The organism is Bartonella vinsonii subsp. berkhoffii ATCC 51672 (assembly GCF_902825225.1).
Classification (GTDB): domain Bacteria; phylum Pseudomonadota; class Alphaproteobacteria; order Rhizobiales; family Rhizobiaceae; genus Bartonella; species Bartonella berkhoffii.
Map to the genome: position 1 here is coordinate 1 of NZ_CADEAK010000009.1, position 56,967 is coordinate 56,967.

The 56,967-nt window shown below is 39.5% G+C and carries 42 protein-coding genes and 5 pseudogenes; 13 read left to right on the forward strand and 34 right to left on the reverse strand.

Features of this window, described 5'->3' with window-relative positions; translation table 11 throughout:
• Positions 1–356 precede the first annotated feature (356 nt).
• Both pyrF and hisS read left to right on the forward strand, forming a co-directional pair.
• Entirely contained in the window at positions 357–1,202 is an 846-nt protein-coding gene (gene pyrF, locus J7R10_RS05600; RefSeq protein WP_010705622.1) for an orotidine-5'-phosphate decarboxylase, read from the forward strand.
• A 539-nt stretch (positions 1,203–1,741) separates the two neighbouring features.
• A complete protein-coding gene (gene hisS / locus J7R10_RS05605; RefSeq protein WP_010705621.1) occupies positions 1,742–3,244 on the forward strand; it encodes a histidine--tRNA ligase in 1,503 nt (500 codons plus the stop codon).
• A 362-nt stretch (positions 3,245–3,606) separates the two neighbouring features.
• Here hisS and J7R10_RS05610 read toward each other — a convergent pair whose 3' ends face one another.
• Positions 3,607–4,131, reverse strand: coding sequence for a peroxiredoxin (locus J7R10_RS05610; RefSeq protein WP_010705620.1), 525 nt, complete (start codon positions 4,129–4,131; stop codon positions 3,607–3,609).
• 210 nt (positions 4,132–4,341) lie between these two features.
• On the opposite strand from J7R10_RS05610, the pseudogene J7R10_RS05615 reads away from it, so the two are divergent.
• Positions 4,342–5,964: pseudogene (locus J7R10_RS05615) on the forward strand (alpha-D-glucose phosphate-specific phosphoglucomutase).
• 394 nt (positions 5,965–6,358) lie between these two features.
• Here J7R10_RS05615 and fumC read toward each other — a convergent pair.
• Complete coding sequence (gene fumC / locus J7R10_RS05620; protein WP_010705618.1) at positions 6,359–7,747, reverse strand: class II fumarate hydratase; 1,389 nt, start codon at positions 7,745–7,747, stop codon at positions 6,359–6,361.
• A 235-nt stretch (positions 7,748–7,982) separates the two neighbouring features.
• Here fumC and groES point away from each other — a divergent pair, with 235 nt between their 5' ends.
• The 3 genes and pseudogenes from groES to J7R10_RS05635 all read left to right on the forward strand — a co-directional run bounded on the left by groES (position 7,983) and on the right by J7R10_RS05635 (position 10,925).
• The gene (groES, locus tag J7R10_RS05625) at positions 7,983–8,279 is read left to right on the forward strand and encodes a co-chaperone GroES (RefSeq protein WP_004865053.1); all 297 of its coding nucleotides are present in this window, start codon (positions 7,983–7,985) and stop codon (positions 8,277–8,279) included.
• A gap of 58 nt (positions 8,280–8,337) precedes the next feature.
• Entirely contained in the window at positions 8,338–9,981 is a 1,644-nt protein-coding gene (gene groL, locus J7R10_RS05630) for a chaperonin GroEL (protein WP_010705617.1), read from the forward strand.
• A 611-nt stretch (positions 9,982–10,592) separates the two neighbouring features.
• Positions 10,593–10,925 (forward strand): annotated as a pseudogene (locus tag J7R10_RS05635) (zinc ribbon domain-containing protein YjdM).
• A 420-nt stretch (positions 10,926–11,345) separates the two neighbouring features.
• Here the strand turns inward: J7R10_RS05635 and J7R10_RS05640 are convergent.
• From J7R10_RS05640 to J7R10_RS05760, 25 genes and pseudogenes are all read right to left on the reverse strand, one after another.
• A pseudogene (locus J7R10_RS05640) lies at positions 11,346–12,583 on the reverse strand (MFS transporter).
• An 863-nt stretch (positions 12,584–13,446) separates the two neighbouring features.
• A complete protein-coding gene (locus J7R10_RS05645; RefSeq protein ID WP_010705615.1) occupies positions 13,447–14,025 on the reverse strand; it encodes a NifU family protein in 579 nt (192 codons plus the stop codon).
• Positions 14,026–14,078: 53 nt separating this feature from the next.
• On the reverse strand, positions 14,079–14,570 hold the full coding sequence (locus J7R10_RS05650) for a universal stress protein (RefSeq protein WP_010705614.1): 492 nt from the start codon (positions 14,568–14,570) through the stop codon (positions 14,079–14,081).
• A gap of 45 nt (positions 14,571–14,615) precedes the next feature.
• On the reverse strand, positions 14,616–15,686 hold the full coding sequence (trpS, locus tag J7R10_RS05655; RefSeq protein ID WP_010705613.1) for a tryptophan--tRNA ligase: 1,071 nt from the start codon (positions 15,684–15,686) through the stop codon (positions 14,616–14,618).
• Between the two features lie 78 nt (positions 15,687–15,764).
• Complete coding sequence (gene murJ, locus J7R10_RS05660) at positions 15,765–17,336, reverse strand: murein biosynthesis integral membrane protein MurJ (protein WP_010705612.1); 1,572 nt, start codon at positions 17,334–17,336, stop codon at positions 15,765–15,767.
• A gap of 506 nt (positions 17,337–17,842) precedes the next feature.
• Positions 17,843–19,860, reverse strand: a pseudogene (locus J7R10_RS10335) (BID domain-containing T4SS effector).
• Positions 19,861–20,362: 502 nt separating this feature from the next.
• Positions 20,363–22,036: a BID domain-containing T4SS effector gene (locus tag J7R10_RS05670; protein ID WP_010705609.1), complete on the reverse strand. Its 1,674-nt coding sequence runs from the start codon at positions 22,034–22,036 to the stop codon at positions 20,363–20,365.
• A 281-nt stretch (positions 22,037–22,317) separates the two neighbouring features.
• A complete protein-coding gene (locus J7R10_RS05675) occupies positions 22,318–23,535 on the reverse strand; it encodes a BID domain-containing T4SS effector (RefSeq protein ID WP_010705608.1) in 1,218 nt (405 codons plus the stop codon).
• 321 nt (positions 23,536–23,856) lie between these two features.
• A complete protein-coding gene (locus J7R10_RS05680) occupies positions 23,857–25,341 on the reverse strand; it encodes a BID domain-containing T4SS effector (protein WP_010705607.1) in 1,485 nt (494 codons plus the stop codon).
• A gap of 315 nt (positions 25,342–25,656) precedes the next feature.
• Positions 25,657–27,255, reverse strand: a complete 1,599-nt coding sequence (locus J7R10_RS05685) for a BID domain-containing T4SS effector (protein WP_010705606.1) — start codon at positions 27,253–27,255, stop codon at positions 25,657–25,659.
• On the reverse strand, positions 27,230–27,769 hold the full coding sequence (locus J7R10_RS05690) for a hypothetical protein (RefSeq protein ID WP_010705605.1): 540 nt from the start codon (positions 27,767–27,769) through the stop codon (positions 27,230–27,232). Before J7R10_RS05690 ends, J7R10_RS05685 begins: the two co-directional genes overlap by 26 nt.
• Before the next feature lie 95 nt (positions 27,770–27,864).
• Entirely contained in the window at positions 27,865–29,784 is a 1,920-nt protein-coding gene (gene traG, locus J7R10_RS05695; protein WP_010705604.1) for a Ti-type conjugative transfer system protein TraG, read from the reverse strand.
• Positions 29,785–29,959: 175 nt separating this feature from the next.
• A complete protein-coding gene (locus tag J7R10_RS05700; RefSeq protein ID WP_010705603.1) occupies positions 29,960–31,588 on the reverse strand; it encodes a BID domain-containing T4SS effector in 1,629 nt (542 codons plus the stop codon).
• 374 nt (positions 31,589–31,962) lie between these two features.
• Positions 31,963–33,591, reverse strand: a complete 1,629-nt coding sequence (locus J7R10_RS05705; RefSeq protein WP_010705602.1) for a BID domain-containing T4SS effector — start codon at positions 33,589–33,591, stop codon at positions 31,963–31,965.
• Between the two features lie 12 nt (positions 33,592–33,603).
• Complete coding sequence (locus tag J7R10_RS05710; RefSeq protein ID WP_010705601.1) at positions 33,604–33,810, reverse strand: antitoxin VbhA family protein; 207 nt, start codon at positions 33,808–33,810, stop codon at positions 33,604–33,606.
• A 73-nt stretch (positions 33,811–33,883) separates the two neighbouring features.
• Positions 33,884–34,951 carry a P-type DNA transfer ATPase VirB11 gene (virB11, locus tag J7R10_RS05715; protein ID WP_010705600.1) on the reverse strand — a complete coding sequence of 356 codons (1,068 nt, stop codon included), beginning with the start codon at positions 34,949–34,951 and terminating at the stop codon, positions 33,884–33,886.
• Entirely contained in the window at positions 34,948–36,102 is a 1,155-nt protein-coding gene (gene virB10, locus J7R10_RS05720) for a type IV secretion system protein VirB10 (RefSeq protein WP_010705599.1), read from the reverse strand. The genes virB11 and virB10 overlap by 4 nt, the downstream gene beginning before the upstream one ends.
• Complete coding sequence (virB9, locus tag J7R10_RS05725; RefSeq protein WP_010705598.1) at positions 36,095–36,961, reverse strand: P-type conjugative transfer protein VirB9; 867 nt, start codon at positions 36,959–36,961, stop codon at positions 36,095–36,097. Before virB9 ends, virB10 begins: the two co-directional genes overlap by 8 nt.
• On the reverse strand, positions 36,958–37,662 hold the full coding sequence (locus J7R10_RS05730) for a VirB8 family type IV secretion system protein (protein WP_208436386.1): 705 nt from the start codon (positions 37,660–37,662) through the stop codon (positions 36,958–36,960). The genes virB9 and J7R10_RS05730 overlap by 4 nt, the downstream gene beginning before the upstream one ends.
• Complete coding sequence (locus tag J7R10_RS05735; RefSeq protein ID WP_010705596.1) at positions 37,616–37,927, reverse strand: hypothetical protein; 312 nt, start codon at positions 37,925–37,927, stop codon at positions 37,616–37,618. Before J7R10_RS05735 ends, J7R10_RS05730 begins: the two co-directional genes overlap by 47 nt.
• 193 nt (positions 37,928–38,120) lie before the next feature.
• Complete coding sequence (locus J7R10_RS05740) at positions 38,121–39,119, reverse strand: TrbL/VirB6 family protein (RefSeq protein WP_010705595.1); 999 nt, start codon at positions 39,117–39,119, stop codon at positions 38,121–38,123.
• Positions 39,112–39,579 carry a TrbJ/VirB5 family protein gene (locus J7R10_RS05745; RefSeq protein WP_010705594.1) on the reverse strand — a complete coding sequence of 156 codons (468 nt, stop codon included), beginning with the start codon at positions 39,577–39,579 and terminating at the stop codon, positions 39,112–39,114. The genes J7R10_RS05740 and J7R10_RS05745 overlap by 8 nt, the downstream gene beginning before the upstream one ends.
• Positions 39,576–41,921 carry a VirB4 family type IV secretion/conjugal transfer ATPase gene (locus J7R10_RS05750; RefSeq protein WP_192813168.1) on the reverse strand — a complete coding sequence of 782 codons (2,346 nt, stop codon included), beginning with the start codon at positions 41,919–41,921 and terminating at the stop codon, positions 39,576–39,578. The genes J7R10_RS05745 and J7R10_RS05750 overlap by 4 nt, the downstream gene beginning before the upstream one ends.
• Positions 41,922–41,935: 14 nt before the next feature.
• Positions 41,936–42,247 carry a VirB3 family type IV secretion system protein gene (locus J7R10_RS05755; protein ID WP_010705592.1) on the reverse strand — a complete coding sequence of 104 codons (312 nt, stop codon included), beginning with the start codon at positions 42,245–42,247 and terminating at the stop codon, positions 41,936–41,938.
• Between the two features lie 13 nt (positions 42,248–42,260).
• Positions 42,261–42,584: a TrbC/VirB2 family protein gene (locus tag J7R10_RS05760; protein ID WP_010705591.1), complete on the reverse strand. Its 324-nt coding sequence runs from the start codon at positions 42,582–42,584 to the stop codon at positions 42,261–42,263.
• 321 nt (positions 42,585–42,905) lie between these two features.
• On the opposite strand from J7R10_RS05760, the gene J7R10_RS05765 reads away from it, so the two are divergent.
• The 3 genes from J7R10_RS05765 to J7R10_RS05775 all read left to right on the forward strand — a co-directional run bounded on the left by J7R10_RS05765 (position 42,906) and on the right by J7R10_RS05775 (position 46,524).
• Positions 42,906–43,664, forward strand: a complete 759-nt coding sequence (locus tag J7R10_RS05765; RefSeq protein WP_010705590.1) for a hypothetical protein — start codon at positions 42,906–42,908, stop codon at positions 43,662–43,664.
• Between the two features lie 1,013 nt (positions 43,665–44,677).
• Entirely contained in the window at positions 44,678–45,523 is an 846-nt protein-coding gene (locus J7R10_RS05770; protein WP_010705589.1) for a TIGR01459 family HAD-type hydrolase, read from the forward strand.
• Positions 45,523–46,524, forward strand: a complete 1,002-nt coding sequence (locus tag J7R10_RS05775) for a bifunctional riboflavin kinase/FAD synthetase (protein ID WP_010705588.1) — start codon at positions 45,523–45,525, stop codon at positions 46,522–46,524. The genes J7R10_RS05770 and J7R10_RS05775 overlap by 1 nt, the downstream gene beginning before the upstream one ends.
• A 225-nt stretch (positions 46,525–46,749) precedes the next feature.
• Here J7R10_RS05775 and J7R10_RS05780 read toward each other — a convergent pair whose 3' ends face one another.
• A complete protein-coding gene (locus J7R10_RS05780) occupies positions 46,750–47,085 on the reverse strand; it encodes a protein tyrosine phosphatase family protein (RefSeq protein ID WP_010705587.1) in 336 nt (111 codons plus the stop codon).
• Positions 47,086–47,650: 565 nt separating this feature from the next.
• Between J7R10_RS05780 and parA the strand changes: the two genes are divergently transcribed.
• From parA to J7R10_RS05800, 4 genes are all read left to right on the forward strand, one after another.
• Positions 47,651–48,298 carry a ParA family partition ATPase gene (gene parA / locus J7R10_RS05785; protein ID WP_010705586.1) on the forward strand — a complete coding sequence of 216 codons (648 nt, stop codon included), beginning with the start codon at positions 47,651–47,653 and terminating at the stop codon, positions 48,296–48,298.
• Positions 48,299–48,308: 10 nt separating this feature from the next.
• Complete coding sequence (locus J7R10_RS05790) at positions 48,309–48,548, forward strand: hypothetical protein (protein ID WP_010705585.1); 240 nt, start codon at positions 48,309–48,311, stop codon at positions 48,546–48,548.
• A gap of 694 nt (positions 48,549–49,242) precedes the next feature.
• Positions 49,243–49,482: an EexN family lipoprotein gene (locus J7R10_RS05795; RefSeq protein ID WP_010705584.1), complete on the forward strand. Its 240-nt coding sequence runs from the start codon at positions 49,243–49,245 to the stop codon at positions 49,480–49,482.
• Between the two features lie 1,448 nt (positions 49,483–50,930).
• Positions 50,931–51,335, forward strand: a complete 405-nt coding sequence (locus J7R10_RS05800; protein ID WP_010705583.1) for a hypothetical protein — start codon at positions 50,931–50,933, stop codon at positions 51,333–51,335.
• Positions 51,336–51,907: 572 nt separating this feature from the next.
• Here J7R10_RS05800 and J7R10_RS05805 read toward each other — a convergent pair.
• From J7R10_RS05805 to J7R10_RS05825, 6 genes and pseudogenes are all read right to left on the reverse strand, one after another.
• On the reverse strand, positions 51,908–54,718 hold the full coding sequence (locus J7R10_RS05805; protein WP_010705582.1) for an autotransporter family protein: 2,811 nt from the start codon (positions 54,716–54,718) through the stop codon (positions 51,908–51,910).
• A gap of 165 nt (positions 54,719–54,883) precedes the next feature.
• Entirely contained in the window at positions 54,884–55,027 is a 144-nt protein-coding gene (locus J7R10_RS09935) for a hypothetical protein (protein WP_244428940.1), read from the reverse strand.
• A gap of 13 nt (positions 55,028–55,040) precedes the next feature.
• A pseudogene (locus tag J7R10_RS09940) lies at positions 55,041–55,409 on the reverse strand (autotransporter outer membrane beta-barrel domain-containing protein); the annotation flags it as partial.
• A gap of 12 nt (positions 55,410–55,421) precedes the next feature.
• Complete coding sequence (locus tag J7R10_RS05815) at positions 55,422–55,637, reverse strand: hypothetical protein (protein WP_026501341.1); 216 nt, start codon at positions 55,635–55,637, stop codon at positions 55,422–55,424.
• A gap of 121 nt (positions 55,638–55,758) precedes the next feature.
• On the reverse strand, positions 55,759–56,184 hold the full coding sequence (locus J7R10_RS05820) for a hypothetical protein (RefSeq protein ID WP_152023570.1): 426 nt from the start codon (positions 56,182–56,184) through the stop codon (positions 55,759–55,761).
• Positions 56,185–56,455: 271 nt separating this feature from the next.
• Positions 56,456–56,674 carry a hypothetical protein gene (locus tag J7R10_RS05825; RefSeq protein ID WP_026501342.1) on the reverse strand — a complete coding sequence of 73 codons (219 nt, stop codon included), beginning with the start codon at positions 56,672–56,674 and terminating at the stop codon, positions 56,456–56,458.
• Positions 56,675–56,967: the final 293 nt, after the last annotated feature.

Below are 56,967 nucleotides of genomic sequence, written 5' to 3' on the forward strand. Positions count from 1 at the left end.
TCGTAAACAGACAGGAATGATCAGGTTTTTATAATGGGAGGTATCAGGTTATGATGGGACACACGGATTTTGATGATGAGACCGTTAGGGTGATACCCCTTTCTTGCGAAATTCTGATCTAGAGAGCCATGTATGGAGTATTGGCTTTCCTGGACGAATGTGTTGCAGGAAAGGCTAGAGAATGTGCTAGAGAAAAGAGAAGAGGCACAACGGGAGGAGGGGAAATGATGGCTCGTTCTGTTTATCCCATGTGAAAATATTTTCTTTTTTATGAAAACATGATACCGGTCATTTTGATCAATGAAACTCTTTATCATTGTATTAGAAATTTTAAAAATATGCCGCCTGAGGATAAAATGTTTCCTGAAAATTTTTTAAAAAAACGTGAGATCTATGGACCGCTTTGTGTTGGTTTTGACCCTAGTCATAAAGTTTTGCAATCATGGAACTTAAGCTGTGATTATAAAGGCTTAAAAGAGTTTTGTAATATCCTCTTAACAGCGGTTGTGGGGCATGTGGGGGTTATAAAGCCGCAAGTCGCGTTTTTTGAGTTGTATGGTGTGGAAGGACTTCACGTTCTCAAAGAATTGATTGAAAATGCACGAGATCAAGGTTTGTTGGTTATTGCTGATGCAAAAAGGGGGGATATTGGCTCTACTGTTGAAGCTTATGGGAGGGCTTGGCTCGGTTCGTGCAGTCCATTTAAAGCGGATGCATTGACAGTCAATCCTTTTCTTGGTTTTGATGCTCTCATTCCTTTGTTTAAGATTGCAGAGGAAACAGAAACCGCGGTTTTTGTGGTTGTTCAGTCCTCTAATCCAGAGGGGAAGTGTATTCATAATGCGCGCATTGGGGATCAGACAGTTTCTGTTCATTTGGCACAGCGTATTGATGATTATAATAACCAGTCTTTTGCTCAACATCATTCTGTTGGTCCCATTGGGGCGGTTGTTGGCGCAACATTGGGCAGTGAAGCAAAAGAGACAATCGAACAGTTAAAAAACAGCCTATTTCTCGTTCCAGGTATTGGAGCACAAGGGGGAACGATTACACAACTGACAAACCAGTTTCCTCAGCATTTGTGGCAGAATATTATTCCTTCCATTTCAAGATCCATTACAGATGCGGGGCGCAATAGTGCTGATTTGAAAACGCTTGTCAGTAACTTTGCGGAGAAAGGGAAAAGTACCCTTCTGTCTTGAAGTTTTTTGCATATGCACTTACTCTGTGAAGTTCTTTCCTTTAAAAAGAGCGCTTTTTTCAGGGGATTATTGTCCTGCTTATTTAAAATCACCCGTTGCTTTTCCTGCTTTTCAAAAAGCATGGTTTTCATTTGAGAGTGGGAGAACGTAAAGCTGTTTGAAGATGAGGGAGATAATGGAGGGGAAAGAGCGTGGGAAATGTGCTGAGGATTATTTAAAGCAGATGTGTTCAGTGGAGAAGGTTGTATGAGGGGGGATGGGAATTGTTTTGGAGGGAGTGTTAAGGTTGTGGAGGCATTATTTTACATCAACAATTGAAAAAATATGAAGAGAGAGTTTGCAATGAGATTGAAGGGGTAAGCGTTTTTATCCTCTAAAGATGAGAGGTATGCTCTTTAGTAAAGTAAAGATTGGTGTATTGTACAGCAAAGCTTGGTGTATATTGTAGAGGATTCAGATTGACAAAGTCATTGCAGCCTTTGTTTCTATAAGATAAGACACAAGTTATCCGTTAACATAAAATGTTGTTAGAGAAAAGCATGTCATCAAAACAAGAAAAAACCAAAGCCTGTTTGCCTCGTGGTTTTGTTGATCGCACAAGTGCACAATTATATGCAACTGAGACTATGATTGCGCAGATTCGTGAAGTTTATGAACTTTACGGTTTTGAAGCGCTTGAAACACCGATTTTTGAATATACGGATGTGTTGGGTAAGTTTTTACCTGATGAAGATCGCCCAAATGCAGGGGTATTTTCGCTCCAAGATGATGATGAGCAGTGGATGTCTTTGCGCTATGATCTCACTGCTCCTCTTGCACGTTATTTTGCAGAGAATTTTGAGACTTTGCCCAAGCCTTATCGTAGTTATCGTCTTGGCTTTGTTTTCCGTAATGAAAAACCCGGACCAGGGCGGTTTCGGCAATTTATGCAATTTGATGCTGATATTGTTGGAACACCAACAGTGGCTGCGGATGCCGAAATTTGTATGATGGCAGCGGAGAGTTTGGAAAAATTAGGGTTTCAGTATCAGGATTATATCATTCGTCTTAATAACCGAAAAATTCTGGAGAGTGTGTTAGAGTTGATTGGTTTGGGGGGAAATGAAAAGGCTGTTAAGCGTTTAACGGTTTTGAGAGCCATTGATAAACTTGATAAATTTGGTCCTGAAGGTGTGCGGTTGCTGTTGGGTAAGGGGCGTTTGGATGAAAGTGGTGATTTTACAAAAGGGGCAGAACTCAAGGACAAAGACATTGATTGTATCCTTGCTTTACTCTCAGTAGAAACGGGAACAGCAGAACAAACACTTGATGCTTTGAGAAAAGTTGTTGGTCAGAGTGTTCAAGGACTTGAAGGTCTTCGTGAGCTTGAGGAAATGCAGACAATCTTTGCCGAAAATGGCATGCAAAACCGCATTAAAATTGATCCCTCAGTGGTGCGAGGTTTGGAATATTATACCGGACCTGTTTTTGAGGCTGCTTTGCTTTTTGATGTTCTCAATGATGATGGACGAAAGGTTGTTTTTGGCTCTGTTGGTGGAGGTGGGCGCTATGATGGGTTGCTTGCTCGATTTCGTGGGGAGAATATTCCGGCAACGGGTTTTTCCATAGGGGTTTCACGCTTGATCGCTGCTTTGCAAAATCTTGGAAAATTGCCCGTGAAAGAAAAGACTGGACCTGTTGTGGTTTTGATGATGGATAAAGAACCAGAGGCGATTGCCCGCTCTCAAAAAATGGTCATGCAATTGCGTCATGCGGGAATTCGTGCTGAACTCTATTTAGGAGCGGCGGGGATGAAAGCGCAGATGAAATATGCAGATCGGCGTCAAGCGCCTTGTGTGGTCATCCAAGGGTCACAAGAGCGTGAGAGCGGAAAAATACAGATCAAAGATTTGATTGAAGGGGCGCGCTTGTCTCATGAAATTAAGGATAACCAAACGTGGCGTGAAAGTCGACCAGCGCAAGTGACGGTTGATGAAGAAGAACTCGTCAAAACGGTGCAAGATATTTTGGCAATGCAAGATGCACAAAAGTCTTCAGGCTGAAAAGTACAACCTTATCTTCTTAAGGAAAATATTATTGAGAAATAAGTTTAAGGGGTTAGCATAATTGCTTTCGATTCGTTGATGATGGGGAAAATGTGATAGGGGAGCTGTTTTAAAGACGGTATGGTGCTTTGAGATTTTCCATGAGGGATGAGGTGTCTTTGGCTTGTCGGTTAAGCGGGTGCTGTGATGGGTTGCTTGCAGGCTTTCGTGGTAAAGACATGCTGGCAATGGGGATTTTTAATGAAAATTGATAAAAGAGAAACGGCATAAATTTTCTTTTGTGAGAGAATTTATGCCGTGAAGTTTGTGCTCTTTCAATTTAAAGAGGCGATTCTTAAATCGCAATTAGCAAATCGCAATTAGCCTTGCAGTGCTTTCAAAACATTTTGTGGTGAAGAGACTTCATAAGGATCTGTGGTGCAATTGTCTGAAAGACCTTTTTCTTCAAACCATTGTTCAATGACACCATCGTTAATAACAGCAGCATAGCGCCATGAACGCATGCCAAAACCGATATTGTCTTTAGCAACGAGCATACCCATTTTGCGGGTGAATTCGCCAGAGCCATCAGGAATTAATTTCACATTTTTGATTTCTTGTGCTTTTCCCCAAGCATTCATGACAAAGGCATCATTGACAGAAAGACAGTAAATTTCATCAATGTCTAGTTTTTTAAATTCATCATAGAGTTTTTCAAAATCGGGCAACTGAAAGCTTGAGCAGGTAGGGGTAAAGGCGCCTGGAAGAGAAAAGAGAACAACACGTTTTCCTTTAAAGTACGCATCACTGTTAATCTCTTGCCACCGATAAGGATTATTTCCGCCAACGGATTCATCGCGGACACGTGTATGGAAGGTGACGTTGGGAACGGTTTTTCTCATCATGGATTATGCTCCTGTTTTTTATTGAAAATTATGTTTTAAAACAGCTTTCATCTTTAAAAGCGTGTTTAAGAAGATGTAAAAAACTTCTATATTTAATAACTGTGCAAGTATTTCTTCGTTCCGTCAAGTGGAATTAAGGGGAATTCGTGGTCGACTTTTAGCGATATTCACTTTAAAAATGGAAGCGAAGAGTATAAGGGCATTTTTACGATGATAACGACAGTTTTAACAACGGCTTTTGATGATCAAAAACCGGGAACATCTGGTTTGCGTAAAAAGGTATCGGTTTTTCAACAGTCCCATTATGTTGAAAATTTTATACAGTCTGTTTTTAACAGCATTGGGGATATTGAGGGAAAATGCCTTATTCTTGGGGGGATGGACGCTATTTTAATTACACCCTCCTGCAAACTGTGTTGAAAATGGCAGCGGCCAATGGGGTTGCTTGTGTAAAAGTGGGAAGAGGAGGGCTTCTTTCCACACCAGCTGTCTCGCATCTTATTCGCAAAATGCGTGCCTATGGGGGTTATTCTCTCCGCAAGCCATAATCTTGGTGGTTTAGAGGGGGATTGTGGCATTAAATACAATATTTCCAATGGTGGGCCTGCTCCTGATTCTTTGTGTGAAGCCATTTTTACTGCATCGAGGCGTCTTTCTTTTTATAAAACTTTTGAAGCACCAGATGTTGATTTAGAAAAGGAAGGAACAACTTTTCTAGGAGCTATGCGGGTTGATATCCTTGATTCTGTGGCAAATTATATTGCTTTGATGCAGGAGATTTTTGATTTTGATTGCATTGCTAAAGCCGTTGCAGAAGGGCTTACTTTGCGCTTTGATGCCATGCATGCGGTAACGGGGCCTTATGCACATGAAATTTTTGAAAAATGCTTAGGTTTTCCAGAAGGAACTGTGGTTCATGGTGTTCCCTTACCAGATTTTGGGGGAGGGCATCCAGATCCCAATTTGGTTTATGCCAAGGGGCTTTATGATTTTTTGATGTCGGATTGCGCACCTGATCTTGGTGCGGCATCTGATGGTGATGGAGATCGTAATATTATTATTGGTCGTAAGCAATTTGTCACGCCTTCTGATTCCTTGGCTATTATGGTTGATCATGCCCATCTCATTAAAGGATATCGTCAAGGGATTGTCGGGGTAGCGCGCTCCATGCCAGCAACGCGTGCTGTTGATTTGGTTGCTGAAAAAAAACAATTAAATTGTTTTGAAACACCAACCGGCTGGAAGTTTTTTGGTGCGCTTTTGGATGCGGGAAAGGTGACCTTTTGTGGTGAAGAAAGCTTTGGAACGGGCTCTCATCATATCCGCGAAAAAGATGGTTTATGGGCGATGTTATTTTGGTTAAATCTGCTCGCTGTGACAGGGAAAACTGTCGCACAAATTGTTCAACACCATTGGCGCACTTATGGGCGCTTTTATTCTTTACGTCATGATTATAAAGAAGTGGAAGCAGAAAAAGCATATGCACTCATAGAGCAATTGCGCACCCATTTACCACGAGCCGGAACAGAAATTGCTGGGCTTTTGGTCGAAAAAGCAGATGATTTTACCTATCATGATCCCGTTGATCAGAGTGTGAGCAGCAAGCAAGGTACCCGTATTTTTTTCAAGAATGGAGCACGGTTGGTGGTACGTTTATCGGGAACGGGAACAGTGGGTGCAACTTTGCGGCTTTATTTTGAGCAGTATGAAGGTGATCCACGCAAACATTTTCAAGAGCCGCAAAAAGTGCTTCAGCCTTTGCAGAAAGCAGCGCTTCAATTGTTGAATATACAACAAAAATTGGGGTGCGAACATCCCGATATTGTCACATGAGAGCACTGTTCCATATGGCTTTTGGGATGGACTTGTTCTCACTTTCAAAACTGCTCACTTTTATGATTTTCGTTTGTAAAGTCGTGTTTTTTTACGCACAAACGCGCTTTTGTCATAAGGCTAAAGCATCTCTCTCAAGAATGTTGGTGCGTAGTGGACGGGCAATAGAAAAGCATTTGGGGAAGACCTTTTGTCGTTGACGGGAGCAAGGAATATTCTTTGCACAAATATATCTTAAGAGCTAGAGATTTCGAGTCTTTGCCAAAGGTGATATTTGTAAGAGGGGATATAAGGTTTTTGCAACAGGTGGTGTGAAGATGATGAAATCTGCAAGAACATCAGAGTGCGAACGGTCTGATGTTCTCACAAGAGTATGAGAGGATTTCTCTCGTTTTTATTGGGGATGTATCATCTTCTTTGGATCAACCAGCCGGTCATAATCTTCTCCTGAAACCCCTGCTTTTAAGGCTTCCGCGCGCAAAGTTGTATCATTTTTATGTGCTGCTTTGGCAATTTCAGCAGCTTTTTCATAGCCAATTTCTGGGGCAAGCGCTGTCACGAGCATCAAAGAGCGTTCCATGAGAGAGTGAATATGGACTCGATTGGCACGTAATCCTTGTATGCAGTGCAGATCAAAGGAGCGCATGCAATCACCAAGAAGCGTAATCGACTGTAAAACATTATAGCCAATAACAGGCTTATAAACGTTGAGTTCAAAATGTCCCTGACTGGCGGCAAATGTCACGCTGGTATGATTGCCAAAGACTTGGCAAGCAACCATCGTCATTGCTTCACACTGGGTGGGATTGACTTTGCCTGGCATGATAGAAGAACCTGGTTCATTTTCGGGCAAGTTGAGTTCTCCCAATCCTGAGCGCGGACCAGAGCCTAAAAATCGGATGTCATTAGCAATTTTGAATAAATCGGCTGCTAAGGCATTCAGACTGCCATGGAAATGTGCAAGGGCTCCATGATGGGCGAGAGCCTCAAATTTATTGTCGGCGGTCTTGAAAGGGATCCCTGTAAGGCTACTGATTGTTTCAGCAAAGGCAACATCAAAACCTTGCGGTGCATTGAGCCCTGTTCCAACTGCTGTTCCCCCTTGGGCAAGCATTTGCACATCGCTAAGAGCTGTTTCAATGCGTTGGCGGTTGGCTTCTAGCGCGGCACGATAGCCTGAAAATTCTTGCGCTAGAGTTAAGGGCGTTGCATCTTGCGTATGAGTCCGTCCGATTTTGATGATATCAGCAAATTCTTCCTCCTTTTTCTTTAAAGTGGTAATCAGAGCTTCAAGAATGGGGAATAAATGCTGGCGTGTTTGCAGTGTGGTGGCAATGTGAAGCGCTGTAGGAAAGGAATCGTTTGAGGATTGACTCATATTGACGTGGTCATTGGGGTGAACGGGCGTTTTGCTTCCTAATTTTCCTCCCAAAAGCATGTTGGCATGGTTGGCAATCACTTCATTAACGTTCATATTGCTTTGTGTACCAGAACCCGTTTGCCAAACCGAAAGAGGAAAGTGTGTGTCGAACGAACCCGCAAGCACTTCGTCAGTCGCTGTAATGATCGCTTTGCCAATCTTTTGCGAAAGCTTTCCTTTTTCTATATTCACAATGGCTGCTGCTTTTTTGATAAGACTTAAAGCATAAATAACGGTGAGGGGTTGTTTTTCACTGCCAATATTAAAATTATGCAGAGAACGTTCAGTTTGTGCACCCCAATAACGATCTTGCCGTACCGCAATCGTTCCAAAGCTATCCGTTTCCTGACGTGTTTCAACCATGATAAGATCCTTTTTGTTCGCAAGGTGTAATAAAAAGCTAGATAACGCGAAATAGAAAAAAGAGGCAAGACTTTGAAGGCATTTTAAGGGAAATTATTTTATGCTGAATCCTTGACATTGAGAAGAAGCAATTTTATATCTTAACCAATGTTAGCACTCAGAGTTTGAGAGTGCTAGCAAGAACTTAAGTTAATTCAATGATATCAATTATATTAAGTTTTCAAGGATTTTAAAAATGGCTAATATACAATTCCGCCCACTTCACGATCGTGTCGTTGTTCGTCGGGTTGAATCTGAAAATAAAACCGCTGGTGGGATTATCATCCCTGATACAGCAAAAGAAAAACCTCAAGAAGGTGAAATTATTGCTGTTGGCAATGGCGCTCTCGATGATAACGGAAAGCGTGTGCCACTCGAAGTGAAAGCAGGAGACCGTATCCTCTTTGGAAAGTGGTCTGGAACTGAAGTGAAGATTAACGGGGAAGACCTCCTCATTATGAAAGAATCTGACATTATGGGAATTCTGGGCTAATCCAGACTCTCAATTTTTTCGTTTTTTACTATTTGAGATAACTCCAAGGAGAAATTAAATGGCTGCTAAAGAAGTCAAATTTGGCCGTGAAGCGCGTGAGCGTTTGTTGCGCGGTGTTGATATCCTTGCTAACGCGGTTAAGGTAACGCTGGGTCCTAAAGGGCGCAATGTGGTGATCGATAAATCATTTGGTGCGCCTCGCATCACAAAAGATGGTGTATCCGTTGCAAAGGAAATCGAACTCGAAGATAAGTTCGAAAATATGGGTGCGCAAATGTTGCGCGAAGTGGCTTCCAAAACCAATGATATTGCTGGTGATGGAACAACAACCGCAACCGTTTTGGGACAAGCTATTGTACAAGAAGGCGTAAAAGCCGTTGCTGCTGGCATGAACCCAATGGATCTTAAGCGTGGGATTGATGCTGCTGTTGATGAAGTGGTGGCAAACCTCTTCAAAAAAGCTAAGAAAATCCAAACCTCAGCAGAAATTGCACAAGTGGGAACAATTTCCGCCAATGGTGCTGCAGAAATTGGTAAAATGATTGCTGATGCTATGGAAAAAGTCGGCAATGAAGGCGTCATCACGGTAGAAGAAGCCAAAACGGCTGAAACAGAATTGGAAGTCGTTGAAGGTATGCAGTTTGATCGTGGATATCTTTCTCCCTATTTTGTCACAAATGCTGAGAAAATGGTGGCTGATCTTGATGATCCTTACATTCTTATTCATGAAAAGAAATTGTCTAATCTGCAATCTCTGCTTCCTGTGCTTGAAGCTGTTGTTCAGTCTGGCAAACCACTTCTTATTATCGCTGAAGATGTCGAAGGTGAGGCATTGGCAACGCTCGTTGTTAACAAATTGCGCGGTGGTTTGAAAATTGCTGCTGTGAAAGCACCAGGATTTGGTGATCGCCGTAAAGCAATGCTCGAGGATATTGCCATCCTAACATCGGGTCAGGTTATTTCTGAAGATGTCGGCATTAAACTTGAAAATGTCACTTTGGATATGCTTGGTCGTGCAAAGAAGGTCAATATTTCTAAAGAAAATACCACGATTATTGATGGTGCTGGACAAAAAGCTGAAATTAATGCACGCGTTAATCAAATCAAAGCTCAGATTGAAGAAACAACTTCTGACTATGATCGTGAAAAATTGCAAGAAAGACTTGCTAAACTTGCTGGTGGTGTTGCCGTTATCCGTGTTGGTGGTGCTACAGAAGTTGAAGTGAAAGAGAAAAAAGATCGCGTTGATGATGCCTTGAATGCAACACGTGCTGCTGTGGAAGAAGGCATTGTTGCTGGTGGTGGAACCGCTTTGTTGCGTGCAGCAAATGCGCTCACCGTTAAAGGAAAAAATCCTGATCAAGAAGCTGGTATTAATATCGTTCGTCGTGCACTCCAAGCACCAGCACGTCAAATTGCTACCAATGCCGGTGAAGAAGCAGCGATTATTGTCGGCAAGGTGTTGGAAAACAATGCAGACACCTATGGTTACAACACTGCAACCGGTGAATTTGGTGATTTGATTGCTTTGGGAATTGTTGACCCTGTGAAGGTTGTGCGTTCTGCTCTCCAGAATGCTGCTTCAATTGCTAGTCTTCTTATCACGACAGAAGCTATGGTTGCTGAAATGCCAAAGAAAGACACTCCGATGCCTCCAATGCCTGGTGGTGGAATGGGTGGAATGGGCGGAATGGATTTCTAAGCCCTTTCATCAAAGAGAAAAAGGACGGGTCCATTGGGCCCGTTTTTTTAAACCATTTTTTTTCATTTCAGAGGAGTTTATTGTGGAAGTGTCTATCTCGTGAATTTGGTGCTTTGAGTTCTTTGGGAGTTGTTGATTCTGTAAAGGTTTTGTGTTCTGTTCTCTAGACATGCTTCTTCAATTGTCCGCTTGTCTTATGACTAAAGCAATGCTTGCTTAATGCCGAAGAGAGATATTTTATGGCGCCTCGTGGAGAAATGGAGAAAATGGATTTTTAAGCCTTTTCATAAGAACAAAAATAGGCAAAGTGAGTCTGCTTTTATGGGGTTCCTCTTTTATAAGATTGCAATGTTTTCTTCTTGTACCAACAGCGTTTACGCTTCATTGATGCATTGTTTTCTTAAGAAGTGTTTTGAGGGGTGATGATTTGAATGTTTTCTATCGGTATTTTATAAAATTTTATCCTTATTTCTTTTGAGGTGAATTAAACCTTTAAGAATTCTGAAGAGAAAATGCTATGTTCGTGTTTTGCTTTAGCAATGGACAATGAGGATCGATTTCTTTATGACCGTTTACAGAGATGATGTTTCTTGAATCAAAGAGGGAATCTGATGAGCCAATACCCTAAATGTCCTCACTGTGGTGGTCTTTATACTTATGAAGAGGGTGAAAGTTTTGTGTGTCCTGAATGTGCACATGAATGACCCCAAAAGAGTGAAGAGCCTACTCCTGATATCGTTTATGATGCCAATGGTCAGGTTTTGACAAATGGGGATAGCGTTATGGTGATGAAAGATCTTAAAGTAAAAGGCACCGCATCAGTTCTTAAAAGTGGAACGAAAGTGAAGAATATTCGCCTCGTGGATGGGGACCATAATATTGATTGTAAGATTCCGGGCATTGGTCAGATTGGTTTGAAGTCGGAATTCGTAAAAAAGATTTAGTGAGGACTATAGTTTAAGCACTTTTCGTTTGTACCAATATATTGATTTATAATGATAATTTATTATTTTACATAGTCAATGAGACTCTTGAATATTGTAAAATTGTCTTATATTCAATCCATTAAAATCACGTGCGCACATGTCATAAGCGATATTGGCGTGTGGGTAAAAGCTGTACAAGAAAGGAAAAAATGCTTCTCATGAATCATCTTTATGCAAGAATTCTTGCAAAAAGGCTTCGTAACATTTCAGTGTTAGCAAATAGAATGATGATGCCGGCTTGTTAAAGCGCATTTGCTTGGGCGAAGATATAGGGGGGTGAGATGAAGATATAGGAGGGTGGAATTCTTTCTATTCTTTTAAAGTTTTCAAATATCATAACCATCAGACAAAAGAAATGGCGTGTAGATCTCAAATAGATCAGTGATCGTCATCACCTGTAGTGTTAAGGGGTGTTCTCTCTTTCTTTTTCTTCATCTTTATAACGCCAATCATTCCAGTGTAAATAATGAGTGCAGACATAGCTAAAAAAGAGCTCACTAATCCCACGAGTGCAAAAAGTCCAGCAATAAAGCCAGACACTGCTTCAGTAGAGTTCGCTAAAGTTGAAAAGGTTCCAAAACTCTTCTCAAAATCTTCACAACGAGAGTATAATTGAAGAGATGAGACTAAACTAATATCGACAAATGCACCAATAAATCCTAAAACAAATGCTAACACGAGAAGGAGTTTTAAAGAAAGTGTTGCAGCTAAAGGCATAACAAACATAATAATTCCATAGAGAAGCCAAAATACCATGAGCTTCAATGATGTAATATTGAATATAATTTTACTATATAAAACATCACCTACAAGAGTTCCTACAGCAATGAGAGAAAATATAGAACTGACAAAGCTTTCCTCTCCACCCTGAGAAAGAACAAAAGCTGGAATTAAAAATCTTAAAATTGCACCCGTAAAGAGAATAACAAAAGACGAGCCAACCAGCGTAATAAATAAATTATTATTTTCTGTAGAAATATCTTTAAGATAGGAAACTGTTTCTCGATAAATTTTTATAAAATGGAATGGTTTCTTCTCATTTGAATTTAAGTTCGTGAGATTCAATAACAAGATAATAGATAGAAAATAGGTAAAAAGATCAAAAATGAGAACTGTCGATTTATTGGCGAAAAAAAGCAGTACCGAACCGAACAAACTAAAGAACCAATGGGGGATGCAGTTTCCTCTATAATTTGTGAAATGCTATTTGCCTTTGTTAGATCATTTGTTGAAAATATTCTCGGAAGAGCAGCTTGAAAACTTGGTTGAAAAAAGCTTCTTCCTATCGTTGTACATATTGCTGCAAAGATAAGAACAATAATATGTGCATTCCCTGTTATATAGCTTATAAAAACGAAGAATGAGGCTAATAATCTTACAAATTCACTGAAGATCATATTTTTTTCAAGGAAAAATTATCCGCTAACCAACCTCCGATATAACCAAAAAAGAGAAAAGGGATAAAGCGAAAAAAATACACAAGACCTGTAAAAAGGGAGTTATCTGTTAATTCTAAGACAAGTAAAATAAATATAACTTCATAAGCAGTATCACCAATTTTAGAAATAAAGAGAGAAAAAAAGAGATAAGAGACTCTTTTTTAAAAATAAATTCATATCAACCATCCGATATTAAACTTTTTTATAATTAAAGTTACACGACTTTTAATAAAATTGGTGATATGAACTTCAAAGAAATGGTATATTCTCATAAATCACTTCATGCGTTAAGTGAAAACGTTTAAAGAAATACGCATTATGATATAAAAATTTGGATGAATACTAGAAATATCATCATTTTTCTTTCTTCATTGCTTTTTAAAAAGACAAGAATGTAAAAACTTATTAGATCAAAATCTGCCATATGTGTACAATAAAGAGCCCATTTTTTTTACATGCGTGCGATAGTTCCTAACAGCTATACAATATGAGAGTTGTTCTTTTATGACTCTTTTTTGATGAAGAATGGATAAGGTCCACACCAGTAAATAGGAAACTGTACCACTTTTTGTTAAGCCGTCACTGTCATTCTCTTTGCTAGCCCTCTGCAATAGCTCTTGTATGAAGACGGTCCATGAAAAGGCATTTTTACGCTGTTCTCAAACGGTTTTTATCCACACGCTATCCTGCTGGTGCAAGGGAATGGTTTTGTTTGATTTAATATAAAGGGAAGGGACATGAGAAAATCTTAACAGTATTTGGACTCTTATTGGACATGAATAATGATTTATTATCAATCAATTCATTATCACAATGGTATGTATTGCAATTTCATCTGTATGATGCTGTTGTAGAGCATAAATTATACTGCTTTTTTCTTTGATCTTATAAAAGAATAGGAAATGATAAAGAACTTAAAGTCTTTCTTTTTTTACGGTTTGTGGGAATAGCGTGATGTGGTTGGGAGATTTGGTTTTATGACAGTGTAGGAGTATTCTTCTCACGCTTGCGTTTGCTTATCGCTGTTTTGATCTGGTTTTTTATTGCGGCATTGCTTCCACACCTAAAACTTCTGGAATAAAATGCCGTAAAAGATTTTCAATGCCGTGTTTGAGTGTTGCGGTTGAAGAGGGGCATCCGGCGCAGGCCCCGCGCATATTGAGATAAACAATACCATTTTCAAATCCGCGAAAAGTAATATCTCCTCCATCATTGGCAACGGCTGGGCGAACACGTGTTTCAAGGAGCTCTTTAATTGTTAAGACAATATCAGCATCTTTTTCATCATAAAATTCTTCGTTAAGGGCGTGGGTTTGTGCTTGTGTAGAGGTATTGGTGGTGATGACTGGATCACCAGAGAGAAAATGCTCCATAATTGTGCCTAAAATGACCGGTTTTAGATGTTGCCATTCACCCTCTTTTTTGCTTACGGTGATGAAGTCATAGCCTAAAAAAACACCATTGACATTGGGAATATTGAACAGTTTCGCAGCTAAAGGTGAATTTTGAGCAGCTTCTTCGCGATCACGAAATTCTAATACCCCCTCGGAAAGAACCACACGACCTGGTAGAAATTTAAGTGTTGCAGGGTTTGGCGTGGTTTCAGTTTGAATAAACATGGACTCTCCTTCTATAATGAGGAATGAAGAAGGCAATGATGCCCCCTGTTGTTTTAGGCAATGGATTCCATATCTTCATCCGCAAGATTGCTTGGAATAACGGTGACAGGAATTGAAAAAGCTGCTCCACGATTACCAATCAGTTGGATAAGCGGTCCTGGTCCTTCCGCGTGTTCACTGGCGGCTAAAACAATCAGTGCAATCTCTTTATCTTCATCAATCAATTTGGAAATTTCATCAATCTTTTTACCTTCACGCATCGTGATTTCCGTTTCAAGAGCATGGGTGGTGCGTATATCATGGGCAATTTCTCCCAACACTTTATGGGCATTTTGTGTTGATTCTGTTCGCATAACACTGTTGACACCCAGAAAATGTTGAAATTCTACACTGTCAACAACACAAAGCAAAACCAATTTTCTGTTGGTCTTTTGCGCATGTTTTGCAGCAAAAGCAACAGCACGCCGGCATTCTGGCGTTTCATCAATAATGACCAAAATTTTTTTCTTATGCTTGTTTTTCAGAGTTTTTTGCTTGGAAGCCATGCATTTTCTTTCTCTTTTACTTTTGACGATCGAAATCTTATTGTTTCATGTATCGTGCAAAAAACCAACAATTTCACGGATTTTTTTCATATTTTTTTCTGCTAATGTACCAGCGCGTTGCGCGCCATCGTGCAAAACAGAGTTAATATAAGCGCTTTCTTTATGCAATCGACGCAATTCCTCTGTTATGGGGGCAAGCTTATGGACGACAAGGTCGGCTAGGGCTGTTTTGAAAAGCGAAAATTGTTTTCCTGAAAACTCTAAAAGCGCTTTTTCTTTGCTTACTTGTGCAAAAGCCGCATAAATACCAAGCAGGTTGTCGATTTCTGGTCGCCCTTCTAGCGCTGTGAGTGTATCGGGAAGAGGGGCGGAGTCCGTTTTTGCTTTGCGTATTTTTTTGGCAATAAGATCAGCATTATCGGTGAGATTAATGCGCGAAAAATCTGAAGGATCTGATTTAGACATTTTTTTTGTACCATCACGCAACGACATAATACGCATGGCTGTTTTGCCTATCAGTGCTTCTGGCATGGGGAAAAAGCCTTGTTTCTTTTTTTCACCTATTTGTATCGAAACAGCGAAATTTAAATCTGCAATGCGGTCAGCGTAGTCGTTATTGAATTTTTGTGCAATATCGCGTGTGAGTTCAACATGCTGTTTTTGATCTTCTCCCACTGGAATATGAGTGGCACGATAGAGCAAAATATCGGCAGCCATTAGACTTGGATAAGCAAAAAGCCCAAGGGACGCTTTTTCACGATCTTTTCCCGCTTTATCTTTAAATTGTGTCATGCGTTGGAGCCAACCAATACGGGCGATACAATTTAAAATCCATGCAAGTTCAGCATGTTGAAAAACTCGAGATTGGTTGAAAATAATGTGTTTTTGAGGATCAATACCGGCAGCTAAAAAGGCGGCTGTCACGGTTCTGGTTGATTCAGTCAAAGTAAGGGGATTAGGATTCACTGTGAGTCCATGCATGTCAACAACGCAATAGAGGCAATGATAGGATGTTTGCAGCTCAACCCATTGCTTGATGGCTCCAAGATAGTTGCCAAGATGTAGGTTACCACTCGGTTGTACGCCGGAAAAAACAAGCGGTGTGAAAGTGTCCATAGAAGCGTTCTTTCTTAAATAAAGTTATTGTTTTTGTGTTTTGTGTCAAAACGTCTTTCTGAAAGCAAGATAAAATATTTAGAGGCGTTTTTTAAAATTTTTAAGGGTGAGGAAAAAGGAACGTGTGTCAATTAAAAAATAGGTACTTAAATATACGAAGAAAAAGGCTATTATGATTCCTGCTAGTGTGCTGGCGCGCAAGAAAAAGGATGCGTGTGAGGATAAAGGGAAAGACAAAAAGCCAACTACATGAAACAGATAATGAAGGATTAGCGCGCTTAAAACAGTGACAATCATCAGACAGGCAATGCGTTTTATCAGTTGTGCATCATGTTTCCAATAGCCACGTTTGAGGAGAACAGCACAAAGCAACAATGTGTTGACCCATCCAGCGGTGATTTCGGCAATAACAATGCCGCGTGCAGATAAAATGGGGAATAATGTTAAAGCAAGACTGATATTGATGAAAACACAAATGCCGGTGAAAATCATCGGTGTTTTTGTATCTTCATGGGCGAAGAAATTGGGAATAAAGACTTTGATGAGGACAAAAGCTGGGAGTCCTAATCCGTAAAGTCCAAGGAGTTGTGCAACATGGTGTGTTGATTCACTGGTAAATTGTCCGCGTTCAAAAAGCAAACTGACAATGGGTGTGGAGAGCAGCAAAAAGGCAACGGATGCCGGTAGGGTTAACAAGAGGGTAAGTTCGATAGAGCGGTTTTGCAAATTGTGCGTTTCTTCATGTTTTTTACTGCGTAGCGCTCTTGTTAATTCTGGTAAAAGAACGGTTGCAACGGCGATTGCTATTACACCTAATGGTAATTGATAAAGACGATCGGCATACATTAAAGAAGATACCGCACCCGATTGGCTAGAGGCAATGTTGGTATTGATTAACAAATTGATTTGTGTAATGCCTCCCGTGATGGCAGCAGGGAGTGCTAAAGTTAAAAGCTTACGGACATTGGGACTAAAATGAGGACGGCGGAGGAAAATTTTCATTCCACTTCGACGCAAAGCAACAGCGATGAGGGCAAGTTGGAGAATTCCTGCCGCTAACACACCCCAAGAAAGATTGAGGCCGATATGCCAAGCATCGAGATGATAGATCCAAGCGTAGGCAAGTATACATATGAGAATAATATTTAAAAAGAGGGGGGCTATGGCTGCGATAAAATAGCGCCGCAAGGCATTCAACATTCCTCCCATCATGGCTGCTAAAGACATGCAGGTTAAATAGGGAAACATGATTGCGGTAAAATGAATCGTGGCGTTAAATTTGGTGGCATCCTCTGTAAAGCCTGGAGCAATGATCGTTCGGACCAGAAAAGGCATACTTAATTCCATAGCAATGGTTAAAAGTAACAGCAGCGAAAAGAGAACGCCAAATACCTCTTCGGCAAATTTACAGGCGGCTTCTCCACCATCTTCGGTGATTTTTTTTGAAAAAAGAGGAACAAAAGCAGCATTAAAAGCGCCTTCCGCAAAAAAACGGCGGAATGTATTGGGAAAACGAAAAGCCGCATTGAATGCATCGGAAACAGGTCCCGTTCCCAAGGCTGCGGCCATCAACATTTCGCGTATAAAGCCAAAAATGCGGCTCATGAGGGTTCCAGAAGCAACGGTAGCAAATTTTTTAATCAGGATCATAAAGATATATCAGCTTTATTATGAAGGACGGGTGGTAAAAATAAATACAACGCATCAGATCATAAAAATCTGATCAACATATTAATGTAAGAGTGTTAATAAATATTCTTTTAACTCGTTTTACGCTGGTGTTTATCTTTCTGTCAACAAAACGACATGAAGCTGTTTTTAAATTGTCCTTGTTGCTCTCGCGTGAAAGCTTTGAGAACTCCCATAAAACATAAAAATTCTTTCTCTCAAGTTGAATATATGGAGCTCTGTAACGAATAAAAAAGATGCAGAGAAAGTGGGTAAAACTGATCGTTCTCTTCGTTGCTGCTTTGTTTTGTTTTTTCTCGATATTATCCATATGATATTTGGGATTTCTCAAGCTCTCTGTTTTGCTTTCTCAAATCATGATCAGGCTCTTTTTGCTTGATGGAAGACAATGAGCAATGGGAGAGAGCTCTCTTAAAGCGATAATTCAACGTAAGAAAGAAGGAACAAGTGAAAGCTTATGCGTGCCTTTAGATGAACATTGCCCTTGCATACTCCGCTTTACGTGGTTTAATGCTCTGTTGTATCGTTTTGTCATGCATGGTATTTTCTCTGCTTTCATTGCTGTTGGATTTAAAATTTTTATGGATTTTTCGTAATTGTTTTCTTTTATGGATTGAAGCAGATTTTGTGTTGAATACTCATTAAATGTTCGATAAGAAAGCTCTCTATCGGGAATGCTGTGTCGTATCTCTTTTACAGATTGGACGATTTTTGTGATTTCTTGTGCTTTGCTTAATGATGTGCCAATAATTTGAGCAAGTTTTTCGTAATTCTTTTCTTCTATCGCTTCATGCGCGCTTGGTGATAAGCACGCATTGATTTTTTGCTATAAGCGCGTATTTCTTCTCTGAGTTCGAGAGACTGTGATAAAGTTTTTTGCTGTTGTTCTTTTGAGAGGGTGCAGAGATCTTTCATCCATTCAGGGGTTTCTACCAACTGTTCACAGCGCTTTTGTTTCGCACAATGGTTTTGCAGAATATCTTGTTCTACTTGTTTAAAAGTATCCGCGTAATGGTCAATGGCAATACACAGGGGTAAAATATTGTCTTCAGCACGTGCACGCGCGTTATTGATGATGCCACTGATGTTGATACCAGCAAGCTTAGAAATAGATTTAGAGAATTCTATAATTTGACATGCAAGTTTCTCCCCCTCGAGGGGATTTTCATGAATCATTTCAAGTTTTTTCTCTAAAATATGCAGATTACCATAAACAATCTTGCACAAAACTTCGATTGCTTGTTTTCTAGGTTGGATGGATGTGTCTTCTTTAATCTTTTCAAGGATTTCTTCTTTTGTGAGGGGGGATATTTTTTCTGCTGGAATGAGTATTTGTTGTAAGTCTTGGGCTTTGGGCACGGTAAAGGTCATGGGGACACCAATTTTTAGTGTCTTCAATTGCTCTGGTGCAAGATGTTTCTTATTCCCTATGATGAAAGTGCCTTTAACATCGATCATGAAGCTATTTGCACCACCGCCTCTATAGAAGCCTGTATAGGTTTCCTTTTCTTTAGTTGTGAGAACAAGACGCTCTTTCATATTCTCAACCTCAATCTTTTTCATATGGTCCATGAATTCTTTTAAAATGAGCGTTTTTTCTGGATTGGAGATATCATAAAACAGATGCTTCATCGGTTCTGAATCACCAGATTTTACTGATGCAATACTGGCAAGATTCATGCGTTCTTTGGTAATCAGAGAAAAGTTTAATTTGTGACCTGCAACTTCAGCAAGTTTTTCAAAAAACATCCTTTGTGTGCGTCCATTGCCTTCTCTGAAAGGATGCGTATAGTTCAGCTGTATCATCATTTCAGCAGCATTTTCAACGAATTCTTTGCGGCTTAAGCCTTTGAAATTATTCTTCTCGGTTAGTGTTCTGTCTAAATTTTCAAGGCCCTCTTGGACCTTTTTTCCTGATGCAAAAAAAATATTTGCTTTTTTCATTTCTGACATACAGGCAACGGTGCTATCTTTAAAGGTAAAGGATTTCTCGCGTGTTTTTCCAGCCCATTTAAAAGTGTTTTTAAATAAAGTGTGATGAATATAGAGGAGATAGGCTGATGTTAGCTTTTGTGGTGGTGCTTCTTAGCGCAGATTAATGATTGCTTTTGCTGAATCATGAGCACATTGTACTTGTAATTTTCCATAATCCGTTATGCCATATTTATTTTTCAGTGTGATACTGTTTGGATAAAAAAAATTGCGCGGTGATATATTCTTTTCTTGATTTTCTAAAGATGGAGGCTGTTTTTCAAGAGGGACTGTTTTTTCTTTTGGAGGAAATGTGTTTTGCAGATTTTTGGGCTGTAGCGCTGTGAGAGAAGAAGGAGCACCCATTGTCAAGATTGTTTGTTGCTCTGGTGGGAGATGTTTTTGATTTCCTATGATGTTCGTCTTATGAATATCCATCATCAATTCATGTCTATAGCCTTTATAGGAGTTATGATTGTACGGCTTTTTTTGTTCTATCATTGTAAAATGATATTTTTTTTCATTCAATCCTCGCATCATTAAATCATCTCACCTAGAATTCCTTTAAAACAAGCAATTCTTCTGGACTGAAAATACTTTCAAGCGAATGTTTTATGGGCTCTGGATCACCATGGTGTGTTGCTGTTGAGCGGACAAATATTTTGCTTTTATCACAAAAAAATTGCGCTTTTGGTCTGCTGCTTTGGTGCGTTATTTCAATAAAGAGTTGTTTTGGATGTCTGTTCTCTTCTTTGAATGGATATATATCATGAAAGTTTATCATTATTTTAGTCATATGTTCAACGCGTTCTGCTCGTGTTAAGTTTTTTAAATGTAAAGAGGGCATCGTGGGAATGTTTGGCCCATTTAAATGGGCTGTGCAGTTTTATGATGCAGTTTTAGCAATTTACGGATGAAACGACGGGGGTGTTTTATCTTTTCCGTAACAGCAATAGAGATGTTTGTGTAATGATTTTGCCTCGATTGCACCAAAGGAAGAGAGAAAATAAAGCGGTTTATCTGGTGAAAGCCATTGTTTTTTGTAATTCAGCTCTTCGTGGTTGCACATCTGGTGGATTATTATCTGCTTGCCTAAAGGCTTCAGCAGCTTTTTGTTGTAGATTTTCTGATGAGTGCTCAGGCTGTTTGGGAGATTCTGATGGGAGTTGCTGTTTTTGCAAGCTTTTCTCTAGGCTGCTAGAGTGTGCATGGCGTTTTTGTTTTTCCTGATGTTTTTCTAAAATGTTTTCTTTTGCATTTTTTACAGCTTCTGCATAACCTTCAATGGCATTCCCTAGATGTGTAAGAGCGTTTTCAGCCTGTTTGCGTGCATTACTTTTAAAGCCATGGAAATCGTAACCAGCAAGTTTACCAAAAAAATTGGGGTAATTTGTAACTTGCCATGCAAGCTGTTCTCCCTCAGCAGGAGATTTTTCAATTGTTTCAAGTCTATACTGCAAAATACCCGGGTCTTTATAAGCAACTGTACACCAATATACGACTTCTGCATGGCAATATTTGACCGATGTATGACTTTTAACTCTGCGGGCAATTTCCTTATGCGAAAGGGGAACCATTTCTTGTTCAGGTTTACGCGGCTTTTGTAAATCTTCAGCTATTTCCTTTAGGTCTATTGATGTTCTATGGCGTGTTTGTGTTCCTATGTGGCTCTGAAAAATGTTCTCTTTTGCCTGTTTTACAGTATCGGCATAATTTTCAAGGGCAAGACAGAGGGATGCAACCTGCTTTTCAGCTTCTTTGCGTGTTTTACTTTTTACACCCAAAATTTTTTTTCCAGCAAGTCTGGCAACAAGTGCAGGATTTTCTGCGACTTGCCATGAAAGACTTTCTCCCAAGATGGGATTTTTTTCAATGTCTGCGAGTTTGTTTTCAAAAATATCTGGGTTGCCATAAACAGTTTGAGATAAACTTTTGATTTCGTCTTTACAAGTTTGAACCAACATATTGTTTTTCACTTTAAGAATAATTTCTTCTTGTGAGAGAGATATACTTATTCTTGAGGAAGCAACAACTGGAGTGGCTGGATTGCTTAGCTCTTTTTTTCTTATACGTGGTGATTTTGGGGGAGTAGATGAAACAGGTGTTGCGTAGAGCCCTTCGCTGTCTTGGGAGGATGTGCTGCTTGTCTGCATGCCTCTCCTGTCTCGCATTTTGGGTGGAGTTGGTGGAGCAGGTGTTGCGTAGAGATTTTCACTTTCTTGGGAGGATGTGCTGCTTGTTTGCATGCTTTTCGCACGGGGTGGTTTTTGTAAGATAACCTTTGGGTAGAGGCCTGCACTTTGTTGTACGCCTGTTTGGCTTTGCTGTTTGTCTCTTGCACGCGGTGGTCTTTGTGGAGCAACGTTTAAGTTTGCGGTTCCACTTTCTTGCGTGGTTGTTTGGCTTTGCTGTTTGTCTCTTGCACGCGGTGGTCTTTGTGGCGCAGCCCTTGTGTTTGCGGTTTCATTTTCTTGTGCGGTTGTTTGGCTTTGCTGTTTATCCCTTGCACGCGGTGGTCTTTGTGGAGTAGCTCTTGTGCTTAGGGTTTCTTCTGGGTGTTCGGGGAGAGGTGGTTTTTGCTCCTTTGGAGAAGTTTTGGGGGTGATTGGTGTTGTGGGAGAGTGTTCACTCTGTTCTTGAAATTTTTGCATCATGCTCGCTATAAAAGGGGAGGGTTGTCTTTTTTTCATGCATGTTTCCTTTCAAACTTTTACACTCTTTGTTTTTCAATCCCCCCTTCGCGCCTTTCTCCATCGTGATGCTTTTTCATGGCTTTTTATGGAGGAGGCTAAAAATACTTTCAAAAGATTTTGTGCTCTTCGTGCAGGTCATTATCTTTATGAATAAGTTATGTCACATCATGAGGAAATTTTGATGAAACTTCCCCCTTACAGTGCTTATGGCACTTGGCGCAAACTCCTTTGCGAAAATTGCGCCAAGAACAACATGAAAAACGCAAATTTATCTACATTTAGCTGGCAAAAGCCATCGTTTTGGGTGCGGTTGCTTGGCGGGAACGAACGTCCTGTGTTCTTTCAGGTGTCTGTTGAGAGGTTTTTTTCGCTTCATAATGTGCGGTGGATGACAAGTATTCAGGAAGTTTAGAAGACTTGGTTAAGTCTTTTTGTTTTTTTAAGCCTTTAGCCAGTTCAGCAGAAGGGTCATGGAGCTTTTGTTGCAGTTGTTGGGATTGTACAAGACTTTCTTTTAGCAAATGGACGACAGTTGCATAATTGTCAATAGTTTCAATCAGGGAGGAAAGTCCTGCTTCAGCATGTCTGCGGGCACTATTTTTTAAGCCACACATGCTCACACCAGCATAATTATGAAAAGATTGCGGATATGCGGCAAGTTGCCACGTCAACTCCTCTGCCGTAGCAGGATTCTGAAAAACTTCCTCCATTTTGCTTGCCAAAATATCCGATTTGCCAAAAACAATTTGGCTCCAATGTGTGACTCGTTCCTGATATCTTCGCACTGTTGGATTTTTAGGAATTTCTGCATTTAAAAGGGCTTCTTGTTCCCTTTTAGACGGGTCTGGACTTTGCAAGATTTTGGCTACAGCCTCACGGCCCATTGTTTGTTCATAGTATATGAGGACTGCTTCTGGGGTTATCGACAAGTCGTCTTTTGCATATTTTACAGCCTCTCCATAACAGGCAATAGCGCCACAAAGGGTAGAAAGATTTTCTTCTGCATTTTGGCGTGCGCTGTTTTTCATGCCACAGAGATTGAAACCGGCAAGCTTAGAGACACTCTCCGGATGTGCTGCAAGTTGCCATGAGAGGCTTTCTCCCAGAGCGGGATTTTTTTGAATTTCCTCCATTTTTTCTTGTAAAATATTTTTGTTGTCATAAACAATTTTGCACAAATGTTGGATTTTCTCTTGATATCCACGCACCAATTGGCTGTGTGGAAGGAGTTTCGCAATTTGCGCTTCGGAGAGTCCCTTTGTTCTTGTTTGTAAAGCTGCTGTTGCGTAGAGGGTTTCCTCTTCATTTTGATCTGTCTTGTTTCTTACAGAGTGTCTTTGTTCTTTTTCTTTTAATGCAGGAGAGGTTTTTTTTCTTCGTGGAGCAGATTTTGTGGAGAGGCTTTCTGAGGAAGTGTGCCCTGCGGTAGCTTGTTCATAGTGTTTTATGTATTCTTGTACTGAAAGCTGTAGAGGAGGGGGTTGGTTTTTTTTCATGCATGTTTCCTTTTCATCATTGTTTGAGAAAACCTCTTTGACGCAATCCCCACCTTTATCGTTTGAAGCTTTTATACAAAGGATCAATTTGAAGGGCATCCAAAGACTTGCGCTATTTGCCACTATCGTAATGGATATTTGTGTCTTTTATAGAGCTTTTTTATGAAATTTTATCAATAACTTACATAAATTACGGGTTTTCTTTTTTGTTACATTTCATAACAATTTTTGGCGCAATCGAAACAGAGCGATTGCGCCAAGAGATAAAATAACAAATGATCACATAACAGGAAAAACTTTATGTGTTTTTCATGTGCACACTTACATCGCAAAAGCCATTGCTCCTTTTGGGGAAGGAGTTCTGCTGCGTTGATGTTCTTGCTGTTGAGCGCCCTGTTTTCTTCCTCTTTCGTGATGCTGCTGATGCTGATGATGATGTCCGTGTTCTGGACTTCTCTGTCCTCTCTCAAGGTTTTTTGTGAGATCTTTGTGTATCTTTTTTGCAGTCTTTATATGTCTTTCAAAAGCATCACAAAGAGGACCTATACCCTCTTCTGCATCTTTGCGGGCGGGGCTTTTTACGCCAAATAGTTTTTGACCAGCAAGCTTACCAACACTTTCAGGATTTTCTAAAAGGTTTTGTAAGATTTCTTGTCCTTGTTTAGGATTTTCAAGAATCTTAGCAAGTTCTTTGTTCAAGGCATGTCGGTTACCATAAACAACGACGCACCATTCTTGGACCTCTAGTGCACCATATTGGAAATCTAGGTTTTGTGCAAGCCCTGAAATCATTAGATCTTTCTGGGTTCTGGGAGGTGACGTTCTTCTTGTTTTTTCCACTCCTTGGTAGATGGGATTTTCTTGATGGTCAGCATCTGGTCCACCACTTCCCATACCAACTGTTGCATAGACGGATTCTACGGGTCTGGGGGGCTGTTGTCCTCTCTGTGGACCAAATTCAAGCTCTGCATAGACATGCTCTGGTTTTTCAGATTGCCGCCCTCCACTGCTTTCATAGAGAGGATTTTTTAATTGGTGAGGATATTGTTCCCATTCTAGCTCCTGTAAATCAGTTACTGCATAGGGGTTTACTAGTTTTTTGGGATTTGGCCCACCACGCGGTACTGCATAGGCACCTTCTGGGTTTAATGGTTTTTGGGGTGCATAGGGATTAATTTCTGGTTCTGATTGTGGACGCTGCTCTCTGTTTGGTTTGTTAACCTTTGCGTAGAGGACTTCAGGTTCTGATTGTGAACGTTGATCTTTTGACGGTTTGTTAATCTTTGCGTAGAGCACTTCTGGATTAGAGGGAAGAGGGGTGGGTTGATGTTTTTTATGATCAGCATCTGGTCCACCACTTCCCATACCAACTGTTGCATAGACGGATTCTACGGGTTTGGGGGGCTGTTGTCCTCTCTGTGGACCAAATTCAAGCTCTGCATAGACATGCTCTGGTTTTTCAGGTTGCCGCCCTCCACTGCTTTCATAGAGAGGATTTTCTAAGTGGTAAGGATCTTGTGTCCCTTCTAGCTCCTTTAGATCAGTTATTGCATAGGGGTCTACTAGTTTTTTGGGATTTGGCCCACCACGCGGTACTGCATAGGCACCTTCTAGGTTTAATGGTTTTTGGGGTGCATAGGGATTAATTTCTGGTTCTGATTGTGGACGCTGCTCTCTGTTTGGTTTTTTAACCTCAGCGTAGAGGACTTCAGGTTCTGATTGTGGACGTTGATCTTTTGACGGTTTGTTAATCTTTGCGTAGAGCTCTTCCATAAAGGGATGACGGGTGGGTTGATGTTTTTTCATGCACGTTTCCTTTCAAAATTTAGAAAACCTCTTTGGCGCATTCTCCACCTTTATGCTTGGATCGCTTTTATAGAAAAGGTGCTCATTTGAATGACTGAATGACCTCCAAAGATTCTGCGCTATTCACCGCTACTGTAATTGATGTTTGTGTCTTTTATACAGTTTTTTTGTGATATTTTATCAATAACTTAAATAAAATTACTGGGTTTCTTTTGAGAAAACTTTTTTGTAATATTTTAGAACACTCTTGACGCAATCGAGAGGGAATGGTTTGCGCCAAGAGATCAGAGGAAACGCTCAACATTCTGTTGATTTTTAGCTGGTAAAAGCGAGGGATGAAGAGCGACTGATTTTGAGGGCGCGTGCTTGACATTGTGCTTCTTTGATGTTGTCTACGACTTTGGCAATGTTTTTGGCTTTGCTTTCTGAGGTGCCAAGCAGGCAAGAAAGTCTTGTGATATCTTGGTCCTGTATGGCTTTACGCTCTTCTGATGACAAACGATTGTGTATTTGACGACCATAAGTATGCAGTTCTTGTTGCAGCATAGGGGAATAAGACAAGACTTCCCTTTGTTGTTCGGCTGGTAAAGAAAAAAGAGTTTGCAGGTTTTTTGTGGGTTTTTCAACAGATTTGCCCAAGCGATTTTGTTCTTTTACGTGTTGCTCTAGAATTTCCTCCTTTGTCTGTTGTATTGTTGTTACATAATTTTTTAACGCTTCACAAAGCCGCGGAAGATTCTCTTCAGCTCGTCTTCGCGATGGGCTTTTTATGCCACAAAATTTACTTCCCGCAAGTTTACAAATGAATTTAGGATTTTGCGCTATTTGATCGACAAACTGTTCCCCCAAGCTTGGATCGCCATTTATGATCTCCATCTGTGCTCTTAACACGTGCCTCTTGCCAAAAACACGCTTTGACAAATGCTCAACTTGTTTTTGGCATTTTTCGATATAGGGATCATCTTGAAGCTTATCAAAAAGTTCTTTACTGGAGAGAGGCGCTAATGTTTCTTTCGGAATCAGAAACTCTCGTAAGTTTTGAACATTCGTTTTTTCAAAGCAGATGCGGGCGCCATTGTGTAAGTTTTTGATTTGCTCTGGTAGGAGATCATCTTTGTGGCCCACAACGAAAGCGTTTTCCACTTCCAGAACAAAACCTTCTGCTGAAGAGCCTCTATAGAGACCATCGTAAGTGACACCTTCTTTTGCCGCGATAACAAGGCGATTGTTTATTTCATGGAGTCCAGAACTTCTCATCTGATAAATGAATTCTTTTAAAACCTGTGCTTTTTGGGGATGGGTGATATCTTCAAACAGATCTTTCATTGGCTGTGAGTTGCCGTTTTGCATGGCTTCAATACAGGCAAGGTTCATGCGTTCTTGTGTGATAAAAGAAAAGTCAATCTTATGACCTGCCGCTTCTCCAAGCTTTTCCATGAACATGCGATTGACACGTCCATTCCCTTTTCGGAAAGGATGGGCATAATTGAGTGCCATAAAAACTTCAGCGGCTTCTTCCGCAAATTGTTGGCGTGATAAACCTCGTAAATTGTTTTTTGTGGTAAGATTTCGCTCTAATTTTTTTAGTTCTTTTTGAATCTGTGAACCAACAGCGAAGGGGACTTCATAACCTTTTGGTCGCATGGCTGGCATACGAGCAGTGGACCCATCTGCAAAGGTAAAGGAGGTATCGCGGGTCTGTCCGGCCCATTCAAAAGTCTTGTAGAAAAGGCTCCAGTGGATTGTTTTTATATAGGCGGCATCAAATTTTCGCGGGGGTGGTTCAAGGCGAAAATTCACGGCTGCTCTGGCTGTGTCGTGGGCACAGCGTGCATATAGTTTTTGTGGATCGGTGATACCATATTTATTTTTTAGTGTTTTGCCATTTTTATATAGGTAATTTTGCTCCAACATATTTTTTATTCCTTAAGTAAGGGGGTGGGTAATGGATGAGCGTGCGAAACGCTTCGTGGACAAATTCCCCCTTCGCGTATTCTTTTAAGATTTCAAACCTTTCGGGAGAGAGACTCCTTCCCTCAACTCTAGAGCGCCGTATCTGTGCTGCTGGCTGTACCAACGGTTTTATGTTTTTTTTATCATGCTTTTGGCAGAAGAATTGATGGTTTGTTCGCATTATTTGCATGCATGTTACTTCTTTCATGTGTGTGAGGTCAGCTTTTTTGATGTCTCTTTTCTTTCTCTTTATCCTTGTCATCAAGAACATTTCTTTCAAAGCTGCTCTCTTCAAAAACTCTTTGAGAGGCGTTTGAAAAAGAGATAGGGTGGTCGTAATCGCCCTTGGCTGTTTTGGGGGCTTTGTATAATTTGTATAATGTGTGCTGTCATAATGGATGTTCGTGTTGGTGATCGCACTCATAAAAGCAGTGATCAAGAATTCTGCTTTATCATTGTTTTTTTGTTGGTCCATACAGAAACTCCTTATTTAAGGGGCTTTAGAGGATATCTGTTTTTCTCTTTTATACTGTTGTTCTGCCCTTAAGACGCATGACCAGAGGATGTTTTTCAGTTTTTCTTTGCTTGTGGGGCAAAACGGTTTTTTTCAGCAGCCGCTAACATTTCTTTTCTTCTAAAATAGATCGCTCGACCACATCGTAAAGGGGGATGTCCTTGCATAAGAATAATTTGTTCGTCTTGACGCATTTCTTGAATAATTTCATGCGGTAAAATCAGCGCTCTTTGTTGATAATTGATGTTGTAAGAGCTCTTTCCCAAAGACAAACCTCTCGATTTGCTTGTTCCGGCTACTTCAACGGTCATTTGACCACAGCGCTCTGAAATGTCTTTGGCTGTTTGCAGGTCCTTAATGGCGGCATAACTCACAAAGGAGCAACTTTCAAACCATGAGCGCGCTCCTGCTTCTCCAAAGTGATTGACCAACTGACCAGTGGATTGATAAAAGAGCATGAGGGAGGTGCCATATTTACGACCACGATCGCGTGCTTCTTCTAAGATGTTCATATAACCAAGAAGATCAACTTCATCTAAGACAAACAAAACACGCTTTCTGTAGTTTCCGTCAGCTGTAATCATGGCATTTAAAAAGGCACCAATAATCACCCGCCCAATCGCTGGATAACTGTTTAAAATGCTTGCAGGGAGATTGAGAAAAATATCAGTATTGCCATTGGTAATATCTGAGGATGCAAAATCATCCCCACAGACCAGATTGGCATAGTTTGACAAAGAAAGCCATTGCGTATCTTTTGATGCGGTTGTATAGACCCCTGAAAAGGTCTGTTCCGCCATTTCTGTGAAAATACCAACCATTTCACGAATAAAAGGAGAAGGGGTCGTTTCTTGAATCATCCGTAATTGATTGACAACCGCCGTTTCTGATTGAGACAAAATTCCACGTAATGTTTTTAAATTGCGTTCACTGTCTTCATATTCATCAGAGAATATGACATGTGCAAGAAGAGCAGTTAAAAGATTATGGGCTTGTGTCGAAAAATATTCTGCTGAAGAATTCTCTGATTTTTTATCTGTAAGAAGCAATTTGGAAAAACCCACAATATTGGCTTCACGTTGTGTGCGTGGTACGCTCTCGTCTAAGAGCCAATCGAGAACATTAAAATTTTTTGTTAAAATGGAGTTGGGATCGAGAACAATAACATTTCTATTGCCCATCTTTTTTCGTGCAAATCTAACGATTGGTGCAACTTCGGTTGAAGGGTCGAGACAAACAATAGAGCCTGGATAGGTTAAACATGTTGGTATCACTGTACTTGTGGTTTTATATCCACCAGAACCGGCAAAAAAGATCATGTGTGTTGAACCAAAATCAAGATTAAAAGTAAGCAAAGGTACTTTCCCCCCTTTCCCCCATGTTGTTTTATCGCCAGGAGCGAAGGGAATATTGCACACACTGTCTTGATCAACTCGGCATCTTTCACCAACGACAATTTGGCCATTGGCAGGAAAAATTTGGGCTGCATCTCTTAAATTCATCCATGAGGCATCTCCAAAAACGCCTTTTTTGGCGCGCTTGATCTTGTTGGTGTGTGGAGAGAGCGTCATGACTTGAAGGGCTAATAGAACAACGCCGCCAATAATACCAAAGACAACCATGGGATCCATGAATTTGAGGGCATAGCTCCACGTTATTCCTTGTTGACCAACATAGGGACTTAAGCGTTTTATTTCATTCCAAATGTAGGAAAAAGCAATGAGGCCAAAAAAGACAGCCGAGACAAGCGTGATCGCTTTACGCAGATACAGTTTTTGCGATAAGTTATAAAACAATGAAACAGTAGCAATCAGCACGAGCATCAATAAAGGTTCTGAGCGAAGATACCAATAGACTTGATTTTCCTGTAGCCCATTGATGATAAATAATAACAAATGAGGAACGAGAAATATCGTTAAAGTTCCTAAAGCGATTGGTGCTAAAATAAGGACCAGCTGCATTTTGCTATATTTCATTGTAGTTTTATCCAGTTGTTATCGAGATATGATGTAAAGTTACGGGGGATGCCGGAAAGGGTCATTTCAAAAGTGGTAGTAAGCTGTTCGTTAACTTTCTTTTTTTCAGGAGCGGGAGAATGTTAGAACATCTCTCAGCTATGGGGACAAATGAAGGAAACAGGGTGCAAACAGTTTAGCTTGCCATAGCAAGTGCTTTTGAACGATATGTCGTGCGTGTTTGCACTTGTTGGTGTGCTTCTTTGGCTTGCGTGGCGATTGCTGTAATTTCCTGCGCTTTACGTTCTGAGACACCAAGGCTTTTCGCGAGTGTCCCATGATCACCATCCCTGACTGCTTTATGCTCGGCTGGTGAGAAACGGCCCTTGATATTTTTTACAAGAGTACAGAGCTCTTGTTGAAGGGGAGGATTGTTTTCTAACCCTTCTTGCTGCGATTCTTTTGGTAAGGTGAGAAGATCTTGCAAGCTTTTACTTGGCATTGCTACTTTTTGTCCACGACGTTTTTGTTCTGCTTGATGCTCTTGTGTAATTTCCTTTTGAGCATGTTTTACAGCATGGGTGAAATTTGTAACTGCACAACAGAGTACTTCAATATGCTCTTCAGCATTTACGCGTGCTGAAGTTTTGAGGCAAAGAAGGTCAAAACCTACAAGATTAGCAACAGAACTAGGAGATCTCTCAATCTGATTAGAAAGTTGTTGCCCAAGTTCTGGATTTTTAATAATATCCACCATCATTCTATTGAATGTTTTTGAGCTCCCATAAACAGTTTTTGATAAGTGTTGGATTTGTTGTCGGCATGTGTGGACACAGGCATCCTCTGCAATTTTTTCAGAAAGTTCATTTTTGCTCAAAGGGGCTAATGTCTCTTCTGGGATGAGAATTTTTTCAAGCTCTTGCGTTTTGGGGACTGTAAAGGTGAACATCTCACCGGATTTTAATGTTTTGAGTTGTTCTGGTGTGAGATGCTCTTTGTTGCCGATAATGAAGGCACCTTTCACATTGAAGGCAAAGCCCTCAACACCAAACCCTCTAAAGAGGCCTGTGTAAGTTTCTCCTTCCTTTGCAACCATAACGGGGCGATCATTAACATTGCGTCCACTCTCTTTCATATTGTCCATGAATTCTTTTAAAAGAAGTACTTTTTCTGGATTGGAGATATCCTCAAACAGATGTTTCATAGGCTCTAGATTGCCCTCTTTTTCTACTGCAATACTAGAAAGCATCATGCGTTCTTTTGTTACAAGCGAAAAGTTAAGCTGATGCCCTGCTGCTTTGGCAAGATTTTCAAAAAAGATCCGCTGTGTGCGTCCATTGCCTTTTCTGAATGGATGGGTATGGTTAAGAGAATTAAACATTTCCATTGCTTCAGAAATAAATTCTTCGCGTGTTAAGTCTTGCAAATTGTTCTTTTCAAAAAGTGTCTGATCTAATTTTTGTAAGCTTTCTTGGATTTCATCACCAATGGCAAAAGGATTTTCCCAACCTGTTCTTTTCATTTCTGGCATGGCAGCAGTGGTGCCATCTGAAAATGTAAAGGCTTCATCGCGAGTATGACCCGCCCATTCAAATGTATTTTCAAATAAGCGTTTGTGAATATATTTTAGATAGGAGCTATCAAAATTTTCCGGTAGAGGTTCTTCACGAAGATTAACCATCGCTTTTGCTGAATCCTGCGCACATTTTTCCAGAAAGGATTTTAAGTTTTTTGTTCCATATTTATTTTTGAGTGTGACGCTACCAGGATAGGTATAATGATGGGGTGAGGGGATTCTACTTATTTTTGACTTTGCTTTTGGCATTGTTATCTCCTTAATATTGTAGCGTTGTCTATAAGAGTGTTAAATTTCTCGAGTGAAATATCGCCCCTTGCATCTTTCTCTAAGATTTCCAGCGTTTTAAATGAAGCCTGTTTTCTTCAAGGGCGTCACTGTTCTGCATTAGCTTCTTTTTCATATTTTTGTACGCCTTCTCACGTTTCAAGAACAGTTTGCTGTGTTTTCCTTTCGTTTTTTTAGAGATGTTCGTAAAATGACAGGATATGGCGTGAAATGCTTCTTTTTCATTGATAAAATGACATGTCTCCTTTTCTCATGAGGGTGCGTGTGTTGAAATATCTGCAAGTTTATGGATGTCAAATGAAGGAGGCAGGCTTTCATCGTTTTTAGCTCAGTTTTTAGCTGGCCATAGCCAACGTATTTGAGCGATTGAGTTTGCGGGTGAAGACTTGCTGATGTGCTTTGGTGGCTTTCTGAACAATGTCGCTAATTTCTTGCGCTTTCTGTTCTGAGACACCCAGACTTTTTGCGAGTGTTTCATGATCATTTCTTTTGATCGCACTCGACTCGTTTGATGAGAGACGATGCTCTAAACAACGTATAAAAGCGCGGAGTTCTTGGTATAATAGAGGAGATTGAGACAATAGCTCTGTTTGTTTTTCTGGTGATAGGCAAAAAAGATCTTGCAAGTTTTGACTTGGTTTCTCTATTGCTTTTCCGCGGCGATTTTGTTCAATGTGATGTTCTTGAGTGATTGCAAAACGCGTATGTTTTACAGCATCCGCATAATTCGCAATTGCGCTACTGAGCAGATTGACATGGTCTTGAGCATTTGTACGCCCTGAAGTTTTGAAGAAAAAAAGGTCAAAACCTGTAAGAGAAGCAATAGCACGAGGAAAGCGTTCAATTCGTCTAGCAAGCCGTTGGCCTGAGTCTGGATTTTGAAAAATCTCTGCCATCTGGTCATCTAATACTTTTGAACTGCCATAAACGATTTTTGACAAATGTTGAACTTGGTCTCGCGTTGTTTGGACACGAGGACTTTTTGCAACTCTTTCGGTAAATTCACTTGATGTGAGAGGCGCTAGTGTTTCTTTAGGAATAAGCGTGTTTTCAAGCTCTTCCATTTTTAGGGCTGTAAAGGTGATTATATCTCCTGTTTTTAATGTTTTCCGTTGTTCTGGGGTGAGATGCTCTTTATTACCTAGAATGTAAATCCCTTGTGTATCGAGCAAAAAGCTATTGGAATAATCTTCTTTATAGGTTCCTAAGTAGGTTACATTTTCTTGTGCAACTTTAACAAGACGATTATTAATATCGTGTCCAAGTTCTTTCATGTCGTTCATGAAGTGCTTTAAAAGAAGCCTTTTTTCTGAGTGGGAGATATCTTCAAATATATGTAGCATGGGCCCTGGATTGCCATGTTGTGCTGCTTCGCTATAGGCATCTATCATGCGTTCTTTTGTGACAAGCGAAAAGTCAAGCTGATGTCCTGCTGCTTGGGCAAGCTTTTCAAAGAAGAGTTCTTCTGTGTGTTCATTGCCATCTATGAAGGGGTGTATATATTTGAGAGAAACAAACAGTCCTACGGCTTGAGAGATAAATTCTTGGCGCGTTAAGCCTTGCAAATTTTCTTTTTCAGCAAGCGTTTCCTCAAATCTTTGTAAGCTTTCGAGGATTTTCTCACCGTTTACAAAAGCATCGCCCCTTTCCGCTCTGTGCATTTCTGGCATGGTGCCAACGGTACCATCTTCAAATGTGAAGGGGGCATTGCGGAGTTGCCCAGCCCATTCAAATGTTTCTTTAAACAACCGCTGATGGAGATGGCATAGATAAACACAATCAAAAGATTCTGGTAGTGGTTCTTGACGTAGAGCGTTTCTTGCCTCTTCTGTATCAGAGGAACATTTTTCCAGAAAACGTTGTAAATTTGTTTCTCCATATTTATTCTTTAGTATTTGGGTTCCAGGATAGATATAATGATGGGGGGAAGGGGTTCCTCTTGTTTTTGACTTTGCTTTTGGCATATCATTACCTCTTTATAAGAGAGTGTTGTCCATAAGAGTGTTAAATTCCTCCAGTGAAATATTCCCCTTGGCGTATCTTTCTAAAATTTCAAGCGTTTTAGGATGTAGTGTTAACCCCTCAATTTCATGGCTGTTGATGGCGGCATCAACAGCTTCGCGGCGCTTTTGCAATTCTTCCGCTGTAGGAGAGGAAAGATTTTCTGTTCTCTTTGTTTTCATTTATTTTTCCTTTAGCGTTTTTCAACAGTTGCTTTAAAAGGTTTTTCTTACAGCAGATGTTTTCTCCCTCACGTTACCCTCCAAAGATGTTTCGTTGTTTGAACGGATCGTAATAGATTTCAGTGACCTTAAATTTTCCTTCAACTCGTTTACATTGGATGATGATATCAATCATTGAGATCAACAGGCCTCGAATATCATCCCGCTCTAAATCACTTCCCCCTTCACTTTCTTTGACCAAAAGGGTCATTTGTTCAAAGGCGGCAAGTGCTGTTGAGGCATGAACCGTCGTAATCGAACCTGGATGGCCTGAATTCACATTGCGGATATAATAAAAGGCTGTCCCATCTCTTAGCTCTTGTAAAAGAATGCGGTCAGGACGCATGCGCAAAGAAGATTCAAGCAATTCTTTGGGGCCAATAGAGGCTAAACCTTGCCCATCTTTTGAATAGATCATAGAAACGTGATTAGGTTGAGGCACAATCAGTTCTTGTGTATCTTCAATGGTAATAATACGCTCATTATGAGGAATTTTGGCAATGAGGGCCTTTGACAATGTCGTCTTGCCCGAACCCGTTTTCCCTGCAATCAAAATATTTTTTTGGTATTTTACCGCCTGATTTAAAAAGGAGACGAAGTCCTTGTTGCAGTAAGCGGTTATCAAATCATGTTCAACGTTTTTGAGTTCATGAAAACGCGCTTGATAATCACTTAAAGACGTGAATGACACCTGTTCACATACAGAAAAAAGACCTTTGTCTGCCAGATCTTCGAGGGAAAAATTACGTGATGATGGTTTGCGAATTGTCATACTGATCGTATCTTTTTCTACCGCCGGAGGAATGACAATTTGAATACGTTCATTATTGGGTAAAGTCGCCGATAAAATTGGATTTTTATCCGATATATTTTGTTTAGAATAGGAAGCGACAACTTTCGCAATCCCCATAAGCTCATCAAAGGAGAGGGCTGGAACTTTTATCGTTTTCCACCCCTCAATACCTTCCGTCATGACTTGATAGGGACGATTGATGACAATTTCAAAAAGACTTTCATCTTGCAAAAAAGCACGGATTGGTTCAAGTTTTGTTAAAACAATTGCAACGGTTTCATCGTTCAACTGGTGGGCGTTTTGGTTCATTTTAAAGTCACTGCAGGGTTTTTATAAAAGTTTCTTGAAAGAGCGCGATGGATAATCTGTTGTTTGTTTTCGATGATTTTCAATTTATAAACACTCGAAAAGTCTAAATCACGGGCAACAAAAACATTCACCATTTCTCCTTGATTTTTGGTCAAGGTTGGAGGAATATTGGCGTAATTTTCTGTGATAATATTTGCAATATTTTGACCCGCAGAGACTGTTTCAGAATTTTTCTGCTCTTCGTGGCCTTGTAATAAGCGGTTTTTTGCATAGTTTGTTCCATCTTTGACAATCGATACAAGAAGCGCAGATCCAATGCGTTCTAACCAATGATTGTCAATATCTCCATCCATACCAGAACGTCCTAAGGAATCTGTAGCGGGTGAAGCTAATGTGATAATGATACCATTTGGGGTTTTGGCTCTGTTCCAGAGAACAAAGATGCGTTTCTGCCCTTTTTTCAATCCAGCGCGATATTCACCAACAATCTGTGTGCCTTTATCAAGAAGGACAACGCGTCCGTTGTCTGACAAGATATCTCTGGAGATGATGCAACTGGTAAATCCTTGTTGGTCACTGCTGATAGCCGTTTCTAAGATACAGGGAATAGAAGCGCCCATTGCGATGATGTAGTTGCGATTGCCAAGTGTTGAAGCGCGAACACCTTCAAGCGTTGTTGGCTTGAGAATATTGTTAAAGCGTTGTGCTGTTTCATCTGGCTTGTTTTCAAATTGGTTCAACAAAGAGTCATTATTTGTTAGGGGGTTCTCTTGTTGTGTATTCGCATAAGCTAACACAGGAGCACGTTGTGCTGCTTCTAGAAGTTTATCATTAGACGCTACTTGATTTATTTTGGGCGTTGGTAGCTCAACCTTTGGCAATGGAGAATTATTTTTTTCGATTGGTTGAAGGGGGAGAGGCTTTGGCTCTGCTGGGCGAAAAAGTTCTGTTTGCTTAATAACCCCTTCTTTTGGAACTTCAACAGGTGGTGTTTTTTCTGTGACAAGCGTTGAATAGGCTAAATAAAGGCAAACACTGAAAAGAATAATAAGAGTCACTGCTTTGCCAATATTGCTATGTTGGTTTTTTCCTCGAGCGTCTTTTATCGTATCGCGATCATTAATGCCTTTTGCATCCATTGCGTCATTCATGGCTGTTTCCTATGTGCACTTTACGTTGTACAGATGGTGATGTTGTTCCAGTTTCAGGGTTGATCCCTTCCGGAACGAACCTTTTATTGAAGATACAAAGCACCTCATTGCCACGGCGTAGAGTAAATTGCGCAGCTGTCGCATGAACAATCACCTTGTTGTCTTTAATCGATTTTGGAATGAGAGATTCTTGTCCATCAAGCGATACAAGATAAATGGCAGGAATTTCGCTATTTCCCAAAAATGTGAAGGTGGTTGTTTTACCGTTGTCATAGACAGAGCTTGGTTCAATGAGGGTAGAACCTTGTGCTTCATAAGCCCAATTGCGCGGGCCAAAATCTTCGTGGGTATTTAAAATATCATTGACAAAATCTTCCTCACGCTGTTCGGCTTTTGCTGCTTCGGCCAGTTTCTTACGCAGGGCTTCATCTTCTGGATAGCGAAACTTTACGAGGAAATAAGTATCATTGCCCGCTGAGACATCACCTTCACGCACTTGGAGTTCAAACTGATAAGAGCGTTTTGTTCCGTCTTGGCGGCTTGTGACAATTTGTAAATTGGTGACGGGTTGCACTTCGCGTGGTTTGAGAAAAACAAAGTGACCAGCCGGTGCAACTTGCCAAGCAACGGAATTGCCAATTCCTACATAGGCCACTTCTTCGTCATCGGCAAATTCAAGCTGGACCGAAGAACGAATAGAGCCAATGATTTGTGTGACATTGTATGGATCATAATTGACAAATCGGATGCGATTGTCTTTGCGGGCACTCACAGGTGCTGTCTCCGCATATAACGAGACTGTATAGCAGTTTATTGCGACGATGAAAGCTAAAAAGATTATTTTTGAAAATTGGCTCATTGTATCACCTCTGGATCGGATCTATATTCCGATACTTGAAAGCCAAGGGGGTTGATTAAGCGGTCTGTCGTAGAAATTTGTGCATTAATGTAAGAAAAATTTAAGATCGACACCCAATGGGAAATATTTTCTTTGCCATTTAGTTCTCTGAGCGTTTTGTAATAACGCACTTGGATAAGATCTTTGCTTAAAAAGGAAATAGATTTGATTGTGACCGTGACAATCATATTTTGATAGATATTTTGTGGGCTTTCTGGATTGTTGCCCGCATACCATTTTGCAAAACGGTTTTGTTCTGCTGGAGAAGATAAAAGAGAGATCAGGTTAAAATTGTTTTCTGCCTCTGTTGCTTGAAATCCTTCGCGTGCACGAACATATTTGGCAGCAAAATAACGTGTTATTGCTTCGTCATAGTCATTAGGAGAGTCTTTTAGGGCACTTATCGTATCAACAATGCCTGTTGAATTATCAACACGAATAACAAAAGGTTCTACGGTTTTTAAGGGTGTTAATGCTGCTACAGCCAAAGCTAAAGCAATTGTCATTAATCCAAAAAGCACCGTGAGAGCCATAGCAATTTTCATCCGTACCCGCATGCCGTGCATGCGATCAATATCGAAAGAGCGTGCTTCTTTTATATATTCTTTGAGAGCTTCACTGTTCACGCGCGACCTCCAAAGTTTTCTGAGAGAGCGTTTTATGGTTTATAGGATTGAATGAAGCTGTATAGGGTGTAACAACCGCTGTTGCTTTTTCACTTTCTAGGGTATTAAGGATAATCGGTGTCGTAACAGGCTTTACGATTTTTTCTTGTCCTGTGTTTTTATTGTCCCAATCCCATTTATCTTTATTTAAAACGCGGGTCTGTTTCCCATTACAGCGGGGTGGTTTTTTCGGACCACTCAGAGAAGCACAGCCGGTAAGGGCCATGGTTAAGATGAGAAAAAAAATTATTTTTCGTTTCATTTCTTAAACTCGTAAATATTTGGAGAGACAACAACTCTGAACAATCTCACAAAAGCAGGTGATGAAAAATTTTGGTTGGTTTTGTGAAACTAAGGTTAGGGGGAGGAGGCAATATGTTTGGGAAGCACGCGCTAAAGCGCGTGCGCAGTGCAAAAACAAAGATTTTGGTTCTTTTTTTAAAAAATGATTCACGTTAAAATCGACCACGGCCTTGCGTTCCCGTTTTTGCGACTTTGGCTGCTGCACTTGCTACATTTGCTGCGCTATTTACTGCACTATTGGCTGCACCAGAGAGTTTTGAAGTGGCACTTTTGGCGGCATTTCCACCAACTTTTGCTCCGCTGGAAAGCATTGTGAAAATCTGAGAACCTGACGACATACCAGCGTTAAAGTATGGTCCTCCAGAAGCAAGTGCAGAGGCAATGCCAGGAAGTGCGCGGAAGAGAATGGCGCCTATGATTGAGATGACAACGACAGGAGGGAAAAGAATATAGATGGAATCATAGGATCCACCCAGAACATGCACAATAATTTTGCACATAATCGTTCCTAACATGATCACCAGAACTTGTAAAATGGTAAAATTAACGAGCGTTGTAATCCATGCATCGGTAAATTTTCGGGTCGCATTGAATAGATATAAACTAATGAAGAGCGGTCCAAGACCTATAATCATCACAAGTGCAACCTGTGCAAACATTTGGACAACAAAACCACCGATACAAAAGACAATAACAGCGCAAATCATTAAAAAGCCAAGAAGGCCAACCAAGATTTTCTCAAAGAACCACGCTCTAGCTAAGGCTTCTTGATAGCGAGAACATGCCTGTAACAAAATATAATCAAAGACATTGGAGTCTGTGTCATTGCCGTTCAATGCATTGCCAATGGCGTTTGCTAAATTATCGAAAAAAATATCTTTAACATAGATATTAAAGGTATTTGCATTGGTTGCCATTGTCGTTACAAAAACGATTTTCACCACATTGTTGAGAAGACTCTGCGTGGAAAGGGCAACGCGACCAGTCATGATATTATAGCCATAGAGAAAGATGAAAATGATAGAGGCAAGATTAAGGGGTGCTGAAATAGCACTAGACAGATTATGCACGGTCATGTCCATCATATCATTGAGTGGCTTTAAAATATATCCAGAAATACTTTCAAATGGAGCAGAACTAAAATCAGTCATTTAGCTTTCCAAGTGTTGATGGGACATTAGATTTCTCAAGTTTTTCTTTTAATTTTTGCACAATTTTTTCATGCTGTTTTTTAATTTCTTCTTCACGGATTTCTTCTTTTGTTCTGCTATCTTTTGCTTGAATCATATCCAAAGATTGGAGTTTTAAAGCTTCCGCTTGAAGTTTTGCTTGAAGAACAGAAAGTTCTACTTGAAGCGTTTGTAATTTTTCTGCATCAGGCTTTTCTTGTGATTGTTTTTGTTTAAGTTGCTCACTTATTTCTTGAATTTTTTTCGCAGTTTGTGTAGCATGATCAAAAATAGTTTCGGCTGTTTCTGACTTTACAACGTTTAATTTTTGTGTGCTTTCTAATGCTTGTTTATAATATTCATCAACATCTTTGCTATTGTTTGCCACTGCGTGAGAGATAAAAAACGAAGATAACAATGTGACGAGGCTATATTTTTTCATTGATTTTCTCTCCTTTGATGAAAGATGGGCAGCCACCTATCGGGGTCTGTTCCATATTCGTTGATAATTTGGTTCATGAGTTCAATATTCTTGGTGGTACCGCTTAAGACAGCAATCTCATCATTCATTCCACGTAAGTTAAGCTCAGCAACAACAGAATTTTGTCCTTGTTTGATAAGAAAACGCCGGGATTCTCTGCTTAATTCTGACTGTATCAGTTCAAATTCCCGTTCAGTCAGTTTGAAATCTTCAACATAATCGTGGTAATTTGCTTTTTGATTTGGAAAAAATATTTGGGTGGGGCATTGCTCAATAATCGTGTGGGCGATTGTTGAATTTAAAGCATCTTTAGGGCTTTGTGTTGCAAAGAGCATCATGCCATTTTGTTTGCGGATTGTTTTGAGACGATCTTGCGCAAAGGCTTTGAATGAAGCGTCTTCAAGAGCTTTCCAGAATTCATCAATGACAATAATAATGCGCCGTCCATCAATCAGATCAAGAATGCGGTGAAAAAGATACATCATTAAGGGACGCCGAATTTCTTCATTGTCTAAGAAATCGGTCATGTCATAACCAATAAATTTTGCGTCTAAATTCAGATCATCTTGGTCGTTATCAAAAACCCAGCCTAGGGCATTGCCTTTGATCCAAGGCTGTAACCTTATGGCAATTCCCTCTTTTGAGGTGTTATCAAAAAACAGTTGAAGAGCGCCAAGAGAGCGTTGCGCACAGGGCAGACTTTCTAAAGAATCAATGGCTTTGGCGATATCTTGTCGCTCTTGTTCTGTCACACTTTGCCCTTCCGTTGTTACAAGCTTCAAGATCCAGTTACGAAGAAAGACTTTATTTTTTTCAGTGTATTCCATGCCTTTTAAAGGGGAAATGCCAGTAGGTTGCCCATTCTTTAAAGGTTTATATTTTCCCCCTCCAGCGCGCACAAAAATCTCTGCGCCCTGATCCTTGTCGAAAAAGACCATGGTGGGGTTGTGTTTTTGCAACTGTGCAAGAAGAAAATTAACAATGACTGTTTTACCAGATCCCGATGGCCCGCAAACAAAGGTATTGCCAAGATCACCATAATGAAAATTAAAATAATAGGGGGAACTGGCTTGCGTTTTTAACAATGCGACAGCAGATCCCCAAACATTGCCTTCAAGCTTACCAATGGGAAAGGAATGGAAGGGCGATAAAGCCGCAAAATTTCTGCTGGTAATGGCACCAGAACGTGCTCGATAGCTAAAATTTCCAGGTAATTGTGCCCACCATGCTGCTTCCAATCCTAAATCTTCTCTAGCAATCACTGCTCCACCATTGGTTAAATGCGAACGAGCTTTTGAAAGATTTTCAGCTAATATTTTAGGATGATCGGCAAAAACAGCGAGAGAGAGATGATGCTCACCTAAAACAAAGCGATTTGATTCTAAGTCATCAAGGGCTTCATCAAGGGCATCAATTTGTGAGCTGGCACGATCTGCTGCATTAATCATTTGATTTTGTTTGCGGCTCATAATGATACCGGCAGCCGCTTTACTCTTAAAGACAAAAGATTGTGTTAAGATGAATTCAAATGGTGCTGTAAGCAATTCATCAGTCATACCAGGACGTGTTTTAGAGGGATATTCTTTCCACCCAAATATACCAACAAAGCGTTCATTGCTTTCATGGCGAATTTCGATAATTTCTCTACCAAAGATAACACGATCTGAGTAAATCGTTGAGGCAATGGTTCCAAATGTGAGAGGAATACGTTCACGCCTTCCTCCCACCAACTGGTGTAAAAATTCACTTTGTTCAGAAAATAAAATACCCTCATGTTCATAAATTGACAAAAGGCGTGCGTCATAGATCTCTAAACCTTGTATAAAATCTCGGCTTAATTCTTCGATTTTGTGAATGGCTTCCTCATCCGGTTCCGATTGTGTTTTCTTGGCTTTGCTCAAGCGCTGAAAAAATGAAGATAATCGTTCTGCCTTATCTGATGCCGGATTCCAGAGCAGTGAAACAAACAGATCATTTCTATAAAGCTCTTGCGAAATCATTTTCTTTTTATATTTTTCATCTAATGTTGCTGCAAAAGATGAAAGAAAGTGACCTTCTGGATAGATCGTTTCGCGACGACGAATGATGTGAGAATATAAAGCAACACGTTCATCGGCAATATTTTTTAAAAGCGTGTTTAATTGATTATGTAAGGAATTTAATTGATCAATATCTACAGTGTCAAAATTTACCCCCTCAACAGCGATCACGGTCATTAAACAGCGCGAATTTAATGCAATAATATGCTGGTTAACATGGCGTATATAGGGAATATAGTCTTCAACAAAAGTTTCCCGTTTCATGATTGACGTCTGTTTCACTGCATGAGTTCCTTGTAAGTACGGATAAGGCGTAAGGGGGAAGTCGATCCTCCTCCCCATCTGCTGAGGTTTTTTTGTTTTCCTCGGGTATTCAACCAAGCAAACAATACGCGAAATTGATTGTGATCATATTTTGTTACTTCGCGCAAAACAAAATGCATCCCAAAACCTAAACCCATCATGGAAAAACTACTTGTTAAAATGAAGAGAGTGGTTGTCGCCATGACGTTGAGAGCCATCGCCTCCATTGTAACACCTGCAAACATGGCGGGTCGAGTACAGGCAAGGAAAAGAGTATCTTCGTTCATTATGTTGTGCCTGCTAACTGGTTACACCCGTTAATTGACCAACGAGAGCAGGTGCCCCAAAAACAATCCCAATGCCGATAATGCAGTAAGCAGCTTTACGTAAATCAATAAAGCCGTACATCCAGCCAATACCCACAGCTGCAACACATATAATGGCAATAAGTTTTGCTGTTGTTCCTGTCATCATCTTAACAATATTATCTAAAACACCATCAAGTTTTCCTAGCCCACTCGTAGTAGTAGTAGTAGCGGCATAAGAAGGATCTAATACAATGAGCGATGTTAAAAGCAGCATAATGGCTATAAACATCATGTTCTTGGATATATTGTTTGTCATTTTACCTCTCTTTGAAAGAATTCTTTATTTACGGACTTTTATCTCTCCCGAAGAGCTTCATTATTTTACGGTTGACAATCTGAACCACCACGCCCCTCCTTTCTAAAAGTTTGAGAATGGTTTTTTTACTCTCACCATGCTTTTCTTAAGAGACAAAATTCATTTCAAAATTGTTATACACAAAAATGGCAATTTTAAGTTGTATTTCTCGGCGTAGCTAATCTGCAAAAGACCTTCTCTAAAATTTCTTATTCAGAACGAAGAAGGTTGTTGGCAGAATGAAGAAGTTTGTTGGTAAAAATGTGAAAGGGCAGAAAAACAATGAATTTTTTGAGCAAATATATTAAGCGCTTGCGCTTTAAATTCATCGTTATTGTTTACATTATGGGTTCTCTATTATGGGGAATAAGTCAATATAAAGATAAAATAGATTTGGGCGTTCTCAAAACAGTTACAATGGAAGATACTAGGCAAAATACTGGGATAGATAGTGTCGATCAGCCTTTGGAAGAGAAAAAGCCAATGGAAACTCTCACCAAACAGCGATTCGCAAAAAACGAACCAGCTCTTCATTTGCAAAAGAATGTTTTACTAAACAATGGGGTTGTTTTTCAGGGGAAGGCATTTGTTACCAGTGGTGTTACATTTAAATTGTTCACTCCTGTTGCACAATCTTGGCGTAAACATATCACGCGCACTGTCCATTTATATGGTGTGGATACTTGTGCACTGCGTCAAAAAGCAAAATTGAACGATCAAGAATGGCACTGTGGTGTCGTTACAACAGCTTGGCTTGTCACTAAAACACTTGGTCAAAATTTATCTTGTAAGCAGGCTCTTATGTACAATGGTATTTCTTATGCTCAATGTTTTATTGAAGGGATTGATCTCGCTGAAGTCGGTCTTGCAGAGGGCATGCTCGTGCTTTCGAAAGAGAATAAAAATCCTCTTCCAGTGCAGTATCGTATTGCTGAAGAAACAGCGCGCAATAAAAAAATTGGTCTTTGGTCTAGTGAATTCACCAAACCTTCACAATGGAGGCGGGACAATGGATCTTACAATCCTTTTGCCGGTTTATGATGCGCTTTATGGAGATATTTTTCTGATGTTTCAGAATCTTATAAAGTGAATTGAAGTGGAACAAAAAGAGAATTGAAAGGAGATATGAGAATTTTTGTAGAGGTTTTTCAGAGAGGTGAATGGACTGTTATATTCCTTTCACAAAACAACGTTGCGGTTAGAATTATTTCCAGAGCTATTGTTGAGACAATTCTATGAGGAAAAATCGGTCTATTCAGATGTAGGGAATAAGAGGATGGTGTTTTTAAAATGATTAGACCCATAGTTGGGGAGATACGAGAAAGAAGATTGTTCAGAATATCCGCTTATAGATTGTTGAGTGCGGTAAAACATGGCGATTTATCTTACGAAGACCGTAATCTCACCAATTTGATTTCTCACAAGAGTGGAGAAGAAAAAAGGACCTTTATAATCTACTTGATCTTTAAAGATTATGAGAAAATTAAGAAAGCAAGTGATCTTTAAAACACAAAGAAAGATTTGTGCTTTAAAAAGCTTTGGTTATCTCATAAGAGTATCCTGAAACCTAAAATATGAAATGCTTTCCATGCAATCTATAGTGTGCTTTTAGGCTTTAAAGTCCACGCATTGTATAGGCAATGACGCATATTGTCTGTTCGGTATGCGCTTTAAGTGCGTTTGCGCCTAGAGACGTGGAATTTTTTCTTTTGAACAGTTTTTTATGGAAAGATTTCTTTGTTCATTTTTAAAAGAAGAATTTGAGTATTTCAGAGAAGAAACTGTATCACTAGAATAGTTTTTAGCATTTAAGTTTTTATTTAAAGAAAGAGTATTATAAAATTATAAGCTTTTGGATGATAAGAGGTTTTACAAATTTTATACCACTTAGCTTATTTATTTTATTATTCTTTATGATCTTTCTAGGCGATGCAAATTTTAATGTGAGAAGAATACAGTGTTGAGAAAGCAGATGACAGAAAAATGGTTTTTCGATAAATCGTTTTTAAGTAAAAGACAGTTTGATAAATGACAAATGTATAAGCAGGTGCAACATGAATGAACTTACCCATATTGATACTGTTATAGAGCGTTACGATGCTGTTTTTTGCGATGTTTGGGGTGTTGTACATAATGGCGTGCATGCATTTGAACCAGCATTGAAAGTGTTGCACAAAATTCGACAGATAGGAAAAAATGTCATTTTCTTGACCAATTCACCTCGACGGCGGGAGGATGTTGTTGCTCAATTGCAAAGCATGAATGTTCATAGCGACTATTATGATGCCATTATTACTTCAGGAGATGTGACACGTGATCTTATTCGTGCTGCGCCACGTAAAATTTTTTTTATTGGTCAACAACGCGATGCGGTGTTATTTGAAGGATTAGATTGTGAACTCGTTGAAGAATGGGAAGCTTCTGCTGTGGTTTGTAGTGGCTTTCTTGAGGATCTTGAAGAAGAACCTTCTGCTTATGAGGATATGTTTCATCGTATGCGCGCGCGAAATTTGCCTTTTATTTGTGCCAATCCTGATGTGATTGTCCATTATGGAAATCAGGAGTTTTGGTGCGCTGGTGCATTGGCACATCTTTACCAACAATTAGGCGGGGAAGTGCGCATTGCTGGAAAACCCCATGCACCCATTTACGAAGGTGCTTTTGAAAAACTTCAAAAAATTCGTGGAACAGTAGAAAAAAGTCAGATTTTAGCGATTGGTGACGGTCTTTTGACCGATGTTAAAGGTGCTGCCCATTTTGGTCTCGATGTACTTTATATCATGGGGGGTATTCACCGTTATGACTATATGCAAAACGGTATGGTGGATAAACAAGCTTTACACTCTTTTCTTGAACGTCATGGCTATCAGCCACAAGCAATTATGTGGGCTCTTCAATAATGTCTGATTTTTTGCGTCTTCAGGGGATAAATATGTTTCCTTTGACTTGGCGGGGAGCCGTATTGGCACTTGGAAATTTTGATGGTGTTCATTGTGGACATCAGGTGGTGCTCCAAAAAGCGCTTGATTTAGCGCGTGTAAAAAATAAACCCGCTGTTGTTTTAACCTTTGAACCACATCCAAGAAGCTTTTTTTGCCCCTCTGCTCCCGTTGATCGCTTGACAGAAGCTCCTGAAAAAGCTGAAATTTTTAAAATCCTTGGCTTTAATGGGGTGATTGAACAACCGTTTGATGCAGATTTTTCTGCTCTTTTGGCAGATGAATTTATTCATGTGGCTTTAAAACAAGCTTTTGATGTTTCGGTCGTGGTAACGGGCGAAAATTTTCAATTTGGTCATCAGAAAAGTGGAAATTCACATCTTCTTTGTCAAAGGGGTGAAAAATATGGATTTGAGGTTGTACAAATTCCTTGTGTCTCTAGCAGACAAAATCGACAACAATTGATCATTTCTTCTAGCACTATCCGTAAGCTTCTATCACAAGGTCAGGTGGAAAGGGCAGCCCATTTGTTAGGCTATCATTATCGGGTGCGCTCTCATATTGTTGAGGGTGAAAAACTTGGCCGCCTTTTGGGCTTTCCTACGGCTAATCAGATTTTACCCCCTCAAGTCAGTTTGGCGCATGGTGTTTATGCGGTACGCTTGCGTTGTGCTAACGGTGTTTTGTATGATGGAGTTGCAAGCTTTGGTTGTCGTCCAACAGTTGTGAAAAATGGTGCACCGCTTTTAGAAACTTATTTGTTTGATTTTAACGGTGATCTTTATGGAGAAAGCTGCACTGTTTCTTTCGTACAGTTTTTGCGAGGGCAAGAGAAATTTGATGGACTGGAGGCTTTGATTGCACAAATGCAACGCGATGAAAAAGCAGCAAAAGAAATTTTGGCGGCAGTACAACCATGTTCGCAGTTAGATAAGATGCTTACTTTTAAAAATATGCTCTAAGTTGATCTGAAAAGGATAGCAGAGCAGCAAAAGTAGCACTTAAACTAACTGTAATTAGGAAAATATACTCTAAAACATCATGAAATATATGCTTTTTCCGTTGTTGGGAGGGGGAATCGAATGTCTGGTGATCAGATTGCAGCATTGTCTTTTTCGTAAGTTTATAAAATGAAATAGCTTTATCGTTCAAAAATTACTGCTTATTTCTTTATGATCCGTTAAGACTCAGGATGAGAGACAGGCTAGACGATAAAGATGTATGGAGCGTGTTCCATGGTGACAATAGGCAAGAAGAGGTGTAGAGGCTGTTTTTAAGATTGTTTTCATGGCTTCAATCTCTGATTTTTTGATGGTCGGTGGCACGATAGGAATATGATAGGCTTTTATCCCATAGTTGTGTGCTGCTGCTTTAATGATGGAAAAATCGGGTTGATGTAGGTCTTCTTGATCGGGGCGATTACAAATAATCGTTTTAAAACCAGCTTGTGCTAATGTTTTTATGTTTTCGAGAGTGATTTGGGCGCTGATGAAAATATCAGGGGCAATTTGTTGCAAATTCATTTTTGTCTATCTCCGATCAGGTATTTTCATGATGTTCTCATGCTTGATTTCCAAAAGGGCATGATGAGGGTAAAATTTTTTGAGATAATATTTAACAGAAATGCTGCTGCTGTCGAGAAAAATAGACCTTGCTAAAAAAATGATGTGGACTTGTAAGATATCTTATCATGAAGGATATGTTCATTGCTCTGCTCTTGTGTTGAATTTTTTGCTCTGTTTATGATGTTGATCTGTAGCATAAGGCTCATTCAGTAGAACTTTTTTGGATGGTAGTATAATGGCTAGGCTTTTCATTCGAGGTATTTTTTAACCATGCGGAGTTGTGGACTTAAAACTGTAGATCTCTTGAAAAATATTCTGTTTCCCCTTTGGTCAAGAGGAGCGGTATGTAAAAGGGTGAGAGTGTTTCAAGTTTTTAATGAGCCTGTATGTTTGTTGCTTTTATATCTGCGAAAGAGAAGAGGGGAGTGTTTTAAGTGTGCCAGATACTTGCTACTCCAAAAATTTGCCTCCTTTGTTACTTTCTGTATAATCGCAAAAACGTTAAAGCTAAAAGGCGTAAGTAATGATCATTGGACTTTTGAATCAAAAGGGTGGGGTTGGAAAAACCACGTTAAGCGTGAATCTTGCCGCTAGTTTCGCACGGGCTGGAGCACGGGTATTGCTTATTGATGGCGATCCACAAGGGAGTGCATTGGATTGGGCAGCTGCTCGTGAAGGTGCTTCTTTGTTTTCAGTTGTTGGTTTGCCGCGTGCAACAATTCATAAGGAGATTGCACAGATTGGTCATACTTATGATCATATTGTTATCGATGGTCCTCCACGTGTGACTGATCTTGCCCGTAGTGCTCTCATGGCTTCCGATTTGGTACTTATTCCGGTGCAGCCTAGTCCATATGATATTTGGGCGGCTGATGGAATTGTAAAGCTTATTGATGAAGCACGCGTCTATAAAGAAAATTTGAAATCTGCTTTTGTTATTAATCGTAGAATAGTCAATACAGCGATAGGGCGTGATGTGGGCGAAGCTCTTGGAGCGTATCCTGTGCATGTCCTTTCTGCTAGCGTTGCGCAACGTGTGATTTTTGCAGAAGCTGCGGTACAAGGAAAAGCTGTTTATGAAGTTGATAAGCGAGGACCAGCAGCTGCAGAGATTGAAGCTGTTGCAGCAGAAATCAAGGAGTTAGCTAATGAACAAAACAATGAAGACTGAGAACAAAACAATGAAGACGGGGAATAAAAAAATTAAAATTGGCACAAAACCAACCAATAAATCAATACCTTTAACAGCTGATGCATGGGTAGAAAGCCGCAAAGGAAGCATGGAGGAAGGTATGAAGCGTCTCACCATTGATGTGCCGGAAAGTTTGCATCGTTCGATCAAGATGAGTTGTGCAAGCCGTGGAACAAAAATAGCAGATGAGGTGCGTGAATTGCTTTCACAGAAATACGGAAAAATGTAAAAAATGATATACGATAATACGTTTCTCTTGCTTTGATTAATCTTTCTCCTTTGATTTGTAAGATTCATTCCATTGCATGGTGCGAATTGCCCTGTTTTACAGGATTGAACATTATACAATTGGATATGAATAGTGTTCTTTTCCAGCATTTCTCTAAAGTTTTTATTATTTTTTTTAAGGAGCACGGCTTGTTCGTTGTGTAGCACCTGAACAGGTAGACTCATTTGCTTTATAGAATTTTATTGATAAGGATTTTGAGTAAGAGATTATTTTTGTTTATTTCATTCTAAAAAAAGAAATATTGCAATTAAACAGTAGCGCGTATGTTTTTTTCAGCTATGTAGCCAATTTATTCTATGAAATTGAATAAATTGTAGGGGGAATTTCCGTGCTAAATAAACAATCCTTTTATGGGACGTCTATTTTCCAAAATTTATTCTCTTATAAAGCCATTATAATAGCATCACTTCTTAGGCTAGATTTATTGTTTCTGGTGGTGAAGAAACTATAGCTGGAATTGAAGAAAGAGGGAAAATTACGCGCCAAATAGGTAACAAAATGCACCAAGCAGGGGGATCTATAAAGTTTATTTCAAAATTGTAAAATACTGAACAAGTTCTTAGAGAACTTTAATGAGGTACTCAAAACAGGACTCAAACTTTTAAAATCTAAAAGACAGAAGGGGAAATTCTTTATGAAAAAAATCATTATAACAGCATTGCTTCTTTGCATTGGATTTGTCACTGCTAGTTGTGAAAAAACCTATAGCGTAGCAGAATTTAAAAAAGATAAAAAATTGATGGAAGAATGGGGTCAGAAATGTGAGAAGATGGGCCCGTCTTTACGGTCGTCGTCTAAGAATTGTCAGAACCTCGTAATAGCTGCCCGTGAATTTACATTAGAGGGTTTTTATGAGGAATTAAAGAAGGAATAAATAAATCGGATTCGAAAACTTCTGAATCTAAAAAATACAGGACAGCAGCGAATAAACAAAAGTCATTGTGACAATTGTGTTTTTTGCTTTCTTGCAAGAAAGAGTCAATTTTGGCTTGAACGCAAAAAATGTCTATTTCAATAAATGGAAAACCTCCTATTTTTGTGGAGGTTTTCTGTTCTTTAAGATGAAAGAGGGCAGTTCTTATAAAAGAAAACCGATTTGCATTTGAAATATAAATATAAGTTTTCACCACGCATATACTTCACTAAAAGCCAATAAAGTTTAGGGCAGTTTTCTACTTTTTAAACAAGAGTGGAAGATGCTAAAATTCTTCTTCTTTCTCATAAGTACTTGAGGCGTTTTAGCACTATGGCGCATAAAACAGTATCGCTTTGTTGTGTATGTATTTGTTTTTTATGTGCTTGTTTCATGTAGAAAAAACTCTTTTATACAAGCTTTGTGAGTGATGTTGCGCCATAACGATATCCGCTAAAGCTGCTTTTATGAAGAAAAGATCAAATATGATCAGTAAAAAAGAAGAACAATGCGCTTCATATTGAATATTAAGAATAAAACAGAGAGTTCACAAAAGAAGTTTTGTTTTGCAAAGGAAAGTTATAATTTTTCTTTTAGGGATGAAATGAACATGCAGCAGCGATGTTTATAAGCGCGCACTGTGTTATTGAGTAAAATAATCTATAAGGAAGAGTCATTTGTAAATAAAATACTAAAAGTGTTCGTACAGAGCTGTTTTAAGGGCTTATGGGGTCGAAAGATTATAAAACAGCGCGTTTTAGAAACTCTTGAAAGGGTTAAGAAAATCCTATATAGTCGTTTACAGCAAAGAAAAGCGAATGATAATTTAAAAAGGGTAATCATTGATTATTGTAAGTTATCTTTTTGATATTATCGCATGGTTATGTTCAGAAGGTATTTTCTTGTTTGTGCAAGATGCTGTGGGTATAAATAACCGCCCATAAAAAGCTTTAAACCTTTCTGGGTAAATATAAATTGATGCTGTAGAGAGCTAAAAAATAGCATCTCACAACACTAAAGCCAAAGGCTATGGAGGGTAAGATGTTGAAATCTTTTAAAGAGATCAGATCTTTATGTGCATAAAATTTTGTCTAAATTAAGGCACTGTCGTTGTTCATCGAGAAAAGGTGCAATAAATTTGGAGATTTCTGATAGTCACCAATTTATTTCAGGATTTGTGGTGTTTTAGCAAATTGATTTTGTGCTAAGGGTGGTTTTGGAGCAAAGAAAAACGTTTCATAGAATGCGTTGAAAATTGAAGTGGTATACGCTTTAAGGATTGTCGTGCTTTTTGTCGGAGCAATTTTCATAATGAACTCAATTGAGTGTATCAGCATTGAAGAAAAGCTGTTTAATCTCCCTTATTTATGAGAAAGATTGAACAATATTATTGAAGGGGAAATATAAGAATGTCTGTAGTGCAATATGGTGATAATAGTTTTGCATCAAGAGCAAATGTCCTTGATAATAATCTTATTGATCGTGATTGGGCGATGACAAAATTTGTGGCTGCTGTTAAAGGATTGGCACAAGTGGTCGATTATGAAAGCAATATGTTAGAGAGCAGTGGTATTCCAGATTATGAAGAAATAAATTTGTGTAAAATACGTGGCTTGCGTGACCTTAATAAATCTATAGGCGATATAAAACGCTACATGAATGAAGATATTGAAAATGAGGTTGAAAACTTGTTGTCGGATTTACAGGAAAAATTACATCGTAATAGCGAATTGCTTCAAACGCATTTGGATGCAGTCAACGATCTTTCGCAGGCTATGCAAGGCACTGCCGCTCGTACAAAAGAAACGCCTTGATCCAATTTCGATTAATTCCATACATGTGGGATGATTAAAGTAATGATGTGGTGTATGGCTTTGTGAAGTGGGTATATGTGTTGTAATCTTTATTGGGGATTTTACATGCAGGCTCTTTTATTTTCACAATAATTGATGCGTTTGGGATTGATCCAATATGGAAAAATCTACTCTCTTTCCTAGCACTCAATGTTGGAACAGCTCTTTGCGTTTAGAAGATTCATAAGAGGCATTTTTACTTCCTTTCTATAGTTTTTATACATACGCCAATCCCGCTTGTAATGAGCAAGCGGAGCATTTGGGCGGATGGTTTTTATTGATTCAACATAAACAGGATTGCAATGAGAGAATCTCATAGTATTTGGGGTTCTCATTCAACAGACAAAACGATAATTATCATTATAAATCGAACGCATTGTCTGTTAAAAGAATGATTTTCCAGAGAAAATATGTGTCTTTCTCTTTTGTTTATTGAGCGGTTTTTTAGCGTTTTTATTTTTTGAAAAAGAGAATTTCATCAAAAAAAGCAGCACTCTGTGCTGCCTTTTCTTAAAATTAACACTTGTTCTGTTTTAAAAACGATAACTTATTCCACCAGAAAAATTGGTTCCAGAGACGCCGGCTTTTTGAAGTTTATGCCGATAGCTCATATCACCATGGAGTGCAATATTTTCGGAGAGGGAGGCATAAACACCAATGCCCCCTTCAATTGCAGTGCCGGTAGGATCAAGATAGAATGTATCAGCAATTTTTATCGTTTCACCATCAGCAAAAGCTTTGAGTATATTCAATTTGCCATAGAAAGAGAAGGCGTTGGCTTCTTCTTCACTGGTGAGAGTTTGTGTCAAACGTCCACCCATACGGACCAACAATTGACGTGGATTGCCCATATCAACTTCTAAACCATTGGCATCTGATAGAACATCGAAAATAAGATTTTGATAAATGAATTGCGCTTGTGGTTCAAACACTAGCCCCTTTGTACCAGTTGTTATTTTTTGACCAACGGTAGCAGATATATTGAGTGTTTCAGTACCATCCAATTTTACAGCATTTCCAACAAGAGCTGTGGTAATATTCCCTTTTAGTGTTCCGTAGGAAAGAAGTGCTTTTACATAGAGACCATTGCTGTGTTGGATGCCGCTGTAAGCTGTGAGTGACCATTTATCAAGCGTTGTCTTTTCAGAATCTTCCATATCCTTTGGAGTAAAGTCAAGTTTTCCGTATGTTCCTAAAAGACCAAAATGCGTACGGATATCTTCACCTTTTAGTGCTGCCAATGCGATACCTAATTGTAGCCCAGTATAGTTCACATCAGCACCGTAGCCATAGTGCAGGGGGTCATGGTGAGAAGATAAGGTCACTTTCTCACCATAGGAGGACAAGAAGATACCGTTCTTTTGATACTTTTCTGTTCCAAATACTGCTGTACCCATATTATCTAACAGCACATTTTGATTATTTACATCAGCAAATCCAGCAGAAAATAAAGCACTGGGCATGACCAAATAATTTGCTACCTGTGGTAAAAGCGCTCGCACTTTCTTATCTTTATCAAGGTAAGCATTTTGCAACCGGAAATCCCAGAAATTTCGATCATTCTTTCCCAAAAGATTTTGGCTTGCATGAGATGTCCCTGGTGCATAACCCGTGAGTACATATTTATAAGGCAAACCATCCATTGTCATATAGTCCCCCGCTAATTTGAAGGAATTCTCATCCGCTTTCCCAGAAACTTGAATAAGTGAAATCCCATGCGTCTCTAAAGGAAGGGAAACCATCTGTTCTCTCCAAACAGAACTGCTCTCAGTTATTTTTTTCTCCTTTTTCAAAAGATTAATATGAACCACGGTATGACCTGATACGTCACCATGAATTACAACACGATCAGTTTTTTGTTCTTCTATTGGAGAAGAATTGCTCCATTGAGAGTTCAAATAAATCTCTGCAACACCTTTTGCACTATAAACCACTGGTGTATTAGAGATTTCATCTCCTTGTTGCGGGTGAGAGCCTATAAACAACGTCTGGTAATGTTTCTCTGTTGGCTTTTCAAACATAATCATGCTGTCTGTGAGCTTGAGTGCAGAAAGGTTAGAAAATGATTTTTTATCATTGCCAAACTGCGCATAATCAGAGGGCTCTTTATCATTATTTATTGCATTTTTATTCGCTTTTAAAAGCCATTTTGAGCCGTTTGTGAGATCAAAAACTGTTTTGCTCTCTTCCGATGTTCTTACCCGCCCTTCTAAAAGAGAATGATCCGCTGTTAACACAAGGTGAGCAGATGAGGCTCTTTCATTTTTTAATAAAACATCAGCATGAATTTCTGAATTTTTGAGGTTGATTTCATTTCTTGTAGATGTACTATAAACACCAAAGCCAATGCCATGTTCAACAAAAAGCTTCGTATTCTCCAGTATTATTTTATTAGCAATGCCTTGCTCTTTTGAGATAGCATGCGTTTTTTCTTGAGCATTACGTATAGTGCGGTTTTCGGGTATGTCGTATACATTATCTTTGAGAATTACGCCATCAGCGTTATAATGACTCGTAACGTGTACAGTCGAATCTTTAAGCTTAATTGTACCACTCTCGCTTACCAAACCAGCTATTCTTGCTTTTGCAACAATATCGGAGGCATCAATAGTTCCACCTTCTGTTGTACTCAGTGCAACAAAATTTGCAGTAACTGTTCCTCTTTGTATTTGGGCTACTGAATTTTTTCCTTTTACATAAACAGCAAAATACTTGTCGTAAATGTTAACATCATGCAGCGTTACAGTTTCACCGTCTTCAACTACAGTCCCAGATTGTAGATCCTTATCGTGTACTGGTTTTTCAGGCTGTTTTTCTGGTTGTACGCTTACCGGTTTTGCAAGTTCAGATTTTTCAGGTACTTCCTGTACAGGTGCTGGTTTTGCAGACTGTGGTGGTTGCTGTGGGATTGGTTGTGAGAGCACTGAGGGTGATGGGGATACAGGAGAAAGAGGGGGAGTTTCTGTGGGGGAAGAATTTATAGAAGAAGAGGGGAGAGTTGGACGTCTTCTAGATTTTTTTTCCGTATTTGCCGTTGCAGATGTTGCAGATTCTGTATCATTTCCATCTGTGTGTGGGGGCGGTAGAGGTACAGATCTTGGAGTTCGGGGTCCTGTCGGTCTAGGTATTACAGTAGCTGTAACAGTAACTGTAGGTTTTGTCGTTGGAGATATCGTGATTGTAGATACACCCAGATCAGGCTTAATACCTGAGCCATCAGAAGGAGGTTGTGTAAGAGGATATCCTACAGTTGATGGTGGAGGCGTTACAGAGAGGGCATAAGATAAGCTCGAAGAGCAAAAAAAAATTCCCGAAAATGTGCAGAGCAAGAAGCTTTTTTTCATGAGATATGTTCCTAAATATTTGCTTCCCCTCTCTTAAAAAATAATTTTTTAACCCATTATGTTTCTTTTTTTAAATTACGAAAAGAAACATATGTGACACTGTCTATATTTCAAGATGTGAATTAAATTATTTTTAAAAACAGTAGCGCATTCCAGCGGAAACGTTCATTCCGAAAGTCCAGCTTCTCTCAGTTTATGTTGATAACTAACATCACCATGAAGCGCAATTTTTTGTGATAAATGTGCATGAACGCCAAAACCATCTTCAATTGCAGTTCCCATAAAAGCAAGCTGGAAACTTTTATCCATTTCTATGGCACTCTTATGTATGACCAAAAGTTTCTGTAACGTATAATTTGCTGTAGAAGGAAACAGCATGACCTTTATTTTGTGTTAGACGACCACCAATACGCAGCACGCCTTGATGAAGATTGCGCATGTTCGTTTTGAAGCTATCGGTATCTGGGAGTATGCCAAGCATGAGATATCGATAGGAAAGTTGTGCTTGGGGTTCAAGGATAAATCCTTCAATATTGAGGGGGGATTTCTGACCAACGGTGGTAGAGGCACTCACTGTTTTTGTGTTATTTTTAGTCTTTCTTATGAGAGCGGTGGTGATATTTTCTTTAAAAATTCCGTAAGAGAGGAATGTGTTTACATATATTCCATTATCGTGCTGGATGTTTCCATATGCTGTAAGGGATTATTTATCGAACGTACTCTTTTGAGAAACTTTTATATCTTTTGCGATAAAAGCGAGTTTGCTGTATGATCCCAAGAGACCAAAATCTGTGATGGTATTTTGATCTTCTAGTGTTATCAATCTAAAACCTGTTTGTAGTGCTGCATAGTGCATATTGGCATTCACATTTTTTTTGTGGTGGATTAACACTGCAAGAGAATGTAAACCTAGTCCCATAAAAAGAAAACCCCATTTTCTTCATTCTCTTTTGGTTCAAACATTGTTATTCGCATATTGTCTAATAATATATTGTGATTGTTTATATCAGAAACTCCAACAGCAAAAAGAGCGTTAGGCATTACCAAAGAGCTTGCCATTTGTGGCGTGAGCGTTTTGGTTTTTTTTCAGAATTAAGCGGGGTATGAGAGAAGACTACGGTTTTGTTATGGTCCGCAAGCTTAGATGGTTTTTTAGTATCATCGGCAGCTTGGCTTGTCGCCTCAATCTTGGGGGATAAATTCACATGCGCTTCTGATGATGTATTAGGAGTTGTTTTAGATGTAGAGAAAGTGGTGTTCTCTACATGTTTAACACTAAAATGGGATTGTGTATCGTCTTTAGTTTTAGTGTGTTGTGAAACAGTATGAATAGGAAGAAATTCATTACCAGAATGTGTTCTCTCTGTGTGAAGAGAATTGAGAGGCAAGTTATTTTCTATAAGTGCATGAGGGAGCAGTGAAGTTTTTGCTTTTCTCTCCGTGTTTGTCACCGTATCGGTGTTCAAAGCTTTTTTTATTTCTTCTCGTATAGCATTAGCTAGGGCCTTGTTTTGTCCTTGTAAGGCACTCTACAGTTGCTGTTTTATGTAGCATGTCCGCTTTATCTTGTAGCTCTTTCCAAGTGCGATTGTCTTCCTTTACCCATTGTGCACGTTGTGTATCAACACGCTGTTAATTATCGACTTCAAGTATTGCTGCTGCCTGTGCGGCTTCGAAAAGTGCATCATTGTAACTTTGTCATAAATTTTCTCTTATTCTCAAACGGTTCTGACGTGATTATTCGATTTGTGCTCTGATTTGCATCATATATTGTAAGTTTCTATCATACCAATCAGACATGGCGCGGGCACGTACATCACTAAGATTCTTCTGTAACGCGTTTGTATGTGCGCTAGAGTTATACCTACCGATTCCTGAAAAATAGCTATTAACTCTCTTTTCTACATCATCCGACCCCTCTTGAAGCATCTGATCAAAATATGAATTTTCTCCCATAAAATCACCAGATGCTATTTTTTCAAGGTTTTTTTCTGATGCTGTTGGAATGTTGGTTAAATCAATTAAATGGCGATATTGCTCAGGTAGTTTGATAAAGCCCTCGAGTGCATAGCGCGTTTGAGGACTTAAATTAGGCGTTGCTTGTATATGTGAAGTTAAAATAAGTGTAGTTTGACAGTAGGTTTTGTACTAAGTGGGAAGAGGTGGGATTATGTAGGAATAGTTGGTAACTTGTTGTTTTTATGGATATTTTTTACCATTAAATGCGCGTTTTGTCAAAATCTATTTTG

Excerpts from the sequence above, each read along its gene's own strand:
- J7R10_RS05705 (WP_010705602.1), bottom strand. The coding sequence starts at position 33,591 with ATGCCAAAAGCAAAGTCAAAAACAAGAGGAACCCCTTCCCCCCATCAT.
- virB9 (WP_010705598.1), bottom strand. The coding sequence starts at position 36,961 with ATGAGCCAATTTTCAAAAATAATCTTTTTAGCTTTCATCGTCGCAATA.
- J7R10_RS05645 (WP_010705615.1), bottom strand. The coding sequence starts at position 14,025 with ATGTTTATTCAAACTGAAACCACGCCAAACCCTGCAACACTTAAATTT.
- J7R10_RS05680 (WP_010705607.1), bottom strand. The coding sequence starts at position 25,341 with ATGAAAAAACATCAACCCACCCGTCATCCCTTTATGGAAGAGCTCTAC.
- J7R10_RS05780 (WP_010705587.1), bottom strand. The coding sequence starts at position 47,085 with ATGAATTTGCAACAAATTGCCCCTGATATTTTCATCAGCGCCCAAATC.
- pyrF (WP_010705622.1), top strand. The coding sequence starts at position 357 with ATGTTTCCTGAAAATTTTTTAAAAAAACGTGAGATCTATGGACCGCTT.
- J7R10_RS05770 (WP_010705589.1), top strand. The coding sequence starts at position 44,678 with ATGAATGAACTTACCCATATTGATACTGTTATAGAGCGTTACGATGCT.
- J7R10_RS05775 (WP_010705588.1), top strand. The coding sequence starts at position 45,523 with ATGTCTGATTTTTTGCGTCTTCAGGGGATAAATATGTTTCCTTTGACT.
- groES (WP_004865053.1), top strand. The coding sequence starts at position 7,983 with ATGGCTAATATACAATTCCGCCCACTTCACGATCGTGTCGTTGTTCGT.
- J7R10_RS05825 (WP_026501342.1), bottom strand. The coding sequence starts at position 56,674 with ATGGGAGAAAATTCATATTTTGATCAGATGCTTCAAGAGGGGTCGGAT.
- trpS (WP_010705613.1), bottom strand. The coding sequence starts at position 15,686 with ATGGACACTTTCACACCGCTTGTTTTTTCCGGCGTACAACCGAGTGGT.
- parA (WP_010705586.1), top strand. The coding sequence starts at position 47,651 with ATGATCATTGGACTTTTGAATCAAAAGGGTGGGGTTGGAAAAACCACG.
- J7R10_RS05790 (WP_010705585.1), top strand. The coding sequence starts at position 48,309 with ATGAAGACGGGGAATAAAAAAATTAAAATTGGCACAAAACCAACCAAT.
- J7R10_RS05765 (WP_010705590.1), top strand. The coding sequence starts at position 42,906 with ATGAATTTTTTGAGCAAATATATTAAGCGCTTGCGCTTTAAATTCATC.
- J7R10_RS05750 (WP_192813168.1), bottom strand. The coding sequence starts at position 41,921 with ATGAAACGGGAAACTTTTGTTGAAGACTATATTCCCTATATACGCCAT.
- J7R10_RS05740 (WP_010705595.1), bottom strand. The coding sequence starts at position 39,119 with ATGACTGATTTTAGTTCTGCTCCATTTGAAAGTATTTCTGGATATATT.
- murJ (WP_010705612.1), bottom strand. The coding sequence starts at position 17,336 with ATGATCCTGATTAAAAAATTTGCTACCGTTGCTTCTGGAACCCTCATG.
- J7R10_RS05650 (WP_010705614.1), bottom strand. The coding sequence starts at position 14,570 with ATGGCTTCCAAGCAAAAAACTCTGAAAAACAAGCATAAGAAAAAAATT.
- J7R10_RS05690 (WP_010705605.1), bottom strand. The coding sequence starts at position 27,769 with ATGGACCAACAAAAAAACAATGATAAAGCAGAATTCTTGATCACTGCT.
- J7R10_RS05670 (WP_010705609.1), bottom strand. The coding sequence starts at position 22,036 with ATGAAAAAAAGACAACCCTCCCCTTTTATAGCGAGCATGATGCAAAAA.
- J7R10_RS05800 (WP_010705583.1), top strand. The coding sequence starts at position 50,931 with ATGTCTGTAGTGCAATATGGTGATAATAGTTTTGCATCAAGAGCAAAT.
- J7R10_RS05675 (WP_010705608.1), bottom strand. The coding sequence starts at position 23,535 with ATGAAAAAAAACCAACCCCCTCCTCTACAGCTTTCAGTACAAGAATAC.
- J7R10_RS05755 (WP_010705592.1), bottom strand. The coding sequence starts at position 42,247 with ATGAACGAAGATACTCTTTTCCTTGCCTGTACTCGACCCGCCATGTTT.
- fumC (WP_010705618.1), bottom strand. The coding sequence starts at position 7,747 with ATGGTTGAAACACGTCAGGAAACGGATAGCTTTGGAACGATTGCGGTA.
- J7R10_RS05815 (WP_026501341.1), bottom strand. The coding sequence starts at position 55,637 with ATGGGACTAGGTTTACATTCTCTTGCAGTGTTAATCCACCACAAAAAA.
- virB10 (WP_010705599.1), bottom strand. The coding sequence starts at position 36,102 with ATGAATGACGCAATGGATGCAAAAGGCATTAATGATCGCGATACGATA.
- J7R10_RS05610 (WP_010705620.1), bottom strand. The coding sequence starts at position 4,131 with ATGATGAGAAAAACCGTTCCCAACGTCACCTTCCATACACGTGTCCGC.
- J7R10_RS05745 (WP_010705594.1), bottom strand. The coding sequence starts at position 39,579 with ATGAAAAAATATAGCCTCGTCACATTGTTATCTTCGTTTTTTATCTCT.
- J7R10_RS05700 (WP_010705603.1), bottom strand. The coding sequence starts at position 31,588 with ATGCCAAAAGCAAAGTCAAAAATAAGTAGAATCCCCTCACCCCATCAT.
- J7R10_RS05760 (WP_010705591.1), bottom strand. The coding sequence starts at position 42,584 with ATGACAAACAATATATCCAAGAACATGATGTTTATAGCCATTATGCTG.
- J7R10_RS05795 (WP_010705584.1), top strand. The coding sequence starts at position 49,243 with ATGAAAAAAATCATTATAACAGCATTGCTTCTTTGCATTGGATTTGTC.
- J7R10_RS05735 (WP_010705596.1), bottom strand. The coding sequence starts at position 37,927 with ATGAAACGAAAAATAATTTTTTTTCTCATCTTAACCATGGCCCTTACC.
- virB11 (WP_010705600.1), bottom strand. The coding sequence starts at position 34,951 with ATGAACCAAAACGCCCACCAGTTGAACGATGAAACCGTTGCAATTGTT.
- groL (WP_010705617.1), top strand. The coding sequence starts at position 8,338 with ATGGCTGCTAAAGAAGTCAAATTTGGCCGTGAAGCGCGTGAGCGTTTG.
- J7R10_RS05710 (WP_010705601.1), bottom strand. The coding sequence starts at position 33,810 with ATGAAAACAAAGAGAACAGAAAATCTTTCCTCTCCTACAGCGGAAGAA.
- J7R10_RS05685 (WP_010705606.1), bottom strand. The coding sequence starts at position 27,255 with ATGTTGGAGCAAAATTACCTATATAAAAATGGCAAAACACTAAAAAAT.
- traG (WP_010705604.1), bottom strand. The coding sequence starts at position 29,784 with ATGAAATATAGCAAAATGCAGCTGGTCCTTATTTTAGCACCAATCGCT.
- J7R10_RS09935 (WP_244428940.1), bottom strand. The coding sequence starts at position 55,027 with ATGGATAAAAGTTTCCAGCTTGCTTTTATGGGAACTGCAATTGAAGAT.
- hisS (WP_010705621.1), top strand. The coding sequence starts at position 1,742 with ATGTCATCAAAACAAGAAAAAACCAAAGCCTGTTTGCCTCGTGGTTTT.
- J7R10_RS05805 (WP_010705582.1), bottom strand. The coding sequence starts at position 54,718 with ATGAAAAAAAGCTTCTTGCTCTGCACATTTTCGGGAATTTTTTTTTGC.